Raw genomic sequence first — 57,671 nt, 5'->3', positions numbered from 1 at the left:
GACATTGCCCGGATTGATGCGGTATTTCGCAAGCGCCTCGGCGCAGGCCGGATGATCGGCAAGCAGCTTGTGGCCGATATAGTGGAAGTCGCCGACCAGCGGCACATCCATCCCGAGACGCAACAGGCGCTCGCGGATCTTTGGCACGGCAGCGGCGCTTTCGTCACGGTCAACGGTGATGCGGACAATTTCGGAACCCGCTCTGTAAAGCGCGGCAACCTGCGCTACCGTCGCATCCACATCCGCCGTATCCGTATTGGTCATGGATTGGACTACGACCGGCGCACCGCCGCCGACGATGACGCCGCCGACATCGACGGCAACGGTGGCGCGGCGCGGCTTCGGATCATAATCGACGGGTGAGGACATGGAGCTTCTCGTCGCCTTCAGCAGTTGGAGCGCCTTTCAGGTGGCGTATGGCTTGCGGCTTGTCAACCGGCACAGCGCTCACTTTATCTCGTGCAGCTCGGCTTGGCCAACCTCCCGGCATCCTGCCTTCAGTGATGCGCGTTGTCCGCATGCCGGGCAAGCGGCGACAGCAGGAGGACCACGACGATCAACGCAGAGAGACCAACGAAGATTACGGCTAGACCGGTATGCTCGGCGATGAATCCGATCGCCGACGGCGCCACAAGGATTCCTGAATACCCCATGGTCGTCACGACCGAGAGGCCAACGCCAGCGGCCATGCCCGGCAGGTTGCCGGCAGCGGAAAAGGCGATGGGCACGATGTTGGAGATCCCGATGCCAGTCAGCGCAAAGCCGGCGATCGCCATCGGAGTGCTTTGTGCAAAGCCGATCACCAGCAGACCGAGGATGGAGATAACGGCGCAGACGCGCAACGTCGTGACCGCGCCGAAGCGGTCGCGGATCAAATCTCCTGCAAATCGCATCACCGCCATGGTGAGCGAAAAGGCGGCGAAGGCGAAGCCCGACAGCGACACGGAAGCCGCAAGTTCGTTGCGAAGATAGAGGGCCCCCCAGTCGAGGATCGCCCCTTCGGGGATCATGCAGAAAAGTGCCATGATGCCAATCAGCCAGGGAAGCGGCGAAAGCGGAAGGCGACTTCCATGCCTGCCTTCTTCCGGATGCGGCGCGTCGTGGAGCACGGTCGGCCAGGCGGCGCCGATCATCACCGCGGCCAGCACGGTAACGAGGATCGCATGCGCGGAGACGCCGATATGCTCGATGAGGAAGCCGCCAGTCGACGAACCGATAAGGCCGCCGAGGCTCCAGAACGCATGGCAGGAGGACATGATGGCCCTACGCATGTGTTTCTCGACCGAGACCGCGTTGGCGTTCATCGCTACGTCCATCGCACCGATCAGTCCCCCGAACAGAAAGATCGCTACCGCACCGGTCCAGATGTTGCCAACCCAGGTGAGAAGCAGCAGCGTCGGCGTAAGCAGCACCGACGTCCATTTCGCAACCTGGCTCGAGCCGAACCGGGCAATCTGGCTTCCGGCAAGCGGCATCATCACCAGCGAACCGAGGCCGAAGATCAGGATCATCACCCCGAGCATACTCTCGCTGAGGCCCAACCGGCCTGCAAACTCCGGAATCTTCGGCGCCCACGCACCAATCATGAAGCCATTCATCAGGAAGAGCAGCGAAACGCCAGCTCTTTCCCGAGTGATGAAGGCACGATGGTGAACGGACTTGGTCAGGGGAGCGCGGCTATCCATGAGATCATTCCTTGCAGCTGCCGCGACCATATTTAAATCGATTAGACTTGCAATATTGCAGCGGCCACTTCCCTCTCACAAATTGTATCGGAAAGAAACCCGCAACTCGTCGCCCCCCACGGTTGATTGCGCGAGCGGTTCGTGGCCTTGACTAAGAAGCCACGGAGACGACTGGAGATCAGCCGCCGTAGACGATCAGGAGGTCCTTGGCGTCGATCTGGTCGCCGGCCTTTACCAGCACCTCGGCGATTGTGCCGTCCTTTTCCGCATGCAAGGCGGTTTCCATCTTCATTGCTTCGATGGAAAGCAAAACATCGCCCGCCTTCACAGCCTGACCGGCCGACACGAAGACGCGGGAGAGTACACCCGGCATGGGCGCACCGAGATGGGTGGCATTGCCGACCTCGGCCTTGCGACGAACCGCGGCCCCTGAAGCACCATGCGCCCGGTCCGGCACCTTGATGCGGCGCGGTTGCCCGTTGAGTTCGAAGAACACCGTCACCATGCCCTGTGCGTCGGTCTGGCTGATTGCCTGATTGACGACGACCAGTGTCTTGCCCCTTTCAATATCCGCGAACAGTTCCTCTCCGTCCTTCAGACCATAAAAGTAGGCGGGCGTCGGCAGAACCGAGACGGGGCCGTATGTCTCAACCGCCATGGCGAAGTCGGTGAAGACCTTGGGATACATGAGATAGGATGAGAACTCGAAATCATCAATTTCGCGTCCGAGCTTATCCTCGATCGTCTTGCGCTCGGCATCAAGATCGGCGTCCGGCAGCAGAGAGCCCGGCCGCACCGTATAGGGCTTCTCTCCCTTGAGCGCCTTCTTCTGCAATGCCTTCGGCCAACCGCCCGGCGGCTGACCGAGGTCACCCTTCAGCATCGAAACGACCGAGTCCGGGAAGGCTATGTCCCTGTCCGGGTTCTCGACATCTGCAACAGTGAGGTCCTGGCTGACCATCATCAGCGCCATGTCGCCCACCACCTTGGAAGACGGTGTTACCTTGACAATATCGCCGAACATCCGGTTGGCGTCCGCGTATGCCTGCGCCACCCTGTGCCACTTGGTGTCGAGGCCGAGCGAACGGGCCTGTTCCTTGAGATTGGTGAACTGGCCACCCGGCATCTCGTGCAGATAGACTTCGGAAGCCGGCCCCTTGAGGTCGCTCTCGAAGGCGGCATACTGGGCCCGCACCGCCTCCCAATAGAAGGAGATGCGGCGGATCCATTCCGGATCAAGACCCGGATCGCGCTCGGACCCGGCAAGCGCCTCGACGATCGAGCCGAGGCAGGGCTGCGACGTGTTTCCGGACAAGGCATCCATGGCCGCATCGACCGCATCGACGCCTGCCTCCACTGCGGCAAGAACCGTCGCCGCCGATATGCCGGACGTGTCATGCGTATGGAAATGGATCGGCAGAGAAGTCGCCTCGCGCAGCGCCTTGAAGAGCACACGTGCCGCAGCGGGTTTCAGGAGACCAGCCATGTCCTTGAGCGCGATGATATGGGCACCGGCCTTCTCCAGTTCCTCAGCCAGCGCGACATAATACTTGAGATCGTATTTCGGGCGTGCAGAGTTCAGGAGGTCCCCGGTATAGCAGATCGCCGCCTCGCACAGCTTGTTCTCTTCCTGGACCGCGTCCATGGAAACGCGCATGTTCTCGACCCAATTCAGGCAGTCGAAGACGCGGAAGAGATCGATTCCGCCCTTCGCGGCCTGCCGGACGAAATATTTCACGACATTGTCCGGATAGTTCTTGTAGCCGACGCCGTTGGCCCCACGCAGCAGCATCTGCAGCAACAGGTTCGGCGCTCCCTCACGTATGAGCGCCAGGCGCTCCCATGGATCTTCCGTCAGGAAGCGCATGGAAACATCGAAGGTCGCACCACCCCAGCATTCCAGCGAAAAGAGGTTCGGCAGCGCGCGTGCATAGACACCGGCAATATGCGCGATGTCATAGGTCCGCATGCGGGTGGCAAGCAGCGACTGGTGTCCGTCGCGCATGGTTGTGTCCGTCACAAGGGCGCGCTTTTCATTGCGCATCCATTCGGCGAATTTCTTTGGACCGAGATTGTCGAGAAGCTGCTTGGTTCCGTCGGGAACAGGCCCGTTAATGTAAGGCACGATCGGCTTTGCGGCCTGCTCAGAAGGCATGGGCCGACCCTTGGTCTCGGGGTGGCCGTTGACGGTGACGTCGGCAAGATAGGTGAGCAGTTTGGTGGCGCGATCGGCCCGCCTCACCTGCTCAAAGAGCTCCGGCGTCGTGTCGATGAAGCGTGTCGTATAGGAATTGTCGCGGAACTTCGGATGGCCGATGATCGCTTCGAGGAAGGTCAGATTGGTCGCAACCCCGCGGATACGGAATTCGCGCAGCCCCCGATCCATACGGCTGATCGCCTCTCCGGGCGAAGCGCCCCATGCCGTCACCTTGACGAGCAGCGGATCATAGTAGCGGGTGATGATCGCGCCGGAATAGGCCGTCCCGCCATCGAGGCGAATGCCGAAGCCGGCTGCCGAGCGATAGGCGGTGATGCGGCCGTAATCCGGAATGAAGTTGTGCTCCGGATCCTCCGTGGTGATACGGCATTGCAGCGCATGGCCATTGAGACGGATGTTTTCTTGTGACGGGACACCCGATTCAGGCGTGCCGATCGCCGCCCCTTCGAGGATGTGGATCTGGGCCTTGACGATATCTATGCCGGTGACGACCTCAGTCACCGTATGTTCCACCTGGATGCGGGGATTCACTTCGATGAAGTAGAATTTGCCGGTATCGGCATCCATCAGATACTCGACCGTGCCGGCGCCGATATAATTCGTCGCCCTGGCAATCTTCAGTGAATAGTCCGCCAGCTCCCGGCGCTGGGCATCCGTGAGATAAGGCGCCGGAGCCCGCTCCACGACCTTCTGATTACGGCGCTGGATCGAACAGTCACGCTCGAAGAGATGCACGGCATTGCCATGTGTATCGCCGAGTATCTGGCTCTCGACATGGCGGGCATGTTCGACGAGTTTTTCGAGATAGACCTCGTCCTTGCCGAAGGCAGCCTTGGCCTCGCGCTTGGCTTCCGTTACTTCTTTGGCGAGATCCGCTTCGGAGCGGATGACGCGCATGCCGCGCCCGCCACCACCCCAGGACGCCTTCAGCATCACCGGATAGCCGATCTGCGCGGCCATCTTCGCCACTTCGGCCATGTCGTCGGGCAGCGGCTCGGTTGCCGGAACCACCGGCACGCCAACGGAAATCGCAAGATTGCGGGCGGCAACCTTGTTGCCGAGCTGCCGCATCGTCTCGGCGGTTGGCCCTATGAACGTGATGCCCGCAGCATTGCAGGCCTCGACGAATTCAGGGCTTTCGGACAGCAGGCCATAACCTGGGTGAATGGCATCGGCACCGGAAAGCTTCGCGACGCGGATAATCTCAGGAATCGATAGGTAGCTCTCGATTGGCCCCAGATCGCGGTCAAGATGTGGGCCGCGGCCGACCTGGTAACTTTCATCAGCCTTGAAGCGATGCAGCGAGAGCTTGTCCTCCTCCGCCCAGATCGCAACCGTTTTGATGCCCAACTCATTAGCGGCCCGGAAGACGCGGATGGCAATTTCAGAGCGGTTGGCAACGAGAATTTTCGAAATCGGCAAAACGGACCTCCCACGTGCCATCGAGAAAAATGCTGCACTGCAAAGAAAGTCATATCGCCTTAATCAGGCAAGCGCAATTTGAACGGATGCCGGATGTCAAATTTGTGCCAGATGGTTTCAAGGCGCTGGTGCGCTCAGATGACAAGGCCCAAACGAAAGGCGGAAGCGACCACATGCTGCCGATTCTTCGCCCTCAATTTCTCCTGCAGACCGTTGATGTACCAGTCTACCGTATGGCTTGAAATATCGAGCGACCTAGCAATCTCGTTGGAAGTCAGGCCATCTGCAAGCAGACCGATGACTTCCATTTCGCGTCGCGTGAGCTGCGTATCCACATTTGCAACGGTTTCCAGTTCTTCGGCCTGGCCGCGCAGCTCCATAAAACGCCAGAACACCTTTTTGGCGGCCGCATCAAAAAGTGCCATTTCGGCCGGCGAAAGATCGACGGGCCGACCTCCGACCGTCATATAGCCAAGCAATCCATTGCGGCCATATACGGGAAAGATGTAGCCATCCTGCAGACCGTAACGGATCCCTTCCTGCATCATCCGCTGCATGCGCTGCTTATGGGGGTCGTTCCTGAGCGCGAAGACGGCGTCACGCCAGCGGATGGACCTCTGCGCGATGCTGAGCATTCGGATCGCCGGATCCACGAGAACGTATTTGCGACCAGCATAGATTTCCGGCCAGCCCGCTGGCCAGCGGCTGGCCAGCGCCACACGCGCAGGGTCCTGATTGGGTCGAGGCTGGACGAGCACGCTGTAATATTCAAAGCCATAAGCCTTCAGCAGGGATTCGAGTTCAGCCGTTAATTCCGCCTCTGTCTTGACTTCCCCAACAAGTACCAAGAGTTGCACAATCAGTTGAATATTCAAAACCGCCCCCTGATATGCCCATTCTTGGCGTCTTTTGGTTCACGTTAAATTTCTATAAATTCCCTCGTACATAATCGATTAGCATAGTTATCATTCATTGAAGGTACACCGCGAAATCTAGCCCTTGACGGTTTCGTGAGGGAAGCCGGCAACCCGACGGGGCCGTCGATGACGCGAAGCCTTGCTCTTTATGAAACATTTCTGGCAGAAGGACATTATCTCCGTCGCGGAATTGCCTTTTCCGATCTTTAAGTTTCAAGTGCCGGCCGCGATGGCGGCTTCATATCAAGAGGTTTCGCCATTTGACGCTGTTCCAGGTTTATGCACGAGCTCTCAAATATCTGGCGAAGAACCGGTGGCGGGTAACCGCGGTCGTCATCGCAAACATCGTGCTTGCCGTCATCACCATTGCCGAACCAATTCTCTTCGGCCGGATCATCGATGCCATTTCATCCGGCGGTCCGGTGGCGCCGGTGCTCACGCTTTGGGCGGGATTCGGCGTCTTCAACACCGTTGCCTACGTCTTGGTCGCCCGCGAGGCGGACAGGCTTGCCCATGGCCGCAGGGCGTCACTGCTGACGGAAGCCTTCGGGCGAATCATATCCATGCCGCTTTCCTGGCATCATCAGCGCGGTACATCCAACGCACTACACACTCTTCTTCGGGCAGCAGAGAGCCTGTTCGGCCTCTGGCTCGAATTCATGCGCACCCATCTCGCGACGGCGGTAGCACTTATCCTCCTCGTCCCTACGGCGATCTCGATGGATTGGCGGCTCAGCATCGTATTGCTGGTCCTGAGCGTGCTCTACTGGATCATCGGCGTGACGGTGATGAACCGCACCAAGGAAGGACAAGCTTCCGTCGAAAACCATTATCACACAGTCTTTTCGCATGTGAGCGATTCGATCAGCAATGTTTCGGTACTGCATAGCTACAATCGCATCGAGGCTGAGACCAAGGCTCTCAGAGGCTACACCAAGGATCTGCTCGCCGCCCAATATCCGGTGCTCGATTGGTGGGCGCTTGCGAGCGCGCTGAACCGCACGGCTTCGACCGTATCCATGGGCGTTATCCTCGTCATAGGGACTCTCCTGGTACAGCGGGGCGAATTGCGGGTTGGCGATGTCGTGGCCTTTATCGGTTTTGCGAACCTCCTGATCGGTCGCCTCGATCTGCTGCGCCAGTTTGCCACCCAGATTTTCGAGGCGCGTGCCAAGCTCGAAGACTTCTTCGCCCTTGAAGATTCGGTCGAAGAACGCGCCGAGCCGGCCGATGCCCGCGAACTCGACGCGGTGCGGGGCGAAGTGGAATTCCGCAATGTCTCCTTCGGCTTTTCAAACACGAAGCAGGGGGTGCATGATATCTCCTTTATTGCCAAGGCCGGAGAAACAGTTGCGATTGTCGGCCCAACCGGCGCCGGCAAAACGACTCTCATCAATCTCCTGCAACGGGTCTACGATCCTCAGGAGGGCAAGATCCTCATCGACAGCACGGATATCGGCACCGTGACGCGCAAATCGCTGCGTCAATCGATCGCTACCGTCTTTCAGGATGCCGGCCTCCTGAACCGTTCGATCAGTGAGAATATCCGTCTCGGCCGCGAGGGTGCGACCGAGGAGGAAATTGCCAAGGCGGCCGAGGCAGCAGCCGCAACCGACTTCATCGAAAGCCGGCTCAGCGGTTACGACACATCGGTCGGCGAGCGCGGCAACCGTCTCTCCGGTGGCGAGCGTCAGCGCATCGCTATTGCACGTGCCATCCTCAAGAACGCACCGATCCTGGTCCTTGACGAAGCGACCAGCGCGCTCGATGTGGAAACCGAGGCCCGTGTAAAGGCAGCGATCGATCGGCTGCGCAAGGACCGGACGACCTTTATCATTGCCCACAGGCTGTCGACCATCCGGGATGCCAACAAGGTGATCTTCCTCGACAATGGTCGCATCATCGAGATGGGCAGCTACGATGAGCTCAGCCAGAGTGGCGGGCGTTTCGCTTCGCTGCTCAAAGCCAGCGGCATCCTGACTGACGACGATACCAGGAATGAGGCCGGAGCAGTCGCGCAACCCGCCTGATCTGATCTTCCCGACTACCAAGAGAAAACCCGCCGCCATTTGTTTGGCGGCGGGTTTTCTTTGGTTGATTCTTACCGGCAGGTATTAGCTATGAGCCGGCTCTGACAATTTCCTGGCAGCGGATGTGCCCAAGAGAAAACCTTCCGTTTCGTTCACCGCCTTGCCGTCGACAGTCACCTTGCCGTTTTCGACCTCAATCTTGTGAACCACGTCGTCGATCGTAAGTTCGGCGGTAAAGCCGTTCCAGCCGGTCGGCAGGACCGGGTCGACAAAGAGCCTATCTCCTTGGCGCCGAAGGCCAAGAATACCTTCAACCGCCGCGCGATAGAGCCAGCCGGCCGAGCCTGTGTACCAGCTCCAGCCGCCTCGCCCGGTGTACGGCCCATGACCATAGACATCGGCCGATATCACATAAGGCTCCACGCGGTAGGTCTCTGCTGCGGAGCGGTCGAGCGCATGGTTGATCGGATTGAGGATCTGGAAGCACTTCCAGGCATCGTCGCCACGCTTCTGCGCCGCCAGAGCAAGCACAACCCAGATTGCCGCATGGGTATACTGGCCGCCATTCTCCCGGACGCCCGGCGGATATGCGCGGATATAGCCGGGATCCTTGCGGGTATCCTGGAACGGCGGCGTGAAGAGACGGATGATGCCCGCTTCGTCGTCGACCAGCTTGTCGAGCACCGCATCCATGGCTTGGCGGGCACGATCCGGATCGCCCTCCCCGGAAAGTACGCTCCAGGACTGGGCGAGTGAATCGATACGGCATTCATCGCTGGTGCTGGAACCGAGCGGAGACCCATCGTCGAAATAGCCGCGACGATAATAGCTACCGTCCCAGCCGGCCTTCTCCAGAGCTTGCCTCAGGCCTTCAAGATGGGCCGTCCATAGCTCGACACGCTGACGGTCATTCCGCTCCTGCGCGTAAGGCAGGAAGTTCCGCAGAGCACTTGCAAGGAACCAACCAAGCCAGACACTCACGCCACGGCCGCCGACCCCAACTCTGTTCATGCCGTCGTTCCAGTCGCCCCCGAGGATCAGTGGCAGGCCGTTGTCGCCAGTGCGGACGATCGCAAGGTCAAGCCCTCTCGCCGCATGTTCATAGAGGCTCGCCGTCTCGGACGAAATCTCCGGTTTGAAAAAAGCATCATGCTTGTGCTTTTCCAGAAGCGGACCTTCCAGGAAGGCGAGCTCTTCGTCCAGCAGCGACTTGTCGCCCGTTGCCGCGACATACTGATGCGCCGCATAGGCCAGCCAGACCACATCGTCGGAAATCATCGTGCGGACACCGGCGCCGGAATTTGGCAGCCACCAGTGCTGCACATCGCCTTCCTTGAACTGCCGCGAGGCCGCATTGACGATCTGGCGGCGGGCAAGCGACGGCTCATGCACCAAGAAGGCCAGCGTATCCTGCAATTGATCACGGAAACCGAAGGCTCCAGATGCCTGATAGAAGGCCGTACGAGCCAGGATGCGGCAACCGAATGCCTGATAGGGCAGCCAGTGATTGACCATGTTGTCGAGCGACTTATCCGGCGTCGATATCTTGAGACGCCCGGTGAACCCCTTCCAGAAATCGCGACTTGCCTTGAGAACCGCATCGAACTCTTCGCTGCGCAGTTCAGCGACAAGCGCCTGTGCATCTTCTTTCGTATCCGCGTCCCCGAGGAAGAAGGTGAGCTTCTTTTCCTCACCCGGCGCAAGCTCGATATCGCAGCAAAGCGCCGCGCACGGATCGCCGTCCAAATCAAGCGAGCTGTTGAGCGCTGAAGCGGACGTAACCGCAGCCGGCAACTGCACCGAACCGAACCTGCCGATGAATTCACGGCGGCTGGCCGTGAAGCCGGACGGCATCTCCTTCATCGCCATGAAAGCAAAACGGCGATAATCGATGCTGTAGGGATTGGTCGCGAAGAGCGCTCCTGTTTCCTCGTCGCGGCTCGACAGGATTAACGGAATCGATCGCGCCGGATTACTGCCGAGCAGCCATTCCGCATAACCGTAAACTCGCAGCTTACGGGTCTCGGAGCCAATATTGCGCAGGAAGAACGACGACAGCTTGGCCGGACGTGTGCGATCGACCGTCTGCATCAGTTCCAGCCTCAGGCCGTCATCCTCGGAGGTGAAGACCGAATAGCCGAGACCATGGCGAGCCTCAAACTTGACTTCCGGCTTGCGCGACAGAGCGGCAAATGGCGTGAGGATGGCACCGCTGTCCCGGTCGGCAACGTAGAACGCTTCGCTGGGCCGATTGATGACCATGTCGTTCGACCACGGCGTCAACTGGTAGTCGCGGGAATTCTGCGCCCAGGTGAAGCCTGCTCCTTCCGCCGAGATATGGAAACCGAACTTCTCGTTGGAGATAACGTTGATCCACGGCTGAGGCGTAGCCTGACCACCGTACAGGCGGACGACATATTCGCTGCCATCCTTCGAGAAGCCGCCGTAGCCGTTCCAGAAGTCCAGATCGGCGGCTGTCCCGATCTCTGCCGGAGCCTGGAAGATCTCGCCCTTCGACAGCGGGCGACGATCGATCTCGACCTCTTGATCCTTCGGCGGCGCAAAGATAGAGGCAGCGCGATTGAGCTGGTCGCTGATTTTGCCGTTGCGTGCATGAAGGACTACGCGAGAAGCGGCGATCAGGCTCTCCGATCCCTCCTCCTCCATGATGTCGCGTCGAAGCGAAAAGACGTGCTGACGCTGGCCTTCCTGCTGACCGAGCCGACGGGCGGTTTCGGAGAGATATTCGATCGCATGCTGCATTTCCTGCGCGTAGGACGCGGCACGCTCATTGAAGATCACGAGGTCCGAGACCACGCCGCGTGACCGCAGGTATTCCTGTGCGCTCATCGCTTCCTTGGCGACCGCCATGTCGTTGTCGTCATTGATGCGTAGCGTGAAGATCGGGAAATCACCCGAGACGGAGGACGGCCAGAGCGACGACTGCGGTTGCATGCCGGCCTGGATCGTTGACTGATCAGCGCGAAGCTGCATGTCCGGATAGATGAGATAGCGCGCCAGATGCTGGAAGGCCGCAGCATCCTGGGACGATACGCCGAGATGGCGCATCTGTACCTGCGTGCGTGTCCAGGCCTGGGTGAGTTCGGTCTGAAACGCATCCGGATGACGGTAACGTTCGATTGCCTGGTCGAGTTCGTCGCGCTTCGGTGCGGCGATCGTCCAGAATATGACGCTTACCTTCTTTCCGGCTGGTACGCGAACGACCCGGCGCAACGAGAGGATCGGATCGAGCGTGAAACCGTCGGTGCCGGAGAGTGTCGCACCGTCATCGAATGCGGCAGCCTCCGAAAGCGTACGACCGCGGCCCAGGAACTTCCGGCGATCCGTTTCGAATTCGGTGGGACGCGCCGAGCCTGCATTGTCGGCCGCCAGATGCGCGATGATCATATCCGGATCATTCGGGTTGCGCTTGTTGCGCCAGGCGCGGATCACGTCGCCACGCTTGCCGATCTCGGTGCGGACGAACATGCGCGAGAAGACCGGATGAGCATTGTCGTCATCTTCTGCCGCCAGTACGGGCTCCAGGTAGGAGGTTACCTCGATGAAACGATCCTCGGTCCCCATGTTGAGCAGCGTCAAGCGGCGCCCCTCCGCATCGTGTTCCGTTGCGACGATACATTCGACGATGCTCGTCAGGTCGCCGATCGTCTTGTGGAACTCGGCGCGTTCATCGCTGAAGATGACTTTCGTCTGCTCGCCTTCCGCACGTCGCGGCTCGGTGGTCGCGGACCACCAGTCACCGGTCGTGGTATCGCGCAGGAACAGGAACTGCCCCCAGCGGTCTTCCGTCGGGTCGGGTTTCCAGCGGGCGACCGACATGCCGTTCCAGCGGGAATAACCGGAGCCGGTGGCCGTGAGCATGACCGAGTAATGGCCGTTCGACAGAAGCACCAGTTCACGCTCCTTGGAGGCCGGATTGTTGATGGTGCGGATTTCCGGGCGCAGCAGTTCGCCCTGGCCCTTTCCGGGGGTCTCCTCATGCTTGGCGCTCATGACCGGTATGTCACGCGGCGCCTTTTCCTGCAGAAGCAGTTCGGCCGCTTCGATCACCGGATCGGAATGGAAGAGCTCGCGCAACAGACCGTTCATGACGACGTTGGCAATCGCTGCGATCGACATGCCGTGATGATGGGCATAGTAGTTGTAGACCACTGCGCAACGCTGGCCTTCCGGCACCCGGGTCGGGGTGAAATCGACCGCATCGTGGAAGCCGAACATGCCAAGTGCGCCGAGCGAGCGCAGCTCTTCCAGATTTTCCGCGGCCGCGATGGGATCATATTGGCTAGCAAGGATCGACGCGTAAGGCGCGATCACCGCATTCTGCCCAAGACCGCGCTTGAGACCAAGGGTCGGGACCCCGAAATTCGTGTACTGGTAGTTGAACTGATGGTCGCGGGCATTAAAAGCCGCTTCGGAAATACCCCAGGGCGTTCCGAGACGCTTGCCGTGATTCATCTGCTCCTTGACCACCAGATTGTTCGTCTGGTTCAGAATGCCGCCCTGACGCTCCTGCATGACGAGCGGCGGCATCAGATATTCGAACATCGAGCCGGACCACGAAACGAGCGCACCCTGTGCGCCGATCGGCACGACCTGGCGGCCGAGGCGATACCAGTGTTCGGTCGGGATGTCGCCCTTGGCGATCGCAAAAAGGCTGGTGAGGCGGCATTCAGATGCCAGCAAGTCGTAGCAGGCTTCGTCCAGCTCGTTGGTTTCGACACGATAACCGATCGACAGCAGCCGGCGTTCCTTACGGAACAGGAAGCTGAAGTCCATCGAGAAGGCAAGATTGCGGGTGCGGTCCCGCAAGGCGATCAACCGCTCGCGCAACGATTCGATATTGGCATTGTCGAAGACACTATCGGCGATATGCACCTCGCAGATATTGACGAGCGATGCAGCCCAGCGGGTGACCTCCTCGCTTTGCGTCGAACGCACTTCATGGTCGAGATTGGTCGCAAGCTTCTGGATATCGCGCGCGAGCACTGCCAGATTGATGATGCGAATCGAGGCAAATTCGTGTTCACGCTTAACGGCGGCAAGCGCATTGCCGAAGCCGGCAATGCGCTCCTCGAGGCGACGACGCAACGGACGAACGGTTTTGCGGTCGTCCGGCAGTGCCTTCAGCGTTTCGGCGAGAATGCCCGCGACATCCCCGATACCGTCGAGATTGCCCTGAAGGTGCGCAGACGGCGCCTCAGACCAGATACGGCAAGCCGACGAGATTGCAATCAGATGACCGGCGAGGTTGCCGCTGTCGACCGACGAGACGTAGCGGGGGCCGAGCGGTTTCAGCGTGTCGGTGTGATACCAGTTGAAGAGATGGCCGCGGAACTTGTCCATTCTCTCTATGCTGGAAATAGTCTGCTCGATGCGCTCGATCGTGTCGGTAAAGCTGATCCAGCCGAAATTCCGCGCCGAAATCGTCGACAGCAGATAGACGCCGATATTGGTAGGCGACGTGCGCTTGGCGATGATCGGATCCGGTTTCTCCTGGAAATTGTCCGGCGGCAGATAGTTCTGCTCGAGCGTGACGAACGCTTCGAAGTAGCGCCAGGTGCGGCGGGCGATCTTGCGCAGTTCAACCGACACCGGTTCCGGCACAAAGAGACGGTCTTCCGTTTCCGCCGATTGGCTCACATACCAGGCGACGAGCGGCGAGAAGATCCAGAGTACGGCAAACGGGATGCCGACGAGGAAAGCATTGTCGCCGGGAATTGCCGAGAGGATGATGCTGAGGACCGCAATCGCCGGAGCATGCCACATCGCTTTGTAGTAGTCCTGCGGGCTGCCTTGCGCACTCGACTGGATTGAAGCAGCGGTTCGCCATTCCAGCATCAGCTTGCGGCTGAAGAACAGGCGATAGAGAGAGCGGGTGATCGCATCCGTCATGATGCAGGCGGCATCCGCAATGAAGACGACGCGAAGCGCAACCTGCGCATTGGCGGAGCGGATATCTGACCAGACGGAGTAGAAATGCGCTCTGGGGACGATGTCTGTGGAATGCGGCAGAAGGCCGGTAACCAGTGACAAGGTCGGAGCGACGAACAGCGAGAAGATCAGCAGGATCTGCCAGATCAGCGCGCCAAGCGGATCCATGAAATACCAACCAAGTACGGAAGCGAAGAACCAGGCAATTGGCGTGAGCGAGCGGCGCAGGTTATCGATCATCTTCCAGCGGCCAAGCGCCGTGACGCCGCGCTTCGGATCAAGAATATACGGTAGAAGCTGCCAATCGCCACGGGCCCAGCGATGCTGGCGGGAGACTTCGACCTCGTAACGGATCGGGAAGTCCTCGACCAGTTCCACGTCAGTCACCAGCGCGCAACGTGCAAAGGAACCTTCGAGGAGGTCGTGCGAAAGCACCGAGTTCTCGTCGATCCGTCCCTTGAGCGAAGCCTCGAAAGCATCGACATGGTACAGGCCCTTGCCGGTGAAGCTACCCTCGCCGGTGAGGTCCTGATAGACATCGGAGACGGTGAAGACATAAGGATCGAGACCGCGTCCGACCGAAAAGACACGCTGGAAGACCGAGGCTTCCTTGCCGGTCGTTAGCGAAGGCGTCACGCGTGGCTGCATGAGACCATAGCCGTGGATCACGCGGTTCGACTTCGGATCGAGCACTGGTCGATTGATTGGATGATGCATCTTGCCGACGAGTTTCGTCACCGCGTCGCGCATCAGGCGCGTGTCGGCATCGAGCGTCATGACATACTGGATGCCTTCCGGCACGATGTTGGCGCCCGGAAGATAGGTGGTATCGCGATCGCCGCGGAGCAGAAGGTTCAGTTCGTGCAGCTTGCCGCGCTTGCGCTCCCACCCCATCCAGGCGCCCTCGTTTGGGTTGAAAAGGCGGCGGCGGTGCAAGAGGTAGAAGCGTGTTTTACCGTCACGGGCATATTTGGCGGCAAGCGCAGCGACCTCGCGCTTGGCATAATCGAGAATTTCCAGGTCAGCGTCTGTTTCCTCAAACTTGCCGTCGCGCCAGTCGCTCAAGAGCGCGAAATAGATCTCGCCGTGCGGATTGGCGAGATAGTGGACTTCAAGGTTGCGAACGAGTTCGTCGACCGTATCGCGGTCCGAAATCAGGCAGGGCACCACGACAAGCGTCTTCGCCTCCTCCGGAATGCCTTCCTTGAATTCGTAACCAACGAGCCGCGCCGGCCTTACCACGTAAGTGACGAGTGTATTGAAAAGGCCCGTCACACCTTCGGAAGCCGGCAATGCAAACATCAGCAAGAAGAAGAAAACGACCGGCAGCGGCATGTCCGCCTGCACGAGGAACCAGCCGGCGATCGCCATTGCCAATACCGTCAGGAAAATGACAGGCCCGGCGATGGCGAACCAGTTGAGGCGACGGACGAGACGCACGATCTGCTGGACCAAGAGCGGTTTGTAACCGACCGCCGCTTCCAGTTCCTTCAGCCGGCGGCCCACGACGAAAGCGCCGATATTGGTTTCGCGCGGATCGGCATTTTCCTGGGCAGCCGCCTCTTCAGCCAAACGGATCGCCACTTCCGCCACTTCCGCTTCGCTTCTACGAGAGCGGCGGGCGACCTGTTCGATGCGGTTTCGATAAGCGTTGCGCGATCCGAAATCGAGAGCTTGATAGTCTGTACGCTCGCGGAAGATCCTGTCGATCTGCGAGACTTCCTCGAACCATACGCTCCATTCCGTATCGTCGATCTCGCGCAAGCTCTTGATGATGTTACCCATCGTCACGTTGCCGGACGAAAGGCGATTCTGCTCGGCGAGCATCACTTCTTCGGTATCGGTGCCGGCCTGCTCCAGCCGCTGCTCCAGCCAGGCGATCGCGAAGCCGGACGTCTGAGATGCGTTGCGCAAGCGATAGAGAAACTGAGTAGTGAAGGTGTTGTCGTTCGTCAGATCTTCAACGCCCTTGAGCAACCCGGCGCTCGCGGTCTCGTCGTTGAGACGGATAATCTCGTCGGCAACTTCATTCGCGCGACGGCGCATGTTGCGAGAGCGGTCGACGCGCGTAGCGATGCGGCGAAGGTTCTCGATCAGGACAAAACGTGTGAAAGAGGGCAACGCCCAGAGCTCGCCGATCTGAAGCGGCTCGTTGAGCTGGAAGCCTTCGACCATCGCCCCGAGCCCGTCATGGGACAAGCTGCTGTGCGTGTGGGCGACATACAGCCAGGCAAGCGCCAGAACACGCGGCATTTCCTCGCCGGCAACCGTCATCGTCGGAAGCTGGCGGTAGAATTTGCGCGGAAAATCGCGGCGGACTTCCTGAATCGCTTCCTCGACGATGTAGTAGTTGTCGAGCAGCCATTCCGCAGCCGGCGTAATTGTCGCGCCGGCATCCACATCGACAGCGGCCGCCCGATAGACCCGGAAGATCTCCTTCTCATTCTCCTTGAGACGTTGAAAGAAATCGAATCCCGCGAAGCCGGGCAGGCCGGACGTCCCCTCCCGCCCGAGTTTCTCGCCACATTCCCTCAAACCGTCGATGTTGAAGTAAGTCGAGCGGATGGAATCGTTGTGGTCTATCTGCTTGGCTTCGGTTTCGCGTGAGGAAACTGGCGACGTATTGTGAAGGGACATGGATACGGCTTCTGGGTGAAAACTCTTGGGGGTTTGTCGGCCTCGCCTTACTCGGCCTGCATCAGAAGCGCCAGTTATCATTTTGATTATGGTGACCATCTGACGCAAATCCGCGAAGAAGGGAAATAGAGGGCGGCCTCGATATTGCAAATGATTGACCGAAATCTATTGCCCGCTTTTCGCGGATTGACACATCTTCCGCCTCTAGCCGGGGCAGCCTGAATAGAGGCTGAACGGAAGTGGGCTATGGATAATGCGCGGAATTTCCACACAGATGCAATGTACGCATTTCTCCTCTTAGATACTCCTGCATGGCGTGAAATTTGATCGCCGGCAGGTTACCTCCGGCGGCTCACGCTGCTATTCATATGTCGAGCGGAAAGATATGGCCTCGGTTCGCCCGCAAACAATCCAATCGAAATTCCGGTACTTTGAGAAATGACGATCCAGTTTTCCAATTACATGGCCGAATTGATAGCGATCCGCCGCTACCTTCATCAATATCCCGAGCTCGGACTTTCGGAGTTCAACACGGCTGATTTCATCGCCAGGCAACTCATCGAGTTCGGTTACGAAGTCACTCGTGGCCTTGGCCGGACCGGGCTCGTCGCGACACTCAGGAATGGCGTCAGTAATCGCGCCCTCGCTATCCGTGCCGATATCGACGCACTGCCGATCGAGGAGGAGACCGGCGTCGAATATGCCAGCAGGAACAAAGGCTTGATGCATGCCTGCGGTCATGACGGCCACACCGCCATGCTACTGGGAGCCGCCAGGATCCTTGCGGAGCGGAAGAATTTCGACGGCACGATGCACCTGATCTTCCAACCAGCCGAGGAAAATTTCGGCGGGGCAAAGCTGATGATCGACGACGGCCTTTTCGAGCGCTTTCCCTGTGACGCCGTCTTCGGCCTGCATAACGATCCAAGCCTGGCTTTCGGGCAGATCGGCGTGAAGGACGGCGCCATGATGGCGGCAGTTGACGAATGCCGCATCGTCGTCAACGGCCGCGGCGGCCATGGTGCCGAGCCTCAGGACACCGCCGATCCGATCGTCTGCGGCGCAAGCATCATCATGGCGCTGCAGACAATCGCCTCGCGAAACGTTCATCCGCTCGATCCGACGGTCGTTACCGTCGGAGCCTTTCATGCCGGCACGGCCAGCAACGTGATTCCAGAGCGGGCGGAGATGGTTCTGACGATCCGCTCCTTCGATCCGATCGTCCGCAATGAACTGGAAAATCGCATTCGCATGATCGCCGAAGGTCAGGCGGCAAGCTACGGCATGACTGTGACGATAGACTATAAACGCGGCTATGAGGCGACGATCAACCACCAGACGGAAACGGCGTTCGTTCGCAATCTGGCCAAGCGGGTCTTCGGCGAGGAAAAGGTCGTCGATTTGCCGCGTCCATCGATGGGCAGCGAGGATTTTGCCTATATGCTGGCAGAGCGGCCAGGGACCTATTTTCTCCTCGGCACCAAGCGCAGTGACAACGACCCGCCGCTGCATCATCCGCGCTTCGATTTCAACGATGACGCGTTACCGATCGGCACGAGCTTCTGGGTGGAACTTGCCGAAGCCTATCTGCCGATGAAATAGCCTGAAAATTGCAACACCTCCCGAGCCGGTAGAGCGCGGAAGGTGTATGGTGCGATCCTGGAAAGGATCGGAAGCTTAAGGGAACAGGCCGAGCGTCACTGCCCCAAGGAAGATGAAGGCTGCGATCACCAGAGCGGTATTGGTAACCCACTGCCATTTGCTTGTGAAGGCGACGTTGCGAACTGGGAAGGACCGTGTCTGATGCTGAGCTCGCTGCATGGATATCTCCCGGGTTCTGGTTTGCCCTTTCAGAGCACTCCTATGTTAACTTATCACGATTAACTCGATAGAGATAATGTTTCACCCGATACGCGTGCGGTAGAAAATCCTTTTTTCTTAACGGCGGCTTTGACGAGTTAACAGTTTATTATACCCCGGCCATGCCGGCCGCCAATTAGGCAGGAAACTTGTCGAGCGCCAGGCGGAAGACATCGACGTCGATATTGCCGCCGGAGCACACAGCAATCACCGTGTCGCCCAGTGTCTCACCATGAAAAAGAGCAGCCGCCAACGCCACCGCACCACCCGGCTCGACCACGATCTTCAGGCGGCTGAAGGCAAGCACCACCGCATGAAGCGCCTCGTCCTCGGTAACGACCAGACCTGGGCCGCAGAGCCGCGACATGATCGGAAATGTGATGTTGCCCGGCTGAGGCGTAATGATCGCATCGCAGAGTGAACCGGATTGCGCCGCATTGCGCTCGATCTTTCCGGATGCAAGAGAACGCGTCACATCATCGAAGTCCTGCGGTTCGCAAGGATGGACACGGAACTGCGGTGCCTTGGCTTCGAGTGCCAGTGCAACGCCGGAAATGAAACCGCCGCCACCTGTCGGCACGAGAACATCCGCCTTCCCGATCCCCTCTTCCTTGGCCTGCTCTGCAATTTCAAGACCGGTCGTTCCCTGACCGGCAATAACCAGCGGCTCATCGAAAGGCTTGATCAGCGTCAGACCGCGCTCCCGCGATAGCCTCTCGCCGATCGCATCGCGATCCTCGTTGGCTCGGTCATAGAGCACAACCTCGGCGCCATAGGCACGGGTGTTCTCCATCTTGATGCGGGGAGCGTCGGACGGCATGACAATGACGCTCGGAATGCCGTGCATTCTGGCCGCTAGCGCGACACCCTGTGCATGGTTGCCGGAGGAAAAGGCAATCACCCCTTTGGCGCGCACCTCTGCCGGTAGAGCCGAAATCGCAGACCAGGCCCCCCGAAATTTGAAAGAGCCCGTATGCTGCAGGCATTCCGGCTTTACAAAGATGCGCCGTCCGGCGATCTCGTCCAGGAATGGAGAAGAAAGCAGCGGTGTTCGGCGCACGTGACCATCAAGGCGGACACGGGCGGCTTCGATCATGGCGATATCAGTCATGCGGAAATCCAGTCGAGGGGAGAGAGGGTGGGCCGGCTGGCAACCCTAACGATGCCTTTGGCCGCCGTAAAGATTGAAGCAACAGCATCAGCCGGTCTCTACCGCCTCGGCAAATGGCAGCTTGCCGAGCTTCAGCACGGCCTTGATTGGCAGGTGGTCGGAAGCGAGCCGGGCAAGCGGCGTATCATGGGTCTTCACGGCGTCGATGAGCCCCGGGCGGTTCGCCATGATCCGGTCGAGCGCCAGAACCGGCAAGCGAGAGGGAAAGCTCGGTACGGCTGCAGGCAAGCCGAAAACGGAGGCAAGCGTGTTGAGCGAGGACCGGTCGCCCAGCCGCCATTCGTTGAGATCGCCCATCAATACGGTCGGCTGCTCTTCGCGCGAACTCAGGATATCGAGAATGACGCGCGCCTGCTGATGCCGCGAGCGGTTGAGCAGGCCGAGATGCGCCGCAATGATACGGAACATGCTGCCGTCCTTGAGTTCGAGTTCCGTGATAAGCGCACCACGCGGCTCAAGCCCGGGTAACTTCACCTGATGCACATCGCGGACCAGCCCCTCGCGAAGGAAGACCGCGTTGCCATGCCAGCCATGAGCCTTGGTGACTCCATTGACAGGGACCGGGAAAAGCCCGGTCTCTCGCTCCATCCACGCAAGATCCAACAACCCCCGCCGTTCGCCGAACCGGGTATCGGCTTCCTGGAGGGCGAGCACATCGGCTCCGATCTCGCGGATCACATGGCTGGTTCGAGCGGGATCGAACTTGCCGTCGACGCCAACGCATTTATGGACATTGTAGGAGGCAATCAGCATGCCCTTGCTGCGATCATGGGGCTCATGGCCCCCCACGCCCCGATTCTTGTGCGCTCGGATGGATGCCAGAATGCTTGCTGAGAGATTTGGGCGTTTTTCCCGCATGATCTGAAAGGCTATTCGCATACACACAAACTATACGATAATCCGCTTGCTGATCCAGCTTTTCCCATCATCACTAGAGATAAGGCGAACCCAGCCAAAGCACCCGCTCGATGAGCCGCACGAGGAAGGGCCTGGACTGTAATCCATCAAGCGTCACTTCGGTCGCCGAAGAAATCGCCAGATCGATCCTTCGTTCCAGCGCTTCGGCAAAAGGACGGTCGAAAACTTCAAGATCCACCTCGAAATTGAGCCGCAGCGACCGTGGATCGAGATTTGAGGAACCGATATAGGCCCAACATCCGTCGATTGCCATCAGCTTGGAATGGTCGAAAGGCCCCGAAGCACGCCATATACGGCAATAGTTCTTCAGCATCTGGTCAAACTGCGCCGTCATCGCACGGTCGACCAGAACGAGATTATTGGCGGTGGGCACGACGATATCGACTGCCACACCGCGCCGTGCTGCAGTAATCAGTGCGGTGATCAGTTCCCGGTCCGGCAGGAAATAGGGCGAGACGATCCGGATTGAGGAGCGCGCCACGGAAAAAGCACCCATCAGCATCTTGTGGTTCGTCTCGACGCTCCGGTCGGGACCGGAGGAAACCGCCCGAATGAAAACCGGATTCCCTGGCTCCGTTTCGGACGGATCGAGCGCCCAGGGTTCCCCTGTCAGCATTTCCTCAGTCGCAAATCGCCAATCAGCCGCGGCAATTGCAAAGAGATCGGCCACGACCGGCCCCGTGATCTTGAAATGCGTATCGAGGGAACATTTGTCGCGGCTGAATTCGCGCGAAAAGCCCTCGCGGATATTCATGCCGCCGGTAAAAGCCACCCTGCCGTCGATGACCAGGATTTTCCGGTGGGTCCTGAGATTCGCATAGGGCAATCGCAGCCCCATAATGACGTTGCCGTTAAAGACATCGACCGTGACGCCGCCATCTCGGAGTATGCCGAGCACACTCGGCACCGAATACCGGGCGCCGACGGCGTCGATCAGAATGCGCACTTCGGCACCGCGTTTTACGGCCGCGATCAGCGCGTCGACAAATCGCTGACCGATCCGGTCGCGATCGAAGATATAGGTCTCGAGGATGATGCTGCGTTGCGCCTGGCCGATCGCCTCTAGCATCGCGCCATAAGCTTCGTCGCCAGTATCGAGCGCCAGGATCGTGTTGCCGGTCGTCAGGCGATGATGCGTCACACGATCGCCAAGTGTTTTCATTGCTCGGAACCTGTAACCGAATTGCCCGGTCACCAGATCATCGGTAGCGTCATAGGAAGCAAAATGAGCGCGGATATCTCCCTGGAGCAGCGCTCGACGATCGCTGATGACGGTACGGCGTATGCGATTGATACCGGCGATCAGATAGAGTAGCGCCCCGACAATCGGGGAAAGGACGATGATGCCGACCCAACCGACCGCAGAACGCACCTCCGCTTTCGTCATGGCGGCATGAATCGCCGCTGCCGTTCCCGCCAGGACCGAAATGGTGAAGAGGATATGCGGCCAATAGGTCTCAGCGAGCTCAAGCATGACGCGAAATATAGGCGCGCGCGCATTTTGCGCAATCGGAGCCGAACGGTGACCTTATTAAGTCCGGCTCCGAAAGACTGTCAGGCAGAAAGCTGCTTCTGGAAAGCGTTGAGCGAGTCTTCGAACAGGTCGAAGACCGCATCCACTTGGCTCTCACTAATTATCATTGGCGGGCAAAGCGCCAGTGAATCACCGATGGCGCGCGAGATGAGCCCTTTTTCCAGCATGACTGCAAGCAGCTTCGGGCCGAGTTCGCCGGCAGCGAACCCGTCGCGCGGCTTGAGTTCCAAGGCACCGATCAGACCGGTGCCACGGGCCTCGATCGCCAGAGGATGGCTTTCCATTGCCTTCAGCCGGCTCTGGAATTTCGGTGCCAACGCCCGCACGTTGCCGACAAGATCGCGCTCCTCGATGATCGCGATGTTCTCCAGAGCCACGGCCGCTGCAACCGGATGGCCGGCTGCCGTCACCCCATGGCCGAATGTGCCGATATTCGCCGATTCGTCGGCAAGTGGCTGGTAAACCTTCTCGTTGATCAGCAGCGCTGAGATCGGCTGGTAGGACGACGAAATCTGTTTGGAGACGGTGATGATGTCCGGTTCCAGCGAAAAAGTCTCGGTGGCGAACATCTTACCGGTGCGGCCGAAGCCGCAGATCACTTCGTCGGCGATGAAGAGGATGTCATATTTCTTCAGTACCTTCTGGATTGCTTCCCAATAGCCCGCGGGCGGCACGATGACGCCGCCGGCCCCCATGACTGGTTCGCCGATGAAGGCCGCAACCGTCTCCGGACCTTCCCGCAGAACCAGATCCTCAAGGTCCTTCGCGCAACGCTCGACGAAGGCCGATTCGGTTTCACCTTCCTGCTTGAAGACGCGGTAGTGCGGGCAGGTCGTATGGAAGATGCCCGGTAGCGGCAGGTCGAAGGAACGATGGTTGTTCGGCAGGCCGGTCAGGCTGGCACTGGCGATCGTCACACCATGATAGCCCTTGATACGGGAGATGATTTTCTTCTTCTCCGGCTTGCCCAAGGCATTCGAGCGATACCAGACCATCTTCATCGCCGTGTCATTGGCCTCGGAACCGGAATTGGTGAAATAGGCCTTGGACATCGGCACAGGTGCCATCTGTATCAGCTTCTCGGCCAGTTCGACGGAGGGACCGTGACTGCGAGCCGTGAAGGTGTGGTAGTATGGGAGCTTCGCCATCTGCCTGGCGGCCGCTTCGACGAGACGGTTCTCGCCAAAGCCGACCGCAACGCTCCACAGCCCGGCCATGGCCTCGATATACTTCTTGCCATTGTTGTCATAGACATAGACGCCCTCGCCGCGATCGATCACCAGTGAACCGTCACGCTCCAGCGCCCGGGCATTGGTGTAGGAATGAAGCTGGTAAGCCTTGTCGCGGGCTTCGATGGAATTGGGCTGAATAGTCACGACGGACCTCCTGTGAAACATGCGGAACGCATAAAAATTTCATAGGCGGAAACGGCGAGATTGGACAGCCCAAATCGCCGCGCTCAAGCCGAACACCGTTCAAAATAATTGACGCGTCAATCAGCGCATTTGGTCATTTGACCGTCATCGCCGCGACGGGCGGCTCGGCTCCGGGCGGAATGGGACTGGTGTATTCCTGGCCCTTGCGACGCTTCTTGAGATCCCCCCAGGCGGCTTCACGAAGCTGCTCGCTTTCGATTGCCGCAAGGCCGGTCGCAGCCATCGCCTTGGCGGCGGAAACCATGCCCTTGTGGGCAAGCGCGCTCTGCCCCTGCGCCACCACCTGCCAGGTATGAAGCTGGGTGCCGACGGCGAGCGTCGCACCATAGGCCTGCACGGTCGGCACGACCCAGCTCACATCGCCGACATCCGTCGACCCGCCCATTTGCCTCACCTCGTTGTGAGCTGGTAGGACGAAATCCGCCAGCGGGATGTCCCTTGGCTCGAGGCGTTCCTGATTCCAGCTCGCGGCAATATCTTCCGGCGTCAGAGTCGCACGTATCTTCTCGGCGAACGCAACATCGGCTTCATCGAAAGGCGGCGGTCCCATGCTGTCCCAGATGTCCTGCATCGCATCCATCAGCGGCTTGTTGACGATGAGGTTGGAAACGCCTGCAAGGATCGTGCTTTCGACCTTGGTCTCGGTCATCAGCGCCGCCCCCTCGGCGATCTTCTTCACACGTTCGATCAACGCCAGAAGGCCAGGCAGTTCAGGCGCACGGACGACATAACGAACCTTGGCATGCGCCTGCACCACGTTCGGCGAAATGCCGCCGGTATCGAGGACCGCATAGTGGATGCGGCAATCGGAAGGCATGTGCTCCCGCATATAATTGACACCGACATTCATCAATTCAACGGCATCGAGCGCGCTGCGGCCAAGCTCCGGCACGGCCGAAGCATGCGCTGCCCTACCTGTGAAAGTGAAATCGATCCGGCAGTTGGCAAGCGAGGTCTCCCGCTGCACGCCGGCGAAATTGCTCGGATGCCAGCTGATGGCGATGTCGACATCCTCGAAGGCGCCGGCCCGCACCATGAACGCCTTTGCGGCGCCGCCTTCTTCCGCCGGGCAGCCGTAATAGCGCACGCGGCCGGGCGTGCCAGTCATTTCCAGCCAATCCTTGAGCGCGGTCGCCGCAAGCAGCGAAGCCGAGCCGAGGAGGTTATGGCCGCAGCCGTGACCATTGGCGCCGGGGATCAGCGGCTCTTGGTGAACCGCACCCGCCTTTTGACTGAGGCCGGCCAGGGCATCGTACTCGCCGAGGAACGCGATCACCGGCCCGCCCTCGCCCGCTTCGCCGATGAGAGCGGTCGGGATGCCGGCCACATTTTCCGTGATCCGAAAACCTTGCGCCTCCAGCATTTCGCGGTGCGCGGCGGCGGAAAGCTTCTCCATGTAGCAGGTTTCCGGCGTCTCCCAGACACGGTCCGCAAGATCGGTGAACACTTCCGTCTTGCGGTCTATGAAATCCCAAACGAGCGGGAGATTGGAATTGCCTGTCGTCATAAAAATCGTTGCCTCGATACGCCTATGCCTCTGGGAGGCCCGAACCGTACTCCATTTTGGCTCGATGACAATGCGGCGACGCAGCAAAATTGACGCTACGGAAAGATGAGGCATTGGAAAAGCGGATGTGATCGGCATGCGAATTTTAGCATCTCGACAACGAGATCATAATCGCTATGCTCTCGCGCCGCAGCCCGCCGAAAATCCAAGGAATGGATCTAAAATAATAAGAACATACGGGGATTTTGCCAAATTTGTGGAAATTTTTCTAAAAAATGAAATGCAAGCGGAATTCGATACGGGCGATCCCGATCGATGCCAAAGGCGACCAAGGTGGAGATGCGCGGCGCAAGCTGGGGCAGGTCGTCAGGAGAAATTACTGTGAAATTACTGTAATGGGCGACGGCAAGTTTCGCCGACCGGGAGGTGAATAACAAGAATATCAAGCTTGAAGCGCCCTGCGGCGCATCATCCTAACGACACAAATCAACCGGGTCGGGCAACCGGCCAGAGGTCACAGGGAGACCGTTATGAAATACAAGCTCACCCTTGCCGCAGCACTTCTGTCGGCAACGTTCTTTGCCAGTGCAGCCAGCGCCAAGACCTTCGTTTACTGCTCCGAAGGTTCTCCGGAAGGTTTCGATCCCGGCCTTTACACCGCCGGCACGACCTTCGACGCTTCCGCTCATCCCATCTACAACCGTCTGCTCGAGTTCAAGCCGGGCACGACGCAGCCGGAGCCAGGCCTCGCGGAAAGCTGGGAAATTTCGCAGGATGGCACTGTCTACACCTTCAAGCTGCGGCAGAACGTGAAGTTCCAGACGACCGACTTCTTCACGCCCGCCCGCACCCTGAATGCCGATGACGTCGTCTTCTCCATCGGCCGTCAGATTGATGCGAAGAATGCGTGGAATCAGTATATCCCCGGCGCAGCCTGGGAATATGCTGCCGGCATGGGTTTCCCGGAGCTCATCAAGTCCGTCGAGAAGGTTGACGACCTCACGGTGAAGTTCACGCTGAACAAGCCGGAAGCTCCGTTCCTCGCCAACCTTGCCATGCCCTTTGCTTCGATCATGTCGAAGGAATATGCCGACAGCCTCGACAAGGCCGGCAAGAAGGAGCAGCTCAACCAGATGCCGGTCGGCACTGGTCCGTTCATCTTCGTCGGTTATCAACAGGATGCGGTCATCCGCTACAAAAAGAACGCCGACTATTGGGGTCCGGCGCCGAAGATCGACGATCTCGTTTTCGCTATCACGACTGATGCAGCCGTTCGGTACCAGAAGCTGCAGGCCGGCGAATGCCACCTGATGCCGTATCCGAACGCCGCCGACGTCCAGTCCATGAAGTCCAACCCCAACCTGACCGTGCTGGAACAGGAAGGCCTGAACGTGGCCTATTTCGCCTACAACACCACCCAGGCTCCCTTCGACAAGGTCGAAGTCCGCAAGGCGCTCAACAAGGCGATCAACAAGAAGGCCATCGTCGACGCCGTCTTCCAGGGCATGGCAACGCCCGCTAAAAACCCGATCCCGCCGACCATGTGGTCCTACAATGAATCCACTCAGGATGATGCGTATGACCTCGACGCGGCCAAGAAGATGCTGGCTGATGCCGGCGTCAAGGACCTCTCCATGAAGGTCTGGGCGATGCCGGTTTCGCGTCCTTACATGCTGAATGCCCGCCGCGCTGCCGAGATCATCCAGGACGATTTTGCCAAGATCGGCGTCAAGGTCGAGATCGTGTCCTACGAATGGGCTGAGTACCTGGATCGCTCCAAGGCCAAGGATCGTGACGGTGCCGTTATCCTCGGCTGGACCGGCGACAACGGCGATCCTGACAACTTCCTCGACACTTTGCTGGGCTGCAATGCCGTCGGCGGCAACAACCGTGCTCAGTGGTGCAACAAGGAGTTCGACGATCTGGTGAAGAAGGCCAAGGTCACGTCTGATCAGTCCGAGCGCACCAAACTCTACGAACAGGCTCAGACCGTCTTCAAGAAGGAAGCTCCCTGGGCGACACTCGATCACTCCCTTTCCGTCGTCCCGATGCGCAAGGGTGTCACCGGCTTTACCCAGAGCCCGCTTGGCGACTTTACCTTCGAAGCTGTCGATATCGCCGAATAATTAGACACTCCCAATATTTTTGCCGCGGGACGCGTTGCGTTTCCCGCGGCATTTTCTTATGAGACGCCGAAAAATGTGGCGATGACGCCTCGATTGCCGTTTCCATGGCTTGACAAGCCCATGAATCGGCCAAGACCGAAAAACCATCGAAGGTTTAGAATGTTTGGCTTCCTGTTGCGGCGTCTTGCCGTGTTGATCCCGACCTTCATCGGGGTCTCGATTATCGCCTTTTCGTTTATCCGATTGCTGCCAGGCGATCCCGTCGCATTGCTCTCGGGCGAGCGCGTCATGTCGCCAGAGCGCCACGCGTTGATCAGTCAGCAGCTCGGCCTCGACCGGCCAATGGTAATTCAATACCTGGATTATCTCGGAGGCGTTCTGACCGGGGACTTCGGCTCTTCCATCGTTTCGAAGAAACCGATTCTCGACCAGTTCCTCGCGCTCTTTCCCGCCACGGTCGAGCTTTCGCTCTGTGCGATCATCATCGCTGTCGCACTCGGTATCCCGGCAGGTGTGATAGCGGCGATCAAGCGTGGATCGTTTTTCGATCAGGCGCTGATGGGCGTGGCCCTCGTGGGCTATTCGATGCCGATCTTCTGGTGGGGCCTCCTGCTCATCATCTTCTTCTCCGGTATCCTGCAGTGGTTTCCGGTCTCCGGCCGGATCTCACTGATGTTCTTCTTCCCGCCGGTCACCGGCTTCATGCTGATCGACTCGCTGCTCTCCGGCCAGAAAGGCGCCTTCGCCTCTGCGCTGAGCCATCTCGCACTTCCCTCGATCGTACTGGCGACCATTCCTCTCGCGGTCATCGCCCGCCAGACGCGTTCGGCCATGCTGGAAGTCCTGTCGGAAGATTACGTTCGCACCGCCCGCGCGAAAGGCCTATCGCCCTTCCGTGTCGTCGGCATTCATGCATTGCGCAACGCCATGATCCCGGTCATCACCACGATTGGCCTGCAGATTGGCGTCATGCTTGCTGGTGCCATTCTCACGGAAACGATCTTCTCGTGGCCGGGTATCGGCAAGTGGATGGTCGACAGTGTCTTCCGTCGGGACTATCCCGTTATCCAAGGCGGGTTGCTGCTGATCGCGGGCATCATCATGCTCGTCAACCTCATCGTTGATCTACTCTACGGCCTGATCAATCCCCGTATCCGGCATTAAGAAGGAGAAAATCCCATGGCCGATATCATGGTCGACAAGGCGCCTGAACCAGTGTCCAGCGCTGCGCTGCGCCGCCAGATGCTAAAGGAATTCTGGTTCTATTTCTCGGAAAATCGTGGCGCCGTCATTGGCCTCTTCGTTTTCCTTCTGCTCGTTGTTGTCGCTGTTCTTGCGCCTCTCATCGCGCCCCATTCGCCTTTCGAACAGTATCGCGACGCGGTTCTTGTGCCGCCGATCTGGACCGAAGGCGGACGCGCCAGCTACCTGCTCGGCACCGATCCGGTTGGCCGCGACATCCTCTCGCGCCTGATCTACGGCGCGCAATATTCGCTTTTCATCGGCGTCTTCGTGACGACGCTGTCGCTGACCGGCGGCATTCTGGTCGGCCTCATTGCCGGATATTACCGCGGCTGGGTGGATACCGTCATCATGCGCCTGATGGACATCATCCTCGCCTTCCCGTCGCTGCTGCTGGCACTCGTGCTCGTCGCGATCCTCGGCCCCAGCCTGACGAACGGCATGATTGCGATTGCGCTCACCCTCCAGCCGCATTTCGTGCGCCTGACCCGTGCAGCGGTCATGGCCGAGAAGACTCGCGATTACGTGACGGCGGCGCGCCTTGCCGGTGCCGGCCCGCTCAGGCTGATGTTCCGCACCATCCTGCCGAACTGCACGGCGCCGCTGATCGTCCAGGCGACGCTTTCCTTCTCGAACGCCATCCTCGATGCAGCCGCTCTCGGCTTCCTCGGAATGGGCGCTCAGCCGCCGGCCCCGGAATGGGGCACGATGCTCGCCGAGGCACGGGAATTCATTCTGCGCGCCTGGTGGGTCGTCACCTTCCCCGGCCTTGCAATCCTCGTTACCGTGCTTGCCATCAACCTGATGGGCGACGGTCTGCGCGATGCGCTCGACCCGAAACTGAAGAGGTCCTGAACATGGCGCTTCTGCAAATCGACAATCTCACCGTCGAGTTCGAAACCGCAACCGGCTGGTTCAAGGCCGTTGACGGCGTTTCCATGTCCGTCGAAAAGGGCGAAGTTCTCGCCATCGTCGGCGAATCCGGCTCGGGGAAATCCGTCGCCATGCTTGCCGTCATGGGGCTTCTCCCCTGGACCGCGAAGATTACAGCGGACCGGATGCTTTTCGAAGGTCGCGACATTCAGAAGATCAGCCCGGCTGAGCGCCGCAAGCTGATCGGCAAGGATATCGCGATGATCTTTCAGGAGCCGATCGCCAGCCTGAACCCGTGCTTCACGGTCGGCTTCCAGATCGAGGAAGTATTGCGCATCCATCTCGGCCTCGGCAAAAAGGAACGCCGCGCTCGTGCAATCGAACTGTTCAAGCAGGTGGGCCTGCCCAATCCGGAAGAGCGGCTGAACCACTTTCCGCACCAGATGTCCGGCGGCCAGTGCCAGCGCGTGATGATCGCGATCGCGATCGCCTGCAATCCCAAGCTCCTGATCGCCGACGAGCCGACCACCGCGCTCGACGTGACGATCCAGAAGCAGATCCTCGATCTCATCATGTCGCTGCAGGCCAAGAACGGCATGGGCCTGATCATGATCACCCATGACATGGGCGTCGTAGCCGAGACCGCCGACCGCGTCGTCGTGCAGTACAAGGGCCGCAAGATGGAGGAGGCCGACGTGCTTTCCCTCTTCGAGAGCCCGAAGAGCAACTATACGAAGGCGTTGCTGGCGGCCTTGCCGGAAAATGCCACCGGCGACCGCCTCACCACCGTTTCCGCCTTCTTTGACGGCAATCCGGAACCAGCTCCGGGAGTAAGCGCATGACTGAAAACACCATGCTCGAAGTGCGCAATATCAAGCGCGATTACGAATTGCCGGGTGGCCTCTTCAAGCCGAAGAAGATCATCCATGCGGTAAAAGGCGTTTCTTTCAAGCTCGAACGCGGCAAGACACTTGCGATCGTCGGCGAATCCGGCTGCGGCAAGTCGACACTCGCCCGAATGATCACTTTCATCGACGAGCCGACCTCCGGTGATCTGCTGATCGACGGCAAGAAGGTCGATACGCGTCCCGGCCACCTGACTCAGGAGATGCGCCAGAAGGTGCAGATCGTCTTTCAGAACCCCTATGGCTCGCTCAACCCGCGCCAGAAGATCGGCGATGTGCTCGGCGAACCGCTGGCGATCAATACCGGCATGTCGGCGGAGGAACGGCGGCATCGCGCCAACGAAATGCTGAAGAAGGTCGGTCTCGGTCCGGAGCACTACAACCGCTATCCGCACATGTTCTCGGGCGGCCAGCGCCAGCGCATCGCCATTGCCCGCGCGCTGATGATGAATCCGAAGCTGCTGGTGCTGGACGAGCCGGTTTCGGCGCTCGACCTTTCGGTACAAGCCCAGGTGCTGAATCTGCTTGCCGATCTTCAGGACGAGTTCAACCTCACCTACGTGTTCATCAGCCACGACCTTTCGGTGGTGCGCTATATCGCCGACGAGGTGATGGTGATGTATTTCGGCGAGGCGGTGGAGTATGGCACCCGCGACGAGGTCTTCTCCGGCCCGAAGCACGAATATACACGCACGCTTTTCGCCGCGACCCCCCGCGCGGATATCGAATCCATCCGCGCTCGTATCGCCAGGAAGAACGCGGCAAAAGCCGTCGCCTGACTACTCCACAAACACTCTGACGCTGGCGGCCCGACCGGCAGCGTCGATCACCGTCAGCGTCGAATAGCCGGCGCCGTCGGGCGTCCATTCGTTGGTACGGCGGCGGGAAATATCGCTAAGCGGCCTGCCGTTGGCGAGCCAGCGGAAAGGCGCCCGCCCGCCTTGCAGTTTCAACACCAGTGGCGAGATTTCCCCGGTTTGGGCGCCTAGGTCGACCCGCGCACCTTCGGGCGGATAAACGATCTGCGGCGCCGGTTCCCGCGTGGACGCGGAAATGAGACCATTCGCCGTCATCGAGAAACGCCGCTGGCTGATTGGCAAGTCGGACTGCGCAAGCCGTATGGCGCCCGCAGGCGCTGGAGGCAAAGGCGTGATCGGCACGCCGGATTTCGAGAATGCTTCAAAGAGGATCGGTGCCGCCGTCTGATAACCGGCAATGCCTGGCACCGCACCATTGTCCGGTCGACCGACCCACACGCCCAGCACATATCGCCCATCGAATCCGACCGACCAGGCATCGCGATAGCCGTAGCTCGTACCGGTCTTGTAGGCGATGCCAAGCCTGCGGCTTCCTTGCGGCGGCAGGACGTCCGAGAGGATATCCGCGACATTCCAGACCGCCTGCGGCTCCAGCAGCGGCTCACCTTCGATCGCGCTAGGCTGATCCTTGATTCCGTTGCCGACCCTGACCGGAATGCCCCGATTGGCAAGCGCTGCATAGGCCTGCACCAGATCCTTCAGCGTAATGCCCACTCCACCCAAACCAATTGCTAACCCTGGCGCCTCGTTGGGCGGCAGAACCGGGCGCACCTCGGCACGACGGAAGCGGATCATCAACCGCGATGGCCCGACCGCATCGAGCAGTCGCACCGCCGGCACGTTGAGCGACAATTGCAATGCCTGCCGGACACTCACATCGCCCTGATAACTCATATCGAAGTTCTTTGGCCTGTAGCCGAAGAAATCCGCTGGCCTGTCTTCGATGATCGTCTCCTGGCTGACAAGGCCCTGTTCGAAGGCAAGGCCATAAATGAAAGGCTTCAGCGTCGAGCCTGGCGAGCGGTAGACGCGCGTCATATCGATCCAGCCGGAGCGGCTGGCATCGAAATAATCGGCCGATCCCACTTCGCCGACGATCGCGCCGGTCGTCACATCGGCCATCACCATCGCGAGCGAAATTTTTGGCGCGAGCTTTGTCGCCGCCTCGCGGGCGACCTGTTCCAGCCCCTGCTGAATGCTGCGCTTGAGCGTCGTCCTGTATTCCTGGGCCTTCGGCTGCCTGCGGATCGCCGCTTCGGCGAGATGCGCGGCATAGGCCGGCAACTGCAGGCGCCGCGTCGGGATCGCATCACCCGCGGCCCGTTCTGCCTCGCCATCTCCCAACAAATCCACGACGGCAGATCTCATCAGCACCCGCTCGCGCGCCACTTTGGCGGCGTTGAGATGCCGGTCCGGCCGCCGGCCTTCCGGCGATTGCGGCAGTGCTACCAGAAGCGTCGCCTCTGCCACCGACAGGCGGCGTGGCTCTTTGCCGAAATAGGCAAGGCTGGCTGCGCGCGCACCTTCCAGATTGCCGCCATAGGGCGCATGCGTGAGATAAAGCTCGAGGATTTGCTCCTTGCTCAGTCGCCTCTCGATCTGAAGGGCGCGGACAAGCTGCAGCAGCTTGGCGGAGACGGAACGGGTCTCGCGCGGCTCGATCAGCCGCGCCACCTGCATGGAAAGCGTGGAAGCGCCGGAGACGACCCGGCCGTTAGTGACGAGTTGCAGTGCTGCACGGCCGAGCGCCAGAGGATCGATGCCCGAATGGCTGCGGAAACGCTGGTCCTCATAGGCAATCAGCATCTTCAGGAAGCGCGGATCGACATCTTCAGTCGTCGTCTTCAGCCGCCAGCGCCCTTCCGGCGTCGCGAAGGCCCGCAACAGCTCGCCGTCAGCGTCCAGCACTTCTGCCGAGAAGACATGCGTCTTTTCAAGCGGCGGCGGAAAGGCCCTGTCGGCTGCGTCAAGGCCGACGATCAGCCCCGCCGCAGCGACAAGGCTGATGGCTAGACCGATCGAGAATTTCCATCTGCGTTTCATTGATTGAGCCGCCGCTTATTGCTTGACGACGACCTCCATCTTGCCCGTCGAGGTGCGCGCCGAGAATTGCGGACGATACATGTCCTCCACCTGCGCGGCCGGGTGATCGTAGACGCCCGGTGTTACGGCGCGGACGACATAGGCCAGCGTGATCTGCCGATTGTCGCCGGCGCTCCGGTCGAAGGCCGCAACGAAACGATCATTGCGGAATTCGGTATGAGCGGCCTGTACTTCCTCGATCCAATCAAAGTTGGTGAGGCTGGCACTGTTGACAATGCTCGGATTGTCGATTTCGAAACCTGCCGGCAACAGATCGCTGACGACGATACGCGATGGCCATTCATTGGTTTCGGTGATGCTCAGAACAACGACGTAACGCTCGTTCTGCTGCGCCTCGCTGACATTCACCTCCTCACCGGCCATATTGTAGTAGGTGCGGGTGATCTCGAAGCCGTCACCGCCGGCCGGCAGCGGCTGGGCCGGCGCAGCCACCGTTGTGATCGCCGCAGACAACGGATCGCCGCTATCGTTTCGGATCGTCACAGGATGATCGATGAGCGCATCTCCCGTCATCTGCGACATTAGCGTGCCCCGATGGTCCGCACCATTCACATTGAGCCGCAGGTTGTCATCACCCTTCTGCAGAGCGCGAGCGGCGAGCAGCATCCAGGTCTGTTCCTGTGTACTTGTGTATTTCTTGGTACTCCACTCCTTGGCAACAATGTCCGCCAATGCCGGGACGATCGGCGGCACCGGCTTGCTTTCGGCGGCAAGCGCCAACACGGCAGCGCCGTCGCGCAACGACGAGCCGTAGTCGGAGCGTACCAGGCTCACCTTGTGAATCTGCGCCTGTTCCGACATCTGCAGGGAGTCCGCAAAGATGCTCTTCGACCGCTGGGCATCGCCATAAAGCGAGAGGGCGGCAGCGACATGCGCTTTGGCCAGCGGTGTCGGAAAGTCGTTCAACGCCGTGTCCGCGTAATAGCGAAGATCGCTGATTGCTGCCTTGCGATTGCGGGCGAGCACATAGAGCGCATAAGCGATCTCGTTGCCCTGATCCCGGACGTTATTGGTGTAGCCCAGCGAGTTCTGCAGGCTTTCGAGAGCCTGGACCAACGCCTGTTCCGGGACGTCATACCCTTGCTCCCGGGCGCGTGAAAGAAAGTCCGTCACGTAGGAATCGAGCCAGAGGTCGCCGCCGCCAGGTCCCCACAGGCCGAAACTGCCCGCCGAGGACTGGTAGGAGAGTACGCGATAGATCGCATCCTGCACGCGCTTCTTGACCTCCGCATCGTCGGCCAAACCGTTCTGTACGACCATCTCGCTGAGATAGAGAAGTGGCAGCGCCCGGCTGGTCGTCTGCTCGGCACAGCCGTAAGGGTAGCGGCTGAGGCTCATCAGCAATGCCGGAATGTCGAAGGCGTTCGAGCGACTGACATTGATGCTACCCGAAGCGCCCTGAAGTACGCTATCGGCGAGCAGGTTGGAATCGACCGTGACACTGGCGCCGGGCCGGAGATCGACCAGCCGTCGCTCGGTCACCGGCATCGCAGCCGGCCGTACCGGAATATTGAGCACCTGTTCCAATGACAGGCCGGACGTATTCGATAGGCGGATGGACACAGTCCCGTCACCCGGCTCGATACCGACCAACGGCAGTGTGACACTGGTCTTGGCTCCTGCGGCGAGTTCCACCGGCTTGATCCCGCTCTGACCGACGGCAACCGCATCGCTCGTCGTGACACTGAGGTCGTAAATGCCGGCAGGTCCATCGGCATTGGCAAGATCGAGCCTCAAATTGCTGTCGTCGCCGGGCGCCAGGAATCGCGGCAGACTTGCGGTGATCACGACCGGATCGCGGATCACCACATCCTTCACACTATGCCCAACGCCGGTCTTCGACCAGGCGACCGCCATGACACGCGCCGTGCCATTGAACTGCGGGATGTCGAAGGAGACATTGGCCTTGCCTTCAGCGTCAAGCTTCACCGGTCCCGAAAAGAAGGCGACCAGCTTTTCCTTCGGCGGACTGCCCTGCAACGCAACGCTGCCGCCGTCGCCGCCGGTGCGTAACCGCCCGGTCGCACCCAGCGAGCCGTCGATCAGTCTGCCGTAGATGTCGCGGATTTCAAGGCCGAGACGACGCTGGCCGAAATACCAATCATCCGGCGCCGGCGGCTCATAACGTGTGAGATTGAGGATGCCGACATCCACCGCAGCAACCGTGACATAGGCATTCTCATTGGCACCTGCTCCTGCCACCTGCACGGAAATATCGAGCGGTTGGCGCGGCAGCGTCTTTTCCGGCGCATCGATCGACACCTGCAGATCGCGGCTTTCGGGATCGACCTTCAGCCAGGTAACGCCGATGGCACGCATCGGCATACGGCTCTCCTGTGCCTCGCCGGGACGATAAAGTGTCGCGGTGACGTAAGACCCGGCACCCCAATCGGCCGTGACGGGAACCTCCACCTCGCCGCCACTCTGACCAACGCTGACATTTTGCACCGAGATCAGGTCCTCGGAACCAGAGGTGACCATCAGTTCACCGGCATAACGCGACGAAACCTTGAGCCTGGCGGTGTCGCCGACCTTGTAGCTTGGCTTGTCGAGCGCGATTTCCAGCGCATCGGGGGTTTCGGTCGAGGTAGCGGTCACGAACCAACCGGCATCGAACTCCACACTGGAAACCGGACCGCCGACTTCGGTGGCCTCGATTTCCAGACGATAACGGCCCCAGTTGACCGGAACCGAAATCCTGCCACCGTCAGCCGTTACGTTCACGGTTCCATTGGCGATCTGACTGGTGCGGGTTACCGGCTCGAAACGCCAGGAGGAGCCATCGCGATACCACTGATAATCGCGCTCGACCTTGATCAGTTTCCAGGGCAAGCCCTGTATCGGCTGCTTCCGGCCATCCGCATCAACGACGATCACGGTGAAGTTGCCGACCGAGTTTTCGGCAAGGTCACCTGTAAATTCCGGCTTGATGCCGATCCGCGCGCCATCCGGTTTGACCGGCAGAGCGAGCGAGCGCTCGACGGCGCGGCCGCCGGCCTCCTGCATACGCACCACGATGTCCGCATTGACAAGTTGCGTCGTCGAGGGCACGTCGCTGACGGCAGCATCGAAAGTCGCCTTGCCATCTTCGTCGGTAGGTTCCAGCGCATCAAGCGGAATGCGCACGGCTTCCGTTTCTTCCTCATCAGCGAGGCCGAATTGGAAACCAGGAAAGGCGGCATTCTCACGCGTTGGTTTCAGTGTGATTTCGCCTTCGAGATCGAGGCCGGCGGCTGGTGCACCATAGAGAAAGCGACCATCGACATTGACCGATACCGGCTGGCCGATTTCGATTTCCTTTGCCTCGCTCGTCATGTCGAACTCGACGCGGTCCGGCACGAAATCGTCGACCAGGAAAGTCTTCTCGCCGATCGCCGAGCCTTTCGGATCGGTGAAAATCTGCATGGTCCAGGTGCCACGCATGGCGGTCTCGAGCAGCGGTAGGTCGAGCGCATAGCCACCGAGCGAGCCATTGTTGACCATGCGCCTATCCTCGACGCCGTCCGGACGCAGAAACACGAAGGTGAGCGGCAGATTTTCGATCGCCGTCGCATCGATGTTGCGGGCAAGCGCGCTCGCATGAACTGTCTCGCCGGGTCGATAGATGCCGCGTTCGGTCCAGGGCAGGATGTCGATTGCGCCGGGCGCCGGCCGGCCCGTCACCCCACGGTCTGAAAGGTCAAAACCGGCACGCGTCATGTCTAGGAAGACGTAATCCTGGCCGCTATTCTGAGCGGTCAGAACCGCCGGCACCATTCCCGCGGTGCCACGCATCAGACCCGCAGTGAAGACGGCGCGGCCATCCACATCAGTCCTGGCGGTGCCGAGAATTTCATTGTTTTTCGCAAGGAGCTGCAGATCGACGCCGGCAATGGGTTTCGCAGTGCCGAGCGAGCGGGCGAAGACATGCAGGCCGTCTGTACCGGCATAGGTCGTAAGACCGATATCGGACACCACGAACCACTGCGTCGCCTTGTTATCCCATTCCTGGGTCACGGCATTCGAGGCAGCGGCGGTCAGCACATAGACGCCCGGCTTGCGGGTTGGCAGCACTTCGTCGACCGGAAGGCTCGTCACCACGTCCTTGTTGAGTTCCTGGCCGGTGTCGATCGTGCCTTGCCAAACGAGTTCGCCGTTCTGCTCTTCGATCTGGTTGGCATTGTAGCCGTCCATTTGGGTCAGGAACTGCGAATTGGCGAGCAACGATGCGATGTTCCGGTCACCAATGCGGTAAAGTTTCAGATCCGCCTTTTCCGTGTTGACCGAAATGATCGGAATGCCGCGGCGAGCGGTCGAAGGCAACACAAAGCTGTCGCCGGTGAAACGCACCATCGGCGAGCGGTCCTTGACGTAAATGTCGATATCGACCTGTGCGACGAGCGGCTCGTCCACGGAGGAAGGCAGGCCACGACGAAGCGACAGCTTGTAGCGCTGACCGTGTGTCAGGCCTTCGACGCAGATCTGGTTGTCCTTGGCTTCCATCGCTTTCGGCGCCTGGCCGTCAAGCACCACAAACGGTGCGTAGTCCACGCCGGTCTTCACCAGAGGCTCCGAGAACTGTACGCAGGCACGTGGATTTGCACTGTCGGCATCGACCGTATTGCCGGTCACGCGAAAACCCTGGCGATCACGCAAATCGTTGTAAGCGGCCTCGACGGTGCGGGCATTCACCAGGGCAAGGCTTGCCTTATAGGCGTTGAGCGCTGATCGGTAGTTCTGCTGTTTGGCCAGCGCTGCGGCGAGAACCGCCAGCGCATCGGCGCGGCTTTGCGTCGTGCGGGAGAGTTCATAACCGTTGATCGCGGCAAGCGACCCTTCGCTATCGGCGCTGCTGTTGTCCTTTGCCGTGCCTGCAGCGCGGGCAAGCTCAATCCAGAGCGCACCATCATCCGGTGTGAGGGAAAGGGCGCCCTTGAAGTTATAGATTGCGGTATCGACGTTACCGCGGAGAAGTTCGCTCTGGGCGATGGTCTTCAGGTTCTCGACCCCGTAACCCTGCTGGTTGTCGCCGAGCGTCAATCCGTCCTTCTGTTCACGCGCCTGCTGCAGCAGGTCTTGCGAAAGGAAGGTGAGCTTCGGTGGCGCACCGAGATCCGGCTCTGCCGCTATCTCCACGATCTTGCCGGCAACGGCACCCTGGAAAGAGTTGAGCTGGCCGTAATCCGACTTCAGGAAGCACCATTTAGCTTTGGTATTGTAGGTGAAGGCCTTGCAGCCATTGTCGCCGATACAAGCCGCCTCGCATTGGGCCTGGCTGACATTCTTGACGGTTCTCAGATCAAAGCCGAGATAATCGCCGTCCTGCGTCGTCTCGACGCGGCGCTCAGCCGCAGCCAGGGGCGAGGCCAGAGCAAGCGAGGAGAAAAGAAGAGCGGAAAAGCCGAAAAATGCGCGCCTAGACATGATACGTCCCCCCGTGGCTGCCATCGGATGAGCCAGTTTTCTAATTTATGCAAGGACTTGTCAACGAACCTCGGCACCTGATGCTGCCGAATTTCGTGAAGATGCTGTCACAAAAGAGGATCTGTGCCGGAACGGATCAGGCCATCAGGCCCGCCGCCGTGAAGCCTCCATCGACCGCGAGAATTTGTCCGGTTATATAGGAAGACTGCCGATCATCGATGAGAAAAGCGACAGCCGAAGCAATCTCTTCCGGCCGCCCGTAGCGCCGCATCGGGACGGTGCGATGCCATTCCTCGCGGGTAGTGGCCGTATGGTTTTCCTTGACCATCGGTGTCTCGATCGGCCCCGGCGCGATGGCGTTGACGCGGATCAGGTCATCGGCGAGTTCAACGGCCATGATTTTCGTGAGCGTGATCAGCGCACCTTTGGAGGCGCCATAAGCCGAACGACCGAGATTGCCCTTGATGCCGGAAACCGATGCGATATGGACGATCGAACCGCCGCCGTTTTCATGCAGGACCGGTGCCAGCGCCTGCGAGAGGGCAAAGGCTCCGACAACGTTCACCTCGTAGATTCGCCTCAGCATGTCCGTGGTCGTGTCGGCAAAACGAACATTGGCTGCGATTCCCGCGCTGTTGACGAGCGCGGCAAGCGGAGCGGCGAGCGAACGGCATTGATCCGCAAGCCGCGCCACAGCCGCCTCGTCGGTCACGTCGAGTGCGACGGGCGTGAGCATTGCAGTGCGGTTCCCCATCTTCTCATCGAGACGCGCCAATGCGTCGGCGTCGCGGTCGGCGGCAACCACATGCCAGCCGGCATCGACCAGAAGCTCCGTCGTCGAAAGGCCGATCCCCGATCCCGCACCCGTGACGACGACGCTCCGCATGTTCAGCTTCCTCGTTTTTCGATGATGACCAGTTCGAATGTGACACCGACGGGATTATCGCCTCGCGCAAGCCGGCCGTGATAGATCACGCCCTCCGTATCGACGACTGCGGCGTCGACGGAGGCCCGAAGCCCATCCGCCGTATTTTCAAGCGAGCCGTTTTCGATAGCGATCTCGGTGGCAATGCAAGCGACCCGGTGTCCATCCTCGAAGACCGGTTCATTGATGCTGCCGATACCGTAAATATGGGCGCTCTCGATGCCGTGTTCCCGGCAAACCTCCTCAATCGCCATACCCACGTCCTCGTTGGGCCGCACCCGAAGCAGGATACCGTTCCCCGCGCCGCTTTCCCCCTTGGCTGAAAAGAGCGGGAAATTCGTCTCCGGGTCGGAAACGGAATCGAAGGTCGCGGTCGCACTTCCATAACCTCTGACGGGGATCGGCCGGCTCACCACACTATCGAACGGCAGAACATGCCCCATGCGCAGCATGCCCCCGCCCGTGTCCCAGATGCCGTGACAATGCAGGAAAGGCGAGCCTTCACGTTCGCCGAAGATCGCCGTCGCAGCCCGGAATTTGCCACCCGCTTCCGGCGCGAAGGTCGCGCTGTACCAGGCGGCATGCTCTTTATCGGGAGAGAAAGCCGGCAGCACATAGCGGAACGGATCGCAGGCACCGCCTTCGATGTTGACGAAACCGCCTTTGCAGCCGGCCTCGGAAAAAACACGCGCCACGCCGGCCATAAAGGTTTCGCCGGGCCGTAACACGCCTTCGATAGGCTGCAGCACAGTCCGCACTGCCTCTCGCCGCACCGGCGCGATCGGTCCCGGATGCTTAAGCTGCCGCAGCGCCGGCTTCTCATTAGCCGGCTTCAGATCTAGGTCACCCCGCGCCTGCAGTTCCTCGCGGATCATCTTCTTGGTGATCTTGCCATAAGCGGATTTCGGCAACGCGTCCCAGAAGATGAAGCGTTTTGGCATCTTGTAACGGGACATCTTGCCGTCGATGAAAGCGAACATCTCCTCTTCGCTGGCCGAAACGCCCGGCTTGGCAACACAAATCGCATAACCGACCTCGCCCCAGAGCGGGTCCGGTACGCCGAGGACTGCCACTTCGCTGATCGCGGGATGCGTAAGAAGCTTCTCCTCGATCTCTCGCGGATAGACATTCGAACCGCCGGAAATATACATGTCGGACGCGCGCCCGGTGATGTAGAGAAAGCCCTGGTCGTCCATATGGCCGAGGTCGCCGGTGCGGAACCAGCCGTTGCGGAACGCCTTTTCATTGGCTTCCGGATTGTCGTAGTAGCCGGCAAAGACCGCCGGGCCGATGACGCAGATTTCGCCTGTCTCGAAGGGAGCGACCTCCTCGCCCGTGTCGTTCTGGATCGAGACCTGCATGCCGGTGCGTTCGATGCCGCATGTACCGATCTTCACGCCCGCGCCGTCTTCCGCCGAATGCAGCGCCGGAGGCAACACCGTGATCGCGCCGGTCACCTCGCCGAGCCCGAAATATTGCACGATGACCGGGCCGAGGCTTCTCAAAGCCCGTTTCTGGTCCTCGCGATACATGGGCGCGCCGGCATAGATGACGTAGCGCAGCGAGGAATGGTCGTATTTCTCAGCCGCCGGATGCTCGACCAGGAGCTTCAGGATCGTCGGCACGGTGAACATCGTCGAGACGCGCCACGTCTCGATCAGCGCCCAGGCGGCATCGATATCGAATTTCTCTGTCGGCAATAGGATGGTCTTCACCCCATGCGCCAACTGCGTGAGTTGGTGCACGCCCGCACCATGGGAAAGCGGCGCGACGACCAGCGCCGCATCGGCGGAGGTCACACCCGGCATCAGATCGCAGAGATGATTGTTGATAACGAACGCCATCTGGCCATGAGTCAGCACCGCAGCTTTCGGCCGTCCAGTCGTGCCGGAGGTGAAGAAGAACCAGCAGGGATCATCCCGCTCGATGCGCGCCTCGACTGGCTTTTCCCCATAAAACTCCTCTACGATCGCATCGTAGGAGGGGCCGAAATCGGTCTCGCCGATGCTGAGGACAAAGCCGATCTCAGCATTCGTTTCGCGTGTCACCCGGGCATGATCGGGAAAGGACGCGTTGCAGATCATTCCGGTCGCGCCGCTTGCCCTGGCGAGGTACGCCACTTCCTCCGGTGTCTGTCGGAAATTGGTCGGCACCCAGACTGCTCCGATCCGGAAGCAGGCGAACATGGATTCGAACATCTGGTTGCAGTTCTGCGACTGGATCAGAATGCGGTCGCCCTTGACGACCCCGAAACGCTCCTGCAGCGCCGTTGCCGTTGCATCGATACGCGACTCCAACTCCGCCCAGGTCCAGGTCTTGTCCGCCCAGACGAGTGCGACGCCTTCCGGTTCGCGGCGCATGGCCTGTGTCACGAAGCGGGCAAGGTTCATCACCCGCGTCGAGCGCGGGCTAAGCCCACCCCTCGGATCGGCATGACCACCGGCGGCAACCGAGGCGATCGCATTCATTTCGTCCGCTCCAAGATGGAAACATAATTGGCGACCGCAGCGCCGCCCATGTTGAAGACGCCGGCGAGCGCCGCACCCGGTATCTGCATCTCGCCCGCCTCGCCGCAAAGCTGCATCGCCGCCATGACGTGCATGGAAACACCCGTCGCTCCAATCGGATGCCCCTTCGATTTGAGCCCACCGGACGGATTGACGGGCAGGCGGCCGTCCTTACGGGTGATGCCTTCGCGAATGACGCGGTAACCCTCTCCGGGTTTGGCGAGCCCCATCGCCTCGTACTCAATGAGCTCGGCAATGGTAAAGCAGTCATGTGTCTCGACAAAACTGAGATCATCGAGAGAGAGGCCTGCTTCGGCGAGCGATTTTTTCCAGGCCATGCGAGCGCCCTCGAAGGCGATCGGATCGCGCCGCGACATGGCGAGGATGTCGTTCACATGGTTGCGTGCCTTGAAGGCCACCGCACGCTTCATGCCGGCGGCGACCTCCGGTGCTGCGATCACCAGCGCTGCCGCGCCGTCGGACACAAGCGAGCAGTCGGTCCGGCGGAGTGGAGCCGCGACATAGGGGTTTTTGTCGGAAACCGTGTTGCAGAAATCGAAGCCAAAGTCCTTCTGCATATGAGCATAGGGATTCTTCATGCCATTGGCATGGTTCTTCGCCGCGATCATCGCAAGCTCTTCCGAGCGGTCGCCATATCGCTGGAAATAGTGGCTGGCGATGCGGCCAAAGAGCCCTGCGAAACCGCCTTCGACATCTGCCTCCTCCTCGCGGTAGGATGCTGAAAGCAGGATATCGCCTGTCTCTTTTGTCGGTAGCGCCGTCATCTTTTCAGCACCGACGACGAGCGCGATCCTGCCGCGCCCGGAAGCGATGAAATCAAGCGCCGAATAAAGCGCGGCCGAGCCCGTCGCGCAGGCGTTTTCCATGCGTACGGCTGGAACGTGATCGAGGCCGTCGGCTGCCATCGCCACCAGCGCTCCCTGGAAATCCTGCTTCGAAAAGCCGTTGTTGAAAACGCCGACAAAAATCCCGTCGATATCGCTTGCCGTGATGCCGGCATGCTCCAAAGCCGGATTGATCACCTCGGCCATCAGTTCCCGGGTCGAGCCGGCCTCTGACTTGCCGAATTTCGAATGCGCCCAACCGACAATCTGTGCTCCTGACATGACCTTCTCCTTCGTTTCAAACACGTTCGGGCGTTCGGGGCCGCGCCGGCTGCCGTATGGTTTGCGTCACGGGCTTCTGGGAACTGAAGAGCGTCCGCAGCTTGCTCTGCACCCGTTCCACCTCCTGCCGCAGCAACCCGGCAAGTTCCTTCTGGCGCTCCTCACCCATGCGGCTGTCGATCGCCGCAATCGACAACGCGCCGGCAAGCCGCCCGTCCGGCAGCAGGATCGCCATGCCGATACCCCAGGAATTGGCGATCACCCGACCCGGGTTCAATGCATAGCCAGCTTCCCGCGTGCGGGCGACGTCTTCGCGTATGGTCTCCGGCGAGTATCCCGGATACTGGACCGCGATAACGCTTTCGATCCTGCCGACGATCGCCTCCACTTCCGAATCCGGTAGAGCCGCCAGCATGGCGAGCGAGCCGGCACCGATCCCAAGCGGGTTCTGGTCGCCGGTCAGCAACGCGTGGGTACGTACCGGATGCGTGCCCTCTTCGCGATGCAGGCAGACGGCATAGTCGTCCCGGCGCATCGAGACAAAGCTCGTATCCGCAGACAGTCCGGAAAGCCGTTTCAGGCTTTCGCCTGCCATTTCCAGCAGACCATGCCGGCGTGAGGCCAGCATGCCGAGCACATAGAGTTCCCCGCCGAGATAATAACGGCGGCTGAGCTCATCCTGTTCAAGGAGGCGGGACCGCATCAACGCCATGAGAAGGCGCCGGGCAGTTGGTTTGTTGAGACCGCTGTCGGCAACGACGTCACTTAAGGCGACTCCCTTTTCTGCCCCGCGCCCGACGATGGAAAGAAGCTGTAACGCCCGCTCCACTGCCTGCGCGCCGGAACCGGAAGCGACTTCATGCCGAAGACCGGGTAGGTTTTCGATCATTTCCTCCATCGACCGCTTCTCTCCCATACCGCGGCGAACGCCAATCAGCTCAACGACTTGCCGATAGCCTTTTCGAGGATCGCCCAGGCTTCATCGCCGTATTTAGCCTTCCAGTCCTTATAGAAGTTGGCGCTGCGCAGTTTTTCCTGGAAGAGAGCGCCGTCCGGCTTGTTGAACTTCATGCCCTTGCCTTCCAATTCCGCCTGGACCGTGGCGTTGAGGCCCATGACATCCTTGCGCTGCAACTCGGCGGCGGCGTTGAAATGTTTGGCAACAATATCTTGTAGGTCTTCAGGCAAGGATTGCCATGCACGACGATTCAGCAGGATCCAGAAACCGTCCCACATATGGTTCGTCATCGAGACGTATTTCTGTACTTCGTAGAGCTTTGCCGTCGTCAGAATCGCGAGCGGGTTTTCCTGGCCGTCGACGATGCCGGTCTGCAGTGCGGTATAGGTTTCGGCGAAGTTGATGGACGCGGGCGCCGAGCCGAAGGCCGTGAACATCGAAGTCCAGAGAGGGCTCACCGGCACGCGAATCTTGAAGCCTTCGAGATCCTTCGGCGTTTCGATCGGCCCCTTGGACGAGGTGATCTGGCGGAAGCCGTTGTCCCAGATTTTTTCGAGCGTCAGCAGGCCCTTCTTTTCGATCTCGCCACGTACATACTTGCCGAGCTCTCCGTCCATGGCGGGCCAGACCTGATCGTAGCTGGGGAAAGCGAAGCCGACGCCGTTGAGCGATGCATTCGGAACGAGTGTAGAGAGGATGATCGGCGAAAGGCTGAACATTTCGACGCCGCCGGACCGAACCTGGTTCAACATGTCCGTATCCGCACCGAGCTGGCTCGACGGGAAGATATTGATCGCCATACGGCCGCCGCTCTCCTCCTGGATCTTCGCGACCGCCTCCTTGGCGCGGATATTCATCGGATGGGTCAGCGCCTGGTTGTTGGCGAATTTATAAGTGAATTCGGCTGCATTGGCCGGACGCGTGCGGATCGAAAATGTCGTGGCGAGGCCGGTCGTGGCGGCGCCTAGAAGAAGCGTTCTGCGGTTGACGTTCATGAAATCCTCCTCCGATTTCAGTTCCCGGGTTTATGATCTCACGGCCTTCAGAGGAAAACCGTCGAGAAGGTGGGCACGGCTGCGATCACCAGGAGGCCGATCATCAGTGCGCCGATATAGGGCCAGATGGCCTTCATGGCCTCATCCGGCGAAACATTGCCGATCTTGCAGGCGATATAGAAACCAATGCCGATCGGCGGGGTCATAAGGCCGATATTCATCGCCGTCACGACCACCATGGAATAATGGATATCGTTGATCCCGAGCGAGCGGGCGACCGGGAACATGATGGGCGCCATCAGCACAATCGCCGGAAGTCCTTCCAGCACACAGCCCAGCACCATGAAGATCAGGATGGAAACACCCATGAATGTCATCCAGCCGCCCGGAAGTCCCTGAACGGCTTCCACCAGCTGCGCGGCAAAACCCGTCTGGGTCAGAGCCCAGGCCATGGCGGAAGCAGCGCCCAGGATCATCAGGATCGCGCCGGAAAGTGCCGCCGTTTCCACCAGCATTCCATAGAGCCGCTTCCGGCTGATACCGCCGTAAAGCACCATGCCGATGATCATCGCATAGAGCACCGCTATCGTCGAAACTTCGGTCGCGGTCGCAATACCCTCGCCGACGGCGGTGCGGATCAGGAAGGGCAGGACAAGTGCCGGCGCAGCAACCATCAGCGTCTTCTTGATGACGGTAAGCGGCGCCCGGCGCACGCCTTCCATGGCTTCATGTCTGGATTTCCAACGTGCCAGCACCGCAAGCACCAGCAACAGCACCATGGCGATCGCGAAACCGGAGGTGAAGAGCCCGGCAATCGAGACGCCGGCTGCAGACCCCAGCACGATCAGCACGATCGAAGGCGGCACGGTTTCCGCCATCGCAGCGCCCGTCGCCAGAAGCGCTATCATTTCCGGCGGCTTGTGGCCACGGCGTTTCATTTCCGGAAAGAGTGCCGGTGCGACGGTCGCCATGTCGGATACCTTCGAGCCGGAAATACCGGAAACCAGAAAGAGCGAACCGAGCAGCACATAGGACATGCCGGCTCGCACATGGCCGAGCAATGAGGCCAGGAATTCGACGATCGCTTTGCCCATGCCCGTCGCATCGAGAATGCAGCCGAGCAGCACGAAGATCGGCACCGACAACAGGATGATGCTCGACATACCCTCGTCCATACGACCGATCATCACGAAAACCGGCACGGAGGTGGTGAATGCGAGGAAGGCCAACGTCCCGAGCCCAAAGCAGAAGGCGATCGGTACGCCGAGCACCAGGAACAGCGCCACCAACCCGACAAGAAAGATCGGGATATTCCAGTTGCCGATCTCTCTGAGACCAGGACCGATCAGCCAGAGCAGACCGGTCACGGCGGCAATGACCACGACGGAGACGGCGATATGCCTGATGCTGGAGCCTTTGAACGCATTGACGAGCGCCAGAACCAGCATCAGCGCCACGCCAACCGGCAGCGCGGCGGCGCGATAGCTCATCGGGATGTTGAGTGCTGCCGAGGTGATGAAGGATTCCTCGATCGCATATTCATAGGCCGGTCGCAGCATGGCACCCAGAAAAACAGCCACCAGCAGCATGCTGAAAGTCCCTGCCAAAGCCTGCACCCTCTCCGGCAGCATGCCGACAAAAAGCGTCAGCCTCAGATGTTCGCTGCGATCGACTGCCATCGCCGCACCCAGCATCGCAAGCCAGAGGAAGGAGATCGACGCAACCTCATCGATCCAGATAATGGGAAAGGAGAAAATGTAACGGGAAATAACGCCGGCCAGAAGCAGCCCGATGATCACGACGAGCAAAACCGCAGCAATCGCCTCGACGGGCCGCATCCAGGCGGAACCGGTCTGCTGAGGCGCCACACCTTCGAGGCCCGCGAGCAACGACGCCTCGTCTACGGGCTCGATCGTGTTATGGGCTGCTGTCACGCGTCATCCTCCTCTGCTGCGCGCTGATCGCGCAGGCTGAAGGACTTAGCTCCGGAATGATCGCAGTCTCTACCGCAAAAGACGAATGCATCCTCCCCGATGATTCGCCCCTTTTCCTCCCGACGGCAGGCTCCTCCAGCCATCCGCCCTGAACCATACTATGGATCACAATCCTCTTCGGATTATGGGAGTTTGCGTAACCCATCGAGTTTAGGCAAGTCCAAAAACGCCCGAACAATGAAAAAATTGCCGAATCGATCCACATTGTGGAATAGCCAATGACTCTCAGGAATTTACACTCCCGGAAACCGTGATATGCAACCCGCCATCAACCGGCAGCTCGATGCCGGTAATATATTTCGCTTCATCGGAAGCCAGGAAAACCGATGCCCAAGCGATGTCCCAGCCGTCTCCCTGCCGCTTCATCGGTGAAAGCGCATCCCGTTTCGCTTTCATTTCCTCAGCCGAACCATAGTAGCCGCTGATCTGCTTCTGGATATGCGGCGTATCCATAACCCCCGGCAGGACGGCATTGGCTCGGATGCCCTTGGCGGCATATTCGACCGCGACCGCGCGGGTGAAATGATTGAGCGCAGCTTTCGATGCATAATATGAAACGTATGGATAACCGGTCCACCGGATGGAAGCGAGCGACGAAATATTGATGATCGCGCCGTTTCCCTGGCGCTCCATGATCGGCAGAACTGCCTTGCAGGTGAGAAATGCGCTGGTGAGATTGACGTCCATCACCCGCCGCCAGCTCTCTTCGGTGGCCTCCGCAGCACCGCCCGGCGCATTGATGCCGACATTGTTGTGCAGCACGTCGATACGCCCGAAGCGTTCCATGGTCTTCTCGACGACAGCCGCGATGTCGGCGGATTTGGTGACATCGGCGGCCAGTGCCAGACCCGTTCCACCTTCGGATTCGATGACATCGAGCGTATTCTTCGCAGCATCGAGATTGACGTCGACGCAGACGACGCTGCCGCCCTCGCGGGCATAGGCGACGGCCGCAGCCTTGCCGTTCCCGAAACCTGGACCGGCCGAGCCGGCGCCGAACGCGAGAACGACCTTATTCTTCATGCGATCCATAAATGCTCCTCCAGACCGCCCTCCCGGCGGTCTGCGGCAACTTACGATGAGCTCGCCATCCGGTCCATGTTCAATGACGAACAGATCATGTGCAGAAATGCAATCAGGCGGCAGCCGCAGCCGGCATCTTCAGTCCGAGGATACGCACGGCGTTGTCGTGAAAAATTTTTTGCTTCACCGCCGGCGTCATTTCTATCTCCTCGAGCAGCTTCAGGCAGACGGCCGGATCCCAGCAGGGATAATCGGTGCCGTACATGACGTTATCCGCGCCGAAATATTCGATCGCAAACTTCATGCCCGCCGAGTGCGGCGAGACGGTATCGGTGAACATGCGGTGCAGATAATGGCTGACAGGCTTGGGCAGGCCGGCGGTCCCGGAATTCTTGTCCATGCGGCCTGACTGATAGGGCAACGCACCGCCCGTGTGCGACATGACGATCTTGAGGCCCGGATGCCGTTCCATCATGCCGGAGAGGATGAGACGCGAGGCCGCAGCGCTCACCTCCATCACGCGGCCGAGGCTCAGATGCAGCGCATCGTTATACCCCTGCAGGAGATCGGCGAAGACCGCATCGGTCGGATGCAGGAACATCGGCAGGCCGAGTTCCTCGACCCTGCTGTAGAACGGCTCCAGCCGCTCGTCATCGATCATGCCTTCCTTGCCGACGCTTCCCGGCAGGTTGACGCCCATCAGTCCGAGCCGGTTGACGGCATCGTCCAGCACGTCGATCGCTACCCTGGTATCGACCAGCGGCACGGCAGCGGACGCCCAGACACGACCCGGATAGCGCCGTTGCGCCCAGGCCATTTCCTCGTTCCAGGCGAGCGCAGCATCACGCCCCTCCTCAACCGACAGCTCGGAAAAATAGACCGATAGCGGGCCGATCGAGCAGACGACGGAAATGTCGTGGCCGAGGCTGTCCATATAGCCGAGCTCTTCATCGAGGTCGAACCACTCTTTCCAGCTCGCCACCGTCCCGCGCCGGCGGTTGGCACCGTGGTAGGTATAACCACCACGCGCATTCACGACGGCCTTCGGATAGCCTTCGCGCTTAAGAAGCGGCTCGAAAATCGACCGCGGCCACCAGTGGAAATGGGAATCGATGATCTTCATGGGCTTATCCTCGGATGTTCAGCGGGCGGTATCGATACGCCAGGAGTCGGTCCTGGATTCCAGGAACGACAGGATCTGGGTCAGGATGACGCCGAGCAGGATGACGATGACGATCGACACCATCATCTTGGTCGTCTGCATGAGCTGGCCGTAATAGGTGATCGCGTAGCCGAGCCCGGCATTGGCACCGAAGAGCTCGGCCACCACAACGCCCGTCAGCGCGCGGCCGACGCCGAGGCGAAGACCGGCCATCATCACCGGCACGGAACCCGGCAACGCGACCTGCAGGAAGATGTCGAACGGTTTCGCCCCGAAGGAACGGGCGGCCTTGGCAAGATCGCGGTCGGTATTCTTGATACCCGACAGGGTGTTGGCATAGATCGGCGTCAGCGCGAAGAGAAAGGCGATCGCAATGATCGTCGGCGTGCCGTAGCCAAGCCAAGCCACGAAAAGCGGATAGAAGGCGACGGTGGGAGCTGAATATTTGAACCAGATGAAGGGTTCGAGTGCTGCCTCTACATCCGGGAACCAGCCGGCCAGCATGCCGAGCACGATGCCTGCCACAGTCGCAAGCCCCATCGACCACGCGAAGCAATAGAGCGTTGCGCCGACATTAGCGGCGACCTGACCGTCCTCGAACTGAACGATGAACTCCGCCCAAACCTGGCTCGGCGTCGAGATGAAGAACGGATTGATGAACCCTCCGTCAACAGCGATCTGCCACAGGACAACGATGCCGATCATGGACAGAGTTCCGAGGAACAACGCCTGGCGGCGATAAAAGAGCTCGATCATTTCGACCTCCAGTCGCGAATCTTGTTTTCCACCGAACGGACCATGATGGTCAGCGTGTAGCCGAAGGCGCTGACGATCAGCGCATAGACCAGCAGGCGGTCGATGCGCATAGCCTGGCCGTAGAGATTGAGCTGATAGCCGATGCCGGCCTGCGACACGAAAAGCTCGCCGACGACAACGCCAAGTACGGCGCGACCGACTGCCAGCCGGATGCCCGTCAGCAGCGCCGGCAACGAACCAGGCACCAGAACGCGGGTGAAAATGTCGAACCTGGACGCCCCGAACGAACGCGCCATACGAAGGAGCCGCGAATCGGCTTCGCTCATGCCCGCCATGGTGTTCAGCACGATCGGAAAGACTGCGCCCAGGAAAACCACGGCGATCTTCGGCGCCATGTCGATGCCGAGCCAGATGACAAGGATCGGCAGCAGCACCAGCGTCGGCGCGATATAAAGTGCCATCAGCGGCGGATCGATCAGATAACGGGCGGTTTTCGACGTGCCGAGAAGCACGCCGAGCGGGATAGAGACGACGATCGCCAGCGCGAAACCGGCAACGAACTCAGTCAGGCTGATGCGGGCATGATAAAGAAAACTATCGTTCCGGAAGATATCGAGCGCCGCGAAGAAAACTTCCGTTGGCCTGCTGGTGAAGCGACCGTTCACCCACCCCATCGAGGGCGCTATCTGCCACAGGATGAGGAACAGGAGAACCGCAACGAGGCCAACCACCGTCGAGCGTGACGGCCGCAAGAAGGAAAGGGAAATCTGCCGGGTTTCCGCCGGTGCGGCGGTCATTTCTGCCGATCTCATGCGACCTCCTGTACCAGCTGCATGCTGGACATATCCTCCGCAAGATGGGCACGCAGCCGCCTGCGGAGATTGTTGAAGTCCTCGCTGTCGAGCACGGCCTCATCGCGCGGACGTGGCAGATCCACCTTGATGACTTCCTTGATATGTCCGGGGTTGCGGCCCATCACCACGATCTTGTCGGCAAGGAAGATCGCCTCGTCGATATCGTGGGTGACGAACAGCGCCGTCTTCTTGTCCCGCTCCCAGATGCGCAGGAGTTCGGTGCCCATGATCTCGCGGGTCTGGGCGTCGAGCGCCCCAAACGGCTCGTCCATAAGAAGAACTTCGGGATCGACGGCAAGCGCGCGGGCAATGTTGACGCGTTGGCGCATGCCGCCCGAAAGCTGGTGCGGATGATAGTCGGAGAAACGACCGAGACCCACGAGGCGGATCATCTGCATGGCCCGTTCGTTCAGGTCTCCGCCATTCCAGCGCTGCATCTCGAGCCCGAACTTGACATTACCGCGGACCGAACGCCAGGGCAGAAGTGACGCTTCCTGAAACACAACGGCACGATCGGGACCAGGCCCGGTAACCTCCTTGCCATCGATCCGGATCGAACCGCGCGACAGATTCACAAGCCCGGCCGCCGCCATCAGGAGCGTGCTCTTGCCGCAACCACTGGAGCCGACGATGGTGACAAATTCGCCCTTCTCGATCGACAGCGCTACATCATCGACCGCGGAAAACACCTCGTTGCTTTTTGGTTTCCGGTAATCGATCCCGAGATCGCGGATTTCAATCTGCGCCACTTCCTGCCTCCTCCTGGAGCAGGCTTTCGCCTGCTCTTGCCATACTATCATACAAAAGATTTACGGCTTCCATTCGTTGTAGGTGTCGTGGAATGTCCCGACCCAGTATTTCTCGACCGGCATGGGCTCCTTGTAGGTGCCGTTCATGATGCCGATGTCCCAGAAGGTTTTCATGCCGACCTCGCTCGGCATACGGCCGTCTTCGAAGATCTCATCGATGAAATCGTCATAGCCGCGGTTCAGATACTTCTCTTCAAGGCCGAGCTTGGAAGCCAGAAGCTTGACCGACTCGTCCTTATTCGCTTTGGCCCAGCGGACCGCCTTGGCAAAGCCGCGCAGCACGGCCTTGATGGCGTTTGGATCGTTCTTGATGAAGTCCTCGCGCGCATAGAAGACGTGGAAAGGGAAGTCCGGCGCGATCGACTTCTGCTGCAGAACCAGGTTGAAACCACGATCCGCCGCCATGAACTTTTCCGGCGTCGCAAAGATATTGACTTCGAGCTGACCGGCTTCCATCGCGGCAAGGCGCGGAACCGAGCCGCCCCCCTGCACGATCTGCACGTCCGTCTTCGGATTGATGCCCTTGGTCGAAAGCGCATATCGGGTCAGGAAGTCGGTGGAGGAACCGAAGGTCGAGATGCCGAAACGCTTGCCCTTGGCTTCCTCGAGCGTCTTGATCGACGGCACGGCATACCAATCGAAGACCGCCATGTTGAAGCCGCCATAAAAGACCTTCACGCCCTGGCCAGTCTCGACGCCGACCAGCGCTTCGGAAAAGGCGCCGACGCCGATATCCACCGCACCGGCAACCATGCCGCGCACTAGTTCCGTACCGCCCTTGAAGGCGACGACCTTTACGTTGACACCCTCTTCCGTGAAGAAGCCCTTGGCATCGCCGACGTAGATCGGCAGCAATGTCGAAGTGTTGAGCGGCAAGCCGATCGTGATGTCCTTTTTCTCGATCGCCTGCGCGCTTGCCCCGCTCCAGGACAGCACGGTAAGAGCCGCCGCCGTCGCTACAATTCTCAGAAATTTCAGCATTCTCTCCTCCTTGTGCGATGCCGGCACTCCCTGCGGCATCTGTTTTTCGTAAATTCCAGGGTCCCCTTCAGGCTGCCTCGCTCCTCGGGAAAGAGGCATCCGTAAGCTTCATGAGGAGGCTGCGAGCCTCCTGAACAGCCACCTCGTCGGCATTCGCAAGCGCGGTCTTAAGCCGCTGCAATTGCTGCGCCGTCGCGGCGGAAAGGCTTTCGATCTTGCGGTCGAGCATCACCTGCGCGCGCTCACCGGAAGTCTGCGGCCAGATGGCCTCGCGTGTCTGTCCCTTTTCCGAAACGACAACCCGCGCTGGCCAACCTTCGCCAGCGAGCGTGTCATCGGCCGTGATCGTGACGCGCTTGGCAAAGGCCAGGACATCCGCATTGAAGGCGTGGGCGCGATCCACATCCATCAGCCGTGCCGGCTCGAAGGCGGCAATACCGAGCTGCAGGCCGAGATGGGCGATGGTCGACAAACGATCTTCGGTCACAAGCGGCCGGCTGACGACGGGTGCTGCGACCGGCGGCAGAAAAACTTCGACGCTGTCGACGGCGCCGGCATCGACACCCTTTTCCAGCAGGTGACGGAAAGCCTGGATCGCATTGACGCTCTGGCGGGCGGAGACGAAAGGCTTCATGCCGACACGCGCGATCGCCAGCGGATCGAGATGGCTAGGCTCCAGCGCTACGGCTGCTGCCGCCTGCCCCTTCATCCAGCCTGGAGATAGCAGATTCAGATCGCCCTTTACTCCCGCCTTGGCAGCAAGAGCGGCGCGGATGCCCTTCAATGTTGCCTCGCCGATCACCAGCCAGCGCGCCGACGGCATGCCCGAAGGACGACCGTTGCGGCCTGAACTGCCGGCCATCGATAACACCAGCGCCTGGGCCACCTGCTCTTCGGAAAGACCGAGCGCAATCGCCGCACTGACCGCCGCCACGGCAGGCGCCGCGAACAGGCCCGGCCAGGTTTCCGGCAAGGCCGAAACGCCGCCAACCGCTTCCGAAAATGCCACGCCCACGGCGTGACCGGCGGCAACCGCCTTCACATACGCAGCATAGTCCCCCGCAAAAATCAGCGCTGCCGGTACCGCCATGGGATCGGGCGTCGCACAGGAGGGCACATGGATGGCGTCCCATTCCGTGAAGCGGATCACCGCCGACGCGCCCGCAGCAGAGGAGACTGCGTCGCCGGTGCCGGTTTCGCGATAGAAGGCGAGAAGTGAGGAACCTTCCCTCGAACCGGCGCCGGCCGCCAGACATGCGAGCGCGTCGACGGTATGCAGGCTCACGAGATCGCGGAGCTTCTGGTCCCCGCCATCGATCACCGAAAGAATGGAAACGAGATCACGTGCGTTCATTCGGCCGCCTCTCGTCGCCATGGATCACCAATCCCGACCGGCCGCGCGGCAACGATCGTCTCGCCGTCCAGGGTAAAGGCCGTCGTCAGGATGCCGTACGGCACCGGTGCGGCGAGCGGCTTCTCGGCATCTGCGATGATCTTGAGCGGCCGCGTGCCGTAGGGCGCTTCGAGATGCCAGTCGATGAGCTTGGCCCCATCAGGCACATAGAAAGCCGAGATCGAACCGTCGGCCGGATGGGCGGAAGAAGCCCGGTCCATCTCCACGCTCACGGAGGCAAGGCGCGCCGCGATTTCGGAAACGGCTGAGAAGGTTTCTATGCGGCGGACCCAGATGCCGTTATAGGCGACCGAAAGGCGCACCGCGAAGGTGCGGCCGAGTTCCGCCTTGCCAGTGCGGATGAAACGGCGATCCTTGGAAGGATCCGGCGCCACGGCGACGTAGCATTCTTCGGCGCCGGCAAGCCGCACGGCTCGCTCGACCGGACCGGTGAAATCGCCGGCAAATTTCGAAGTTGCATCACCGGCCTTGAAGGCCTCGCGGGCGATCCCATCCGTCAGGCGCACAAGATTGAGTTCCGCTCCATCGACCTGACAACGCACTTTGGTGAAGAGGTCGGTCGCATCGGAAAGCTCGACCGGCAGGACCGAGGCAATCTCTTCCACAACACCACCCGGCATGCGGTCTAGTTCGATCACGCCGAGGCGTCTGGCGCCCACCTTGGCCAGCCGCTCGCCGGCTAGTTTTCCGGGGAAGGGCGAATGCGCCACTTCGAATGTGGGGGCCACAGACTTCACCCATTCGCCGACGCGCTTCGAAAGCGCCGTCAGGAAGATCGGCAGGCCTTCGCGCAGCACCAGAACCAGCCCGTCCGACCAGTAGGGCGTGAAGCCGGAAACCCAGGTGACGCCAGCCGAACGTACATGGTTGGTGTAGATCAGGACGCCATCCAGGCCGGCTGCGATGATCGCCTGCTGCAGGCGGACCCGCCGCGCCTTCACGTCGGAAAGCGAGAGTTCGTCTTCGCGCCAGAGGATCAGACCATGTCTCATGCCGCAACCCTCTTCGCATCGACGGAGAACAGCTGGCGCGGCGTTGTCGTCAGGATTTCCGGCCCATCGGCGCGGACGATCAGCGAGTCGCCATGCACGAAATAGCCGATCTCGGGATTGTAAGTGTTCGGGTGTACGATCAACGACATGCCTTCCTCGATCACTGTATTCACGTCTTCGAGGATATGCGGTTTGGTATCCGGGAAGAGGCCGAGACCGTGACCGCGCACGCGGGTATATTCGCTGGTCACATATTCGCCCAAACCGTGGGCGCGAAAAATGTCGTTTTCAGCGCGAGCGATATCGGCAGCGGTGACGCCCGGCCTTACCGCTGCAAGCCCGGCTTCGAGCGCGTCGTTATAAATACCGAAGACCTTGCGCTGCGCTTCGTTCGGCTCGCCCACAACCAACGTGCGGCAGATCTGCACGTAATAACCGTTGACGCAAGGGGTGAGCTCGGTCGTCACCAGATCGCCGGGCTTCAGGATCTTTCCGAGCGGCGGCGCCATGCCGCGCACTTCCGGACCACCGACACCGATGATCATGAAATTGTCGTCGACACCTTCGTTGCGGAAGAAGGATTCGATCTCCGCGATCAGTTCGTAATCTTTCTTGCCGACGGCAGCGGCACTGCGGAACACCGAGTAACCCTCGTCAGCCAGACGGGCCGCGCTGCGCACCGCATTTAGCTCGTCGATGGACTTCACCATCAGCAGCCGGTCGAGCAGTGCCGTCGCATCCTCGAAGCGCAGGTCGCCGCGCCGGGCGGCAAGTCCGTAAGGCAGATGACGCTTCGGACCGGCGGCGATGCGGCTGTTGCCCAGCCGGGCGATGACGTCCGACACCGTGCCGATCAGATCGTTGGCAATCGAGGTCTTCACCTCCGGGCATTCGACCGCAGCACGCTCGCCTTCAAGTTCATCGTCGAGATAGAGCGTCACCTCACCGTCGCGGGTGACGACCGCCAGCCCCTCGCCCTCCAGAATGCCGAAATCGGCGGCATAACGCAGGTAGTCGTTCTGCCAGGCATTGCCGTAGAGCACGAGGCCATCCAGCCCCGCATCCACCATCGCCTCGATCAACCGTTTCTTGCGGATTTCGCCGATCATCGTCACGCTCCTCAGCCGTTTACCGCGATGCGGCGCGGCTGGGCAGGCTCGTCGTACCCATAGTCGCGGACCGCCGCTTCCGGCGATACGAGGCCGTTGGCGAGATCCTCTTCCAGATCCGAGCGAGAACGGTTGCGCGGATCGCCATAGCCCCCGCCGCCGGCGGTGAGGAAGGTGATGCGGTCGCCCGGCTTGAACTGTACGTCGGTCGCCTTGTGAACCTTCTGCTGCGTGCCGTCGGCCCGGTCGATGATCGCGAGGCTGATCTCGCCAGCCTTGCCGCCATGCAGGCCCCAGGGCGGGGTGACGGTGCGGTCGAAGTTGATATTGCCGCGGCAGGCGCGCAGGCAGCGATAGGTGAGCTCGATGCCGAGCCCTCCCCGATGTTCGCCGGCGCCGCCGGAGTCCGGACGCAGGGCGTGCTTCTCGACGATGAACGGATACTTGATCTCTTGCAGCTCGACCGGCGTGTTGCGCACGTCGCCCTGGCAGACAGAGACGGCCGCGGATTCGCCGTCCTCATGCGGACGGCCGCCCCACCCGCCGCCGAAGATGTTCATCAGCAGGAAGCGAGAGCCGTCGTCGTAGAAGCCGAAGAAGGAGCAACCGCCCATATCGCCCTTGTGGGCGGCCGGGATGATCTCCGGCACGGCCGGCGCCAGGGCTTTCAGGATCGTGTCGATGACGGTCGGCAGCGCGATGCTCCACTGGCCGAGCGCCGCCGGCGGACGGGCCGAGAGGATCGTGCCATCCGGCAGGTCGACATTGAGAGCGCGGAAGCAGCCTTCGTTGACGTCGAGTTCGGGCGAAGTCAGCGCCTTGAAGGCGACGCGGGCCGCTGCAATGCCGCCCGAACGACCGGAGTTCAAGGGGCCGTTGACCTGCGGGTGCATGCCGTGGAAATCGACGGTGATGGTCGAGCCGGACACGATCACCCTGACGGCGATCTTCAGCGGGGTCGCCAGATCGCGGCCGTCATTGTCGAGATAGCTTTCAGCCGAATAGGTGCCGTCCGGAATACGCTCGATGACCTGGCGGACCGCCTTGTCGGCATGGTCCCAGATGGTTTCGACGCAGCTTTCCACCACACCGCGACCGTAACGCGCGATGAGCTCGGAATACCGCTTGGCGCCGATCTGGCAGGACGCGATCTGGGCGCGCAGGTCGCCGAGGCTGGCATCCGGATAACGGATATTGTCCTGGATGATCTGGTAGAGCGTGTCGTTCAGCTCGCCCGCCTTGTAGATCTTCAGGGACCGCATCTGCAAGCCTTCGGAGAAGATGTCCGTCGTCGCATTGGAGCCGAAA

At 60.2% G+C, this 57,671-nt stretch carries 36 protein-coding genes and 1 pseudogene (1 of these 37 running past the window's edge); 7 read left to right on the top strand and 30 right to left on the bottom strand.

Going from position 1 to position 57,671, the window contains the following annotated elements:
* The 4 genes from ispG to JL39_RS23640 all read right to left on the bottom strand — a co-directional run.
* A protein-coding gene (gene ispG, locus JL39_RS23655; RefSeq protein WP_037156567.1) for a flavodoxin-dependent (E)-4-hydroxy-3-methylbut-2-enyl-diphosphate synthase crosses the window boundary here: on the bottom strand, positions 1–369 show its beginning. 882 nt of this gene lie to the left of the window's left edge; only the first 369 of its 1,251 coding nucleotides appear in the window; the start codon lies at positions 367–369; the stop codon falls past the left edge of the window.
* A gap of 128 nt (positions 370–497) precedes the next feature.
* Positions 498–1,685: an MFS transporter gene (locus JL39_RS23650; RefSeq protein WP_037156565.1), complete on the bottom strand. Its 1,188-nt coding sequence runs from the start codon at positions 1,683–1,685 to the stop codon at positions 498–500.
* A 178-nt stretch (positions 1,686–1,863) separates the two neighbouring features.
* Positions 1,864–5,325 carry a pyruvate carboxylase gene (gene pyc / locus JL39_RS23645; protein WP_037156563.1) on the bottom strand — a complete coding sequence of 1,154 codons (3,462 nt, stop codon included), beginning with the start codon at positions 5,323–5,325 and terminating at the stop codon, positions 1,864–1,866.
* Between the two features lie 134 nt (positions 5,326–5,459).
* Complete coding sequence (locus JL39_RS23640) at positions 5,460–6,200, bottom strand: LuxR family transcriptional regulator (protein ID WP_037156561.1); 741 nt, start codon at positions 6,198–6,200, stop codon at positions 5,460–5,462.
* Between the two features lie 302 nt (positions 6,201–6,502).
* Between JL39_RS23640 and JL39_RS23635 the strand changes: the two genes are divergently transcribed.
* The gene (locus JL39_RS23635; protein WP_037156559.1) at positions 6,503–8,272 is read left to right on the top strand and encodes a glucan ABC transporter ATP-binding protein/ permease; all 1,770 of its coding nucleotides are present in this window, start codon (positions 6,503–6,505) and stop codon (positions 8,270–8,272) included.
* An 84-nt stretch (positions 8,273–8,356) separates the two neighbouring features.
* Here JL39_RS23635 and JL39_RS23630 read toward each other — a convergent pair whose 3' ends face one another.
* Positions 8,357–16,861 carry a glucoamylase family protein gene (locus tag JL39_RS23630; protein WP_052183086.1) on the bottom strand — a complete coding sequence of 2,835 codons (8,505 nt, stop codon included), beginning with the start codon at positions 16,859–16,861 and terminating at the stop codon, positions 8,357–8,359.
* Positions 16,862–17,299: 438 nt separating this feature from the next.
* On the opposite strand from JL39_RS23630, the gene JL39_RS23625 reads away from it, so the two are divergent.
* Positions 17,300–18,463, top strand: coding sequence for a M20 aminoacylase family protein (locus tag JL39_RS23625; RefSeq protein WP_037156556.1), 1,164 nt, complete (start codon positions 17,300–17,302; stop codon positions 18,461–18,463).
* A 75-nt stretch (positions 18,464–18,538) separates the two neighbouring features.
* Here the strand turns inward: JL39_RS23625 and JL39_RS32000 are convergent, their stop codons facing one another.
* The 6 genes from JL39_RS32000 to JL39_RS23600 all read right to left on the bottom strand — a co-directional run bounded on the left by JL39_RS32000 (position 18,539) and on the right by JL39_RS23600 (position 25,287).
* On the bottom strand, positions 18,539–18,682 hold the full coding sequence (locus tag JL39_RS32000) for a hypothetical protein (protein WP_161784797.1): 144 nt from the start codon (positions 18,680–18,682) through the stop codon (positions 18,539–18,541).
* A 175-nt stretch (positions 18,683–18,857) separates the two neighbouring features.
* Positions 18,858–19,832: a threonine/serine dehydratase gene (locus tag JL39_RS23620; protein ID WP_037156554.1), complete on the bottom strand. Its 975-nt coding sequence runs from the start codon at positions 19,830–19,832 to the stop codon at positions 18,858–18,860.
* 87 nt (positions 19,833–19,919) lie between these two features.
* Complete coding sequence (locus JL39_RS23615; protein ID WP_037157248.1) at positions 19,920–20,750, bottom strand: endonuclease/exonuclease/phosphatase family protein; 831 nt, start codon at positions 20,748–20,750, stop codon at positions 19,920–19,922.
* Positions 20,751–20,823: 73 nt separating this feature from the next.
* Positions 20,824–22,284, bottom strand: coding sequence for a phosphatidylserine/phosphatidylglycerophosphate/cardiolipin synthase family protein (locus JL39_RS23610; RefSeq protein ID WP_037156552.1), 1,461 nt, complete (start codon positions 22,282–22,284; stop codon positions 20,824–20,826).
* An 80-nt stretch (positions 22,285–22,364) separates the two neighbouring features.
* Entirely contained in the window at positions 22,365–23,720 is a 1,356-nt protein-coding gene (locus JL39_RS23605; protein WP_037156550.1) for an aspartate aminotransferase family protein, read from the bottom strand.
* A 133-nt stretch (positions 23,721–23,853) separates the two neighbouring features.
* Entirely contained in the window at positions 23,854–25,287 is a 1,434-nt protein-coding gene (locus tag JL39_RS23600; protein ID WP_152601249.1) for a M20 family metallopeptidase, read from the bottom strand.
* Positions 25,288–25,817: 530 nt separating this feature from the next.
* Between JL39_RS23600 and JL39_RS23595 the strand changes: the two genes are divergently transcribed.
* From JL39_RS23595 to JL39_RS23575, 5 genes are all read left to right on the top strand, one after another.
* The gene (locus JL39_RS23595) at positions 25,818–27,413 is read left to right on the top strand and encodes an ABC transporter substrate-binding protein (RefSeq protein ID WP_037156548.1); all 1,596 of its coding nucleotides are present in this window, start codon (positions 25,818–25,820) and stop codon (positions 27,411–27,413) included.
* A 159-nt stretch (positions 27,414–27,572) separates the two neighbouring features.
* Complete coding sequence (locus tag JL39_RS23590; protein ID WP_037156546.1) at positions 27,573–28,577, top strand: ABC transporter permease subunit; 1,005 nt, start codon at positions 27,573–27,575, stop codon at positions 28,575–28,577.
* Between the two features lie 27 nt (positions 28,578–28,604).
* On the top strand, positions 28,605–29,510 hold the full coding sequence (locus JL39_RS23585; protein WP_152601265.1) for an ABC transporter permease subunit: 906 nt from the start codon (positions 28,605–28,607) through the stop codon (positions 29,508–29,510).
* Positions 29,511–29,512: 2 nt separating this feature from the next.
* On the top strand, positions 29,513–30,370 hold the full coding sequence (locus JL39_RS23580; protein WP_052183085.1) for an ABC transporter ATP-binding protein: 858 nt from the start codon (positions 29,513–29,515) through the stop codon (positions 30,368–30,370).
* Entirely contained in the window at positions 30,367–31,212 is an 846-nt protein-coding gene (locus JL39_RS23575; RefSeq protein ID WP_037156542.1) for a dipeptide ABC transporter ATP-binding protein, read from the top strand. Before JL39_RS23580 ends, JL39_RS23575 begins: the two co-directional genes overlap by 4 nt.
* Here JL39_RS23575 and pbpC read toward each other — a convergent pair whose 3' ends face one another.
* The 19 genes and pseudogenes from pbpC to JL39_RS23485 all read right to left on the bottom strand — a co-directional run.
* Positions 31,213–33,294 carry a penicillin-binding protein 1C gene (pbpC, locus tag JL39_RS23570; RefSeq protein WP_037156540.1) on the bottom strand — a complete coding sequence of 694 codons (2,082 nt, stop codon included), beginning with the start codon at positions 33,292–33,294 and terminating at the stop codon, positions 31,213–31,215. It lies immediately after the preceding gene.
* 15 nt (positions 33,295–33,309) lie between these two features.
* Positions 33,310–38,757: an alpha-2-macroglobulin family protein gene (locus JL39_RS23565; RefSeq protein ID WP_037156538.1), complete on the bottom strand. Its 5,448-nt coding sequence runs from the start codon at positions 38,755–38,757 to the stop codon at positions 33,310–33,312.
* A 136-nt stretch (positions 38,758–38,893) separates the two neighbouring features.
* Positions 38,894–39,643 (bottom strand): SDR family oxidoreductase, encoded by a 750-nt coding sequence (locus JL39_RS23560; RefSeq protein WP_037156536.1) that lies wholly within the window; start codon positions 39,641–39,643, stop codon positions 38,894–38,896.
* A 2-nt stretch (positions 39,644–39,645) separates the two neighbouring features.
* Positions 39,646–40,125 carry a DUF296 domain-containing protein gene (locus JL39_RS32835; RefSeq protein ID WP_280114098.1) on the bottom strand — a complete coding sequence of 160 codons (480 nt, stop codon included), beginning with the start codon at positions 40,123–40,125 and terminating at the stop codon, positions 39,646–39,648.
* Between the two features lie 381 nt (positions 40,126–40,506).
* Positions 40,507–42,150, bottom strand: a pseudogene (locus JL39_RS23555) (acyl-CoA synthetase); the annotation flags it as partial.
* Positions 42,147–43,316, bottom strand: a complete 1,170-nt coding sequence (locus JL39_RS23550; RefSeq protein WP_037156534.1) for an acetyl-CoA acetyltransferase — start codon at positions 43,314–43,316, stop codon at positions 42,147–42,149. The pseudogene JL39_RS23555 and the gene JL39_RS23550, both read right to left, overlap by 4 nt.
* A gap of 16 nt (positions 43,317–43,332) precedes the next feature.
* Positions 43,333–44,214 (bottom strand): IclR family transcriptional regulator, encoded by an 882-nt coding sequence (locus tag JL39_RS23545; protein ID WP_037156532.1) that lies wholly within the window; start codon positions 44,212–44,214, stop codon positions 43,333–43,335.
* Between the two features lie 35 nt (positions 44,215–44,249).
* On the bottom strand, positions 44,250–45,269 hold the full coding sequence (locus JL39_RS23540) for a TRAP transporter substrate-binding protein (protein WP_037156530.1): 1,020 nt from the start codon (positions 45,267–45,269) through the stop codon (positions 44,250–44,252).
* A gap of 47 nt (positions 45,270–45,316) precedes the next feature.
* Complete coding sequence (locus JL39_RS23535; RefSeq protein WP_052183108.1) at positions 45,317–47,158, bottom strand: TRAP transporter large permease subunit; 1,842 nt, start codon at positions 47,156–47,158, stop codon at positions 45,317–45,319.
* 330 nt (positions 47,159–47,488) lie between these two features.
* Positions 47,489–48,295, bottom strand: a complete 807-nt coding sequence (locus JL39_RS23530) for an SDR family NAD(P)-dependent oxidoreductase (protein WP_037156527.1) — start codon at positions 48,293–48,295, stop codon at positions 47,489–47,491.
* A 103-nt stretch (positions 48,296–48,398) separates the two neighbouring features.
* The gene (locus JL39_RS23525; protein ID WP_037156525.1) at positions 48,399–49,409 is read right to left on the bottom strand and encodes an amidohydrolase family protein; all 1,011 of its coding nucleotides are present in this window, start codon (positions 49,407–49,409) and stop codon (positions 48,399–48,401) included.
* Between the two features lie 18 nt (positions 49,410–49,427).
* Entirely contained in the window at positions 49,428–50,204 is a 777-nt protein-coding gene (locus JL39_RS23520; protein ID WP_037156522.1) for an ABC transporter permease, read from the bottom strand.
* Positions 50,201–51,016 carry an ABC transporter permease gene (locus JL39_RS23515; protein WP_037156520.1) on the bottom strand — a complete coding sequence of 272 codons (816 nt, stop codon included), beginning with the start codon at positions 51,014–51,016 and terminating at the stop codon, positions 50,201–50,203. The genes JL39_RS23520 and JL39_RS23515 overlap by 4 nt, the downstream gene beginning before the upstream one ends.
* A complete protein-coding gene (locus JL39_RS23510; protein ID WP_037156518.1) occupies positions 51,013–51,807 on the bottom strand; it encodes an ABC transporter ATP-binding protein in 795 nt (264 codons plus the stop codon). The genes JL39_RS23515 and JL39_RS23510 overlap by 4 nt, the downstream gene beginning before the upstream one ends.
* Positions 51,808–51,867: 60 nt before the next feature.
* Positions 51,868–52,848: an ABC transporter substrate-binding protein gene (locus tag JL39_RS23505; protein ID WP_161784795.1), complete on the bottom strand. Its 981-nt coding sequence runs from the start codon at positions 52,846–52,848 to the stop codon at positions 51,868–51,870.
* Between the two features lie 67 nt (positions 52,849–52,915).
* Positions 52,916–54,202, bottom strand: coding sequence for an MmgE/PrpD family protein (locus JL39_RS23500; protein ID WP_037156514.1), 1,287 nt, complete (start codon positions 54,200–54,202; stop codon positions 52,916–52,918).
* Positions 54,199–55,254, bottom strand: coding sequence for an aminopeptidase P family N-terminal domain-containing protein (locus JL39_RS23495; protein ID WP_037156512.1), 1,056 nt, complete (start codon positions 55,252–55,254; stop codon positions 54,199–54,201). The genes JL39_RS23500 and JL39_RS23495 overlap by 4 nt, the downstream gene beginning before the upstream one ends.
* Positions 55,251–56,363 carry a Xaa-Pro peptidase family protein gene (locus JL39_RS23490; RefSeq protein ID WP_037156511.1) on the bottom strand — a complete coding sequence of 371 codons (1,113 nt, stop codon included), beginning with the start codon at positions 56,361–56,363 and terminating at the stop codon, positions 55,251–55,253. The genes JL39_RS23495 and JL39_RS23490 overlap by 4 nt, the downstream gene beginning before the upstream one ends.
* An 11-nt stretch (positions 56,364–56,374) precedes the next feature.
* Positions 56,375–57,671, bottom strand: a 1,297-nt coding sequence (locus JL39_RS23485) for a hydantoinase B/oxoprolinase family protein (protein WP_161784802.1), incomplete at its 5' end; no start/stop codon positions are given.

It is taken from the genome of Rhizobium sp. YS-1r, assembly GCF_000757525.1.
GTDB lineage: Bacteria > Pseudomonadota > Alphaproteobacteria > Rhizobiales > Rhizobiaceae > Neorhizobium > Neorhizobium petrolearium.
Note: the sequence above shows the minus strand (reverse complement) of the source record. Positions and strands in the feature narration are given on the sequence as shown.

Excerpts from the sequence above, each read along its gene's own strand:
- JL39_RS23545 (WP_037156532.1), bottom strand. The coding sequence starts at position 44,214 with ATGGAGGAAATGATCGAAAACCTACCCGGTCTTCGGCATGAAGTCGCT.
- JL39_RS23650 (WP_037156565.1), bottom strand. The coding sequence starts at position 1,685 with ATGGATAGCCGCGCTCCCCTGACCAAGTCCGTTCACCATCGTGCCTTC.
- JL39_RS23490 (WP_037156511.1), bottom strand. The coding sequence starts at position 56,363 with ATGATCGGCGAAATCCGCAAGAAACGGTTGATCGAGGCGATGGTGGAT.
- JL39_RS23585 (WP_152601265.1), top strand. The coding sequence starts at position 28,605 with ATGGTCGACAAGGCGCCTGAACCAGTGTCCAGCGCTGCGCTGCGCCGC.
- JL39_RS23595 (WP_037156548.1), top strand. The coding sequence starts at position 25,818 with ATGAAATACAAGCTCACCCTTGCCGCAGCACTTCTGTCGGCAACGTTC.
- JL39_RS23515 (WP_037156520.1), bottom strand. The coding sequence starts at position 51,016 with ATGAGATCGGCAGAAATGACCGCCGCACCGGCGGAAACCCGGCAGATT.
- JL39_RS32835 (WP_280114098.1), bottom strand. The coding sequence starts at position 40,125 with ATGGGGCATGTTCTGCCGTTCGATAGTGTGGTGAGCCGGCCGATCCCC.
- JL39_RS23550 (WP_037156534.1), bottom strand. The coding sequence starts at position 43,316 with ATGTCAGGAGCACAGATTGTCGGTTGGGCGCATTCGAAATTCGGCAAG.
- JL39_RS23630 (WP_052183086.1), bottom strand. The coding sequence starts at position 16,861 with ATGTCCCTTCACAATACGTCGCCAGTTTCCTCACGCGAAACCGAAGCC.
- JL39_RS23590 (WP_037156546.1), top strand. The coding sequence starts at position 27,573 with ATGTTTGGCTTCCTGTTGCGGCGTCTTGCCGTGTTGATCCCGACCTTC.
- JL39_RS32000 (WP_161784797.1), bottom strand. The coding sequence starts at position 18,682 with ATGCAGCGAGCTCAGCATCAGACACGGTCCTTCCCAGTTCGCAACGTC.
- JL39_RS23625 (WP_037156556.1), top strand. The coding sequence starts at position 17,300 with ATGACGATCCAGTTTTCCAATTACATGGCCGAATTGATAGCGATCCGC.
- JL39_RS23610 (WP_037156552.1), bottom strand. The coding sequence starts at position 22,284 with ATGCTTGAGCTCGCTGAGACCTATTGGCCGCATATCCTCTTCACCATT.
- JL39_RS23495 (WP_037156512.1), bottom strand. The coding sequence starts at position 55,254 with ATGAGACATGGTCTGATCCTCTGGCGCGAAGACGAACTCTCGCTTTCC.
- JL39_RS23620 (WP_037156554.1), bottom strand. The coding sequence starts at position 19,832 with ATGACTGATATCGCCATGATCGAAGCCGCCCGTGTCCGCCTTGATGGT.
- pbpC (WP_037156540.1), bottom strand. The coding sequence starts at position 33,294 with ATGAAACGCAGATGGAAATTCTCGATCGGTCTAGCCATCAGCCTTGTC.
- JL39_RS23600 (WP_152601249.1), bottom strand. The coding sequence starts at position 25,287 with ATGACGACAGGCAATTCCAATCTCCCGCTCGTTTGGGATTTCATAGAC.
- JL39_RS23530 (WP_037156527.1), bottom strand. The coding sequence starts at position 48,295 with ATGGATCGCATGAAGAATAAGGTCGTTCTCGCGTTCGGCGCCGGCTCG.
- JL39_RS23615 (WP_037157248.1), bottom strand. The coding sequence starts at position 20,750 with ATGCGGGAAAAACGCCCAAATCTCTCAGCAAGCATTCTGGCATCCATC.
- JL39_RS23520 (WP_037156522.1), bottom strand. The coding sequence starts at position 50,204 with ATGATCGAGCTCTTTTATCGCCGCCAGGCGTTGTTCCTCGGAACTCTG.
- JL39_RS23560 (WP_037156536.1), bottom strand. The coding sequence starts at position 39,643 with ATGCGGAGCGTCGTCGTCACGGGTGCGGGATCGGGGATCGGCCTTTCG.
- JL39_RS23500 (WP_037156514.1), bottom strand. The coding sequence starts at position 54,202 with ATGAACGCACGTGATCTCGTTTCCATTCTTTCGGTGATCGATGGCGGG.
- JL39_RS23540 (WP_037156530.1), bottom strand. The coding sequence starts at position 45,269 with ATGAACGTCAACCGCAGAACGCTTCTTCTAGGCGCCGCCACGACCGGC.
- JL39_RS23505 (WP_161784795.1), bottom strand. The coding sequence starts at position 52,848 with ATGCTGAAATTTCTGAGAATTGTAGCGACGGCGGCGGCTCTTACCGTG.
- JL39_RS23575 (WP_037156542.1), top strand. The coding sequence starts at position 30,367 with ATGACTGAAAACACCATGCTCGAAGTGCGCAATATCAAGCGCGATTAC.
- JL39_RS23580 (WP_052183085.1), top strand. The coding sequence starts at position 29,513 with ATGGCGCTTCTGCAAATCGACAATCTCACCGTCGAGTTCGAAACCGCA.
- JL39_RS23525 (WP_037156525.1), bottom strand. The coding sequence starts at position 49,409 with ATGAAGATCATCGATTCCCATTTCCACTGGTGGCCGCGGTCGATTTTC.
- JL39_RS23565 (WP_037156538.1), bottom strand. The coding sequence starts at position 38,757 with ATGTCTAGGCGCGCATTTTTCGGCTTTTCCGCTCTTCTTTTCTCCTCG.